This is a genomic window from Chromobacterium sphagni (genome assembly GCF_001855575.1).
Lineage (GTDB): Bacteria > Pseudomonadota > Gammaproteobacteria > Burkholderiales > Chromobacteriaceae > Chromobacterium > Chromobacterium sphagni.
Genome location: NZ_MKCS01000004.1, coordinates 221,653 through 279,323, shown reverse-complemented (window position 1 = coordinate 279,323; position 57,671 = coordinate 221,653). Strand labels below are relative to the sequence as shown.

Genomic DNA, 57,671 nt, shown 5'->3' with positions numbered 1-57,671 from the left:
AGGGCGACGCCAGCTATCTGGAAGCCGCGCGCGCCGCCTGCCATCTGCCGGTGCTGCGCAAGGACTTCATCGTCGACGAGTACCAGATCTACGAAGCCCGCGCCATGGGCGCCGACTGCATCCTGCTGATCGCCGCCGCGCTGGAGCTGCCGCAGATGCGGGCGTTCGAAGCCCTGGCCAACGAGTTGGGCATGGCGGTACTGGTGGAAGTGCACAATGATGAGGAACTGGACGCCGCGCTGCAGCTGAAAACCGAGCTGATAGGCGTCAACAACCGCAATCTGCGCAGCTTCGAAGTGAGCCTGGCCACCACGCTGAAACTACTGCCCCGCATCGACAACGGCCGCATCGCCGTGACCGAAAGCGGCATAGCCAGCGTCGACGACGTGCGCCTGATGCGCAGCAGCGGCGTGCACAGCTTCCTGGTGGGCGAGGCCTTCATGCGCGAGGCCGAGCCCGGCGAGGCGCTCGAGCGCCTGTTCGCCGCTCCGCAGTAAAGCCAACGGGCGCCCAACGGCGCCCGTCTTCTTTCCCGTCCTTGCCGCCTCCTACTTAGCCGGCAGAAAAGCCGCCAAGCGCAACGCCTCCTGCTGGCTGAATCGCTGCGCCTGCAGCTGGCTTATCGCCTGCTGGCGCTGCGGTTCGCTCAATTGGCCATTCTGCCGGATGGCCATCGCGTCGCGGTTGAAATCGGCTACCCGTTGCTGCCAGGCGGCCTGCTCCCGGTCCAGCGACGCCAGCCGGTCGGCCGCCGCCTGTCCCACCATTCCGGCCCGCAAGGCGTACAGCTCCTGCTCGCTGCCGCCGCGCTTGCGCAATTCGGCCTCGGCCTCGGCCAGCGCCAGGTGTTTGACCGGATCCTCGCGCGCCGCGCGCAAGGCCGGCGGCAGCTGCTGCTCCAGCAAAGCGATACGTCGCTGTTTCTCCGCCGCGCTCAAGACCGGATCGGCCAGAATCGCCAGCCGTTTGGCGGTGAAGGCGTCGTAGCGGTCCTCGTCACCGAACAAGCCCTCCACCTCGGCTTGCGAGAAATACTGTAGCCGCGCCGCCTGCGCCCGCGCCAGCCGCTGCGCCAGATCGCTGCCGGCCGCCACCGTCATGCCCGCCAGAGACTGGCGGTAGGCGACGTAGCGGTCGAACAGATCCATCGCCTGCTTCAGCGCGGCGGCGGACAAGGTTCGCTGCAGATAGCCGCGCAATTCGGCGCGGATAGCCGGCAGCTCGCGCTCGCCCAGCGTGGCCAGGTAGTAGTCGAACAGCCGCCGCAGCTCCTGGTTGACCTGCAGCTGGCCGTTGGCAGCCGCCTTGACCGCGCCGTCCGGCAGAGTGCCGCGCAGCGACGCAGCGAAGCCGCCATCCCTGCCGGCCTGCGCCGCCGCAGGCAAGGGCTTCTGCGCCTGCGGCCAGGCCTGCCAAACCAGCAGGCCGGCGCAGACGCCCGTCAATGTCAGCACCAGACGGACCTTGCGCATCTTACAAGCCCGCGTTTTTCAGGCGGTTGGCCTGCTGGCGGTACAGCGAGACCGGGCTGACCTCGAACAGGCTGACCAGGCCAAAGCTCTGATTGATCTCGTTGACGTGGTTCATCTTGTAGTTGTCGCGGATCACCTGGCCCAGGTGGGCCGAGCACACCGCCACCAGGCCATCAGACGGCGTGGAGCCGAAAGCCAGGCCCAGCGTGCCGATCGGGATGGTCAGCGGGTCCAGCACATTGGTGGTGGTGGCCGCGCCGGTCCACGAGTAGTACTGCACGCCGTTGGCCTGGTAGTCGCCCTCGCCGCAGGCCGATTTGGGCACGCCGGCGGGGAACTTGGCATTGAAGGCCAGCGAACCGGCGGTGGTCAGCGAATTCAAAGCGGCGATGGGCTGCTGCGGCAGATCGCTGGCGCCGGAGAAGAAGGAGATCACCTTGGCCAGCGCGCCGGCTATGGCGGCGGCAACGGTTTCGGTGACCGTTCCGGGAGGCGCCACGCCACGGACGATATCCGCCACCAACGAACCCTTGTTGACGCCGCCGACGGTGGTGACCGAAGCCACCAGATCCGGCCGCACCCCTGCTACGTAACGCGCGGTGGGCCCGCCCTGGCTATGGCCGATCAGATTAACCTTCTGCGCGCCGGTGATGGCCAGAATCTGCTGCACCTGCTGTAGCAGTTGCTCGCCACGGGCCTCATTGCTGTCGGTAGCCGAGACCTCGGCTACGTAAACTTGCGCGCCGTCCGCCTTCAGCGCGGCCGGCACTTGATAGAAGTAATCGACACCCAGCAACTGGCCAAAGCCGAAGATGCCGTGCACCAGCACGATGGGGTAACGGGTTTGGGTATAGCCGCTGGAAGCCAAAGCAGATGCGAACGGCAGCAGAAGCAAGGCGAGGACGAATGCGCTGCGCGACAACAGGTGTTTCATTATCTCTCCCAATTATTCATATGATTTCAGGCCGCCAACTGGCGGCCTATATCGGGATAGAGCATGACAAACGCAAAATCCAGCAACAATTCAAACGTTTGTCTAAAAGATAGCTGGACAACTGGCCACTCTGCCAGTAACGCTAGCCGTCCACACCTCCACCCAGCGCCCGGTACTGCGCCACCATATTGCTCGCCTCCTCCAACCTCACGCTTATCCATTGCTGGCGGGTCGCCTGCGTCGCGCGCTGCGCCTCCAGCAGGCTCAAATAGCCATCCAGTCCCAGCCGGTAACGGCCCTCGGCCAAACGCAGCGCGGCTTCGGCGCTGGCCAAGGAAGCCTGCCTGGCCAGCTTCTCATCCAATATCGCCTGGCGCAGGAGCAGCGCCTCGGCCACTTCGCCAAAGCCGGTCTGGACCGCCTTTTCATAACCGGCCTGGGCCGCCAGCCGCAACGCCTGCGCCTGATCCACCCCCGCCGCGGCCGCGCCGCCGTCCAGCAGCGGCATGCCGACATCCAGCGCCAGGCTGAGCGCGCGCGCCGGCGCGCCCAATAGCCCTCCCAGCGTCAAATCGCTCCAGCCGACGCTGGCGCTCAACCCCAACTTGGGCAGCAAGGCCGCGCGCGCCGCGCCGATGTCGGCATTGGCGGCGCGCAGCAGGCTTTCGGCCTGGCGCACGTCGGGGCGGCGCAGCAAGGCGCTGGCCGGCGCATCCAATGGCAAGCTGTCCAAGGTATAGCTCCGCTCCGCCAAAGCCGGCGGCAACTGCGCCTCCGTCAACTCCACGCCTGCAAGCAGTTGCAAGGCCTGCGCGCCGCGCGCCGCCTGCCCGGCGTAACGGGCCGCATCGGCCCGCGCCTGCAGGCAGACCGTCTCCATCGCCCTCAATTCCAACCCGGAAGCCGCGCCCAGCCGCAAGCGCTCGCGCGTCAGCCCCAACGAACGCTCGGCGCTGGCCAGCGTCTCCCGCGACGCGGCCAACTGGCTGCGGTCGGCCGCCAGGGCAAGATAGGCGTTGGCGGTTTCCGCGATCAGGCTGACGCGCACCGCCTGGGCGCCGGCCTCGCTGGCCAGGTAACGCTGCCATTGCGCGTCGCTCAAGCTGCGCACGCGGCCGAACAGGTCCAGCTCGAAGGCGCTGACGCCGAGCCCCAGGCTGTGGCTCACGCTGTCCGCGCCCAGCTCGGCGTCTCCGCCCCAGACGCGCTGGCGGCTGGAGCCGCCCTGCAATTGCACGGTTGGCAAACGAGCCGCGTCCTGTATCCGGTATTGCGCCCGCGCCGCCTGCGCATTGGCCGCCGCCGCGCGCAGATCGCGGTTGTTGGCCAGCGCCAGCGTTATCGCCGCGCGTAGTCCCGGATCGACAAAAAACCGCTGCCAACCGACCTGCGCTTCCGCGCGGTTTTCCGCCGCTGCCGGCCAGTTTGCCGGCACCGGCGCCACCGGGAGCGGATAAACCGGCTGCAAGGTGCCGCAAGCGCTCAGCGCCAACGCGCAGCAGAATCCTCCCGCCGCGCGCCTCATAGCCTGGCTCCCGCCAGCCGCCAGCCGCGCCGGCCCAGCCATCCCGCCGCGCCGCGGATCAACAGGTGGGCCAACGGCACGAAGAACAGCGTCAGAAGGGTGGCGGACAGCACCCCGCCCAGCACCGCGGCACCGATGGCGTTCTGGCTGCCGGCGCCCGGCCCGTCGGCCCAGACCAGCGGCGCGACGCCGACGCCGAAGGCCAGGGAAGTCATCAGGATGGGCCGCAAACGCTGGCGCGCCGCCGCCAGCGCCGCGTCGAGCGCGCCTTCGCCGCGCCGCAGCGCCGCCTCGGCGAACTCTATGATCAGGATGGCGTTCTTGGCCGACAGGCCCATGGTGGTGAGCAAGCCCACCTGGAAATAGATGTCGTTGGCCAGCCCGCGCGCCATCACCGCCAGCACCGCGCCCAGCACACCCAGCGGGATCGCCGTCATCGCCGCGCACGGCACCAGCCAGCTTTCATACAGCGCCGCCAGGCACAGGAATACGAACAGGATAGACACCGCGTACAGCAGCGGCGTCTGGCCGCTGGACAGCTTGTCCTGATAGGACAAGCCGCTCCATTCATACTGCGTGCCGGGCGACTTGCCGGCCAGCGCCTCCATCGTCCGCATCGCATCGCCGGAGCTGACGCCGGCCGCCGCCGCGCCCGACAGCGGCAGCGCCGGCAATCCGTTGTAGCGGCTCAGCTGCGTCGGTCCATTCTCCCAGCGGGCGCTGGCGAAAGCGGAAAACGGCGTCATGGCGCCGTCCGCGCCGCGGACGAACCACAAGCCCAGGTCTTCCGGCCGCGAACGATAAGGCGCGTCGGCCTGCACCATCACCTTCTTCACCCGGCCGCGGTCGACAAAATCATTGATGTAGCTGCCGCCCCAGGCCGTGCCCAGCGTGGCAGCCACGTCGGCGGCGTCCAGCCCCAGCGCGGCGGCTTTCATCTGGTCGATGTCCAGCCGCAACTGCGGCTTGTCGTCGGACGCGCCGGAGCGCACCGCGCTCAGGCGCGGATCGCTTTGCGCGGCGCGCAACAGCTCGTCGCGCGCCGTCGCCAGGCCGGCGCGCCCCAAGCCGCTGGCGTCCTGCAGCCAGAATTCGAAGCCGTTGGTCTGGCCCAGTCCGCCTATCGGCGGCAGCACCATGCCAAACACCTCGGCGTCGCGTTCGGACGCCAGCGCCGCGGTGGCGCGGTCGGCAATCGCCTGGGCGCTGTTTTCGCCCCCCTTGCGCAGCGACCAGTCCTTCAGCGCGACGAAGGCCATGCCGGCATTCTGGCCGGAGCCGCCGAAGCTGAAGCCGGACATCAGGTATACCGATTCGACGTTGGCCTTTTCCTGGTTCAGGAAATGCCGCTCCACCGCGCGCGCCACCTGCTCGGTGCGCTCATGGGTGGCGCCGGCCGGCAGCGTGAACTGCACCATCACCGTGCCCTGGTCCTCATCGGGAATGAAAGCGGAAGGAAGGCGCGGATACAACGCCGCCAGCGCGGCGGCCAGCGCCAGGTAGACCAGCGCGCCGCGCAAGGGGCGGCGCAAGCCGGCCGGCAGCCAGCGGCCGGCATAAGCCGTCTGCAAACGCTGGAAGCCTCGCTCGAAAGCCGCCAGCGGACCGCTGGCGGCCGGCGCCTCCACGCGCAGCAAGGTCGCGCACAGCGCCGGGGTCAGCGTCAGCGCCGTCAGCACCGACAGCGCCATCGCGGCGACGATGGTGATCGAGAACTGGCGGTAGATGACGCCGACCGAACCGCCGAAGAAGGCCATCGGCAGAAACACCGCGCCCAGCACCAGTCCGATGCCGATCAGGGCGCCGCCCACCTCGTCCATCGAGCGGATGGTGGCCGCGCACGCGTCCAGCTCCTGCTCCCGCATCACGCGCTCCACGTTTTCCACCACTACGATGGCGTCGTCCACCAACAGGCCGATGGCGAGCACCATGCCGAACAGGGTGAGGGTATTGACGCTGAAGCCCGCCGCGGCGAGTACGCCGAAAGTGCCCAGCAACACCACCGGCACCGTCAACGCCGGAATCAGCGTGGCGCGCCAGTTCTGCAGGAACAGATACATCACCAGCACCACCAGTGCCACCGCCTCCAACAGGGTCTGCGTCACCGACTGGATGGACAGCCGGACGAAATGGGTGGTGTCTTCCGGGTAGGCCACGCGGATGCCAGGCGGAAAATTGCGTTCCAGCTGGGCGATTCGGGCCTTCACCGCCTCGGCCGTGGCCAGGGCGTTGGCGCCCGGCGCCAGCATCACCGCCAAGCCGGAAGCCGGATGGCCGTTCAGGCGGGAGCTGCTGCTGTAGTCCTCGCTGCCCAGCTCCACCCTGGCCACGTCGCCCAGCCGCACTGCGCCGCCGTCCGGCTGCGCCTTAACCACGATGGCGCGGAACTGCTCCGGCGTGGACAGGCGCGACCAGGCGGTGACCATGGCGTTCAATTGCTGGCCGGGCGGCGACGGCCGCGCGCCCAGTTCGCCCACCGACACCTCGATGTTCTGCCGCGATACCGCGGCGGCGACGTCGGACGGCATCAGGCCGAAGCTGTTGAGCTTGTGCGGATCCAGCCAGATGCGCATCGCGTGCGGCGCGCCGAACGCCTGCACCGAGCCGACGCCGTCCACCCGGCTCAACGGGTCCTGCACGGCGCTGGCCAGCCAGTCGGCGATGTCGGCGTCGCTGCGCTGGCCGCTGTCGTCGAAGAACGAGGCGATCAACAGGAAATTGCCCTGCAGCTTGACCACCGACAGGCCGTTCTGCTGCACCGGCTGCGGCAGCCGCGCCAGCATCTGGCTGACCTTGTTCTGCACCTGCACCTGGGCGGTATCGGCATTGGCCCCCTGGTGGAAGGTGAGCATGATCTCGGCCTGGCCGGACGAAGAGCTGGTGGAGCTGAAATACATCAGTTGGTCCAGACCCTTCAATTCCTGCTCCAGCACTTGGATCACGCTGTTTTCCACCACCTGGGCCGAGGCGCCCGGATAGCTGGCGCGGACCATCACCGTGGGCGGGGCGATATCGGGATACTGCGACACCGGCAAGACGCGCAACGCGAAGAGGCCGGCCAGCATTACCACGATGGCCAGCACCCAGGCGAACACCGGTCTGGCTATGAAGAAACGTGCGAGCATGGCCTTAGCCCCTTCCCTGCTTGGCGGGCAGCGCCACCGGAGTCGCAGTCTCGCCCGGACGGGCGCGCTGCAGGCCGTCGACGATCAGGCGGTCGCCCGCGCCCAGGCCGGCGGTGACCAGCCAGTAAGCGCCCTGGGTGCCCTGGGTGGTGAGCACGCGCTGCTCCACCCGCTTATCGGCGAGCAGCACCAGCGCGGTGGCGCGGCCCTGCTCGTCGTGGCTGACGCCCTGCTGCGGCGCCAGCACCGCGTTGCGCTGCACGCCCTGCTCCAGCTCGACGCGCACATACATGCCGGGCAGCAGCAGGCCGTCCGGATTGGGGAATTCGGCGCGCAGCGTCACCGCGCCGGACAGGCGGTCGACATTGAGTTCGGCAAAGCGCAGCCGGCCTGCCTGAGCATATGGGCTTCCATCCTCCAGCCGCAGCAGCGCCCGCGTGCCCGACGGCGCCAGCTCGCCGTCGGCCTGGCGGCGCTTCAGCCGCAGCAGCTCCTGGCTGGATTGCGTGACGTCGACATAGATCGGATCCAGCTGCTGGATGGTGGCCAGCGCGGCGCTCTGCCCGGCCGTCACCAACGCGCCTTCGCTGACGCTGGAACGGCCGATACGGCCGGAAATCGGCGCCAGTACGCGGGTACGCGCCAATTCAACCCTGGCCGCCGCCACCGCCGCCGTGCCGGCGCGCTCCGCGGCCAGACCCTTGCGGTACTCCGCGTCCGCCTCTTCGCCGTCCTGGCGGCTGATGCCGTCTATCTTGGCCAGCTCGGCGTAGCGCTGGGCGCGGCTGCGCAGATTGGCCAGCGCGGCGCGCGCCGAAGCCAGCGTCGCCTCGGCCTGCTGCAGCGCGGCCTGATAGCTGGCCGGATCGATCTGGTACAGCAACTGGCCGGCCTTGACCTGGCTGCCTTCGACGAAGTGGCGCTGCAGCACGATGCCGGACACTTGCGGACGCACTTCGGCGCTGCGGTAAGCGACCGTGCGGCCTGCCAGCTCGACCTTCAGCGTCACGTCCTGCGCGGCCAGCGTCACCACGCCCACCTCCGGCGGCTTGTCAGTCGCCGGAGCCTCCGCCGGTCCACGGCAAGCTGCCACGCCGACCGTCATCGCCACAATCATCCATTTTCGCATAGCGCAATGCACCCGGCCGCAGCGCCGCACGCCGAGCCCATTCGAGTTGAGAATCCAGAGCCGCGGCAGGCCGCGGCCCGCCGGACGGTGCTCTGTCTGGGTCGACAATCTTAATGATAATACTTATCATTTGCAACGATGCAGCACCAACCCATTCCACTATTTCAAGGATTCCGCATGAGCACCCCTCCCGCCGCCGACCGCCGCCGCGCGCTGCGACTGGCGCTGGCAAGCTGCCTTACCCTATGCCTGGCCGCCTGCGACTCCGGCGCCAAACCAGAAGAAAGCGCGCCGTCGCGCGGCGGTTGGCCGCGCACGCTGGACAGCGTCAAGGGCAAGCTGACGCTGGACGCCATGCCGCAACGCATCGTCTCCACCAGCGTGACGCTGACCGGCACCCTGCTCGCCATCCACGCCCCGGTGGTGGCCAGCGGCGCCAGCGCGGCCAATTCCAAGGTCACCGACGAACAGGGCTTCTTCACTCAATGGAGCGAGGTGGCCAAGCAGCGCGGCGTGACGCCGCTGTACCAGGGCGAGCCGAATGCCGAGGCTATCATCGCCGCCCAGCCGGACCTGATCGTGATGGCAGGCACCGGCGGCGACTCGGCGCTGAAGCTGTACGAGCAGCTGAGCCAATTGGCGCCGACTCTGGTGGTCAATTACGACGACAAGAGCTGGCAGGAACTGGCCACGCTGCTGGGCCACGCCACCGGCCGCGAGGCCGACGCCCGCGCCGCCATCGCCGGTTTCGATGCCGAGGCGGCCGCGGCCAAAGCCAGAATCAAGCTGCCGCCGCAGCCGACCGCGGCGCTGGTGTATTACGAAGACGGTTCCGGTGCCAATCTGTGGACGCCGCAATCGGCGCAGGGCAAGCTGCTACAGTCGCTGGGCTTCACGCTGGCCACCGCGCCGGACAGCGTCAAGGGCAATACCAGCATGGGCCTGCGCCACGACATCATCCAGCTGTCCGGAGAGAAGTTCGCCGCCGGCCTGCGCGGCCGATCCATCATGCTGTTCAACGCCGACCAGGGCCAGGTGGCGCAAGTGCTGGCCAATCCCTTCCTGGCGGACAATCCCGCGGTGCGCGGCAAGCAGGTCTACGCAGCCGGCCTGGACACCTTCCGCCTCGACTACTACAGCGCCCGCAACCTGCTGGAACGGCTGCGCAAGCAATTCGGCTAAAACGGCCTGATGCCGCGCGCCACGCCGACAGCTGGCCTGCGGTCTTTTGCCACCGGCAGGGCCGCGCCGGCCGGCGCGAAGAAAACCGCGCCTCCGATGCGCCCCGCCTCCCTTCAAACCTGCGCCGGGAGGCAGGCCCGACACCATCCGCGCAGCGGATTCAACACGATGCAGATGGCAAGCCGGCGTCAAGTCGACATCCTGCGCTAGCAATGAAAAAAGCGGACCGTGGTCCGCTTTTTTCATCATGGAAACTCAAGACCCCGACGCTTGCTGCGCCGGCTCGCCCTCGGCCTCCGGCCCGTGCCCGCCGGCCAGCCGGCGCAAGGAGCCGAAGCCCACGCACATCATCAGCCCGGCCGCCGCCGCTCCGGCGCCGAACCAGGCCACCGCGAACAACGGCGCCAGCGCCCGCGCCAGCGCGCCCAGGCCCAGCGCGCCCAGGCTGTCGCCCACCACATCCTGCGCGTTCCACAAGCTATTGACGCGGCCCAGCAGATGGTCGGGCGTCTGTCCCTGCACCAGCGTGAACTGCAGCAAGGAGGCGATGGAGCCGAGATAGCCCAGCGCCACCAGCGCTGCCAGGCCGTAGGCCAGATGGGTGAAGGCACCCAAGGACGCGATGGCCAGCGACGAAGCGGTGACGCAGGCCAGCATCATCGCGCCGGGACGGCGCAGGCCGCCCACCCAGCCGCTGGTGAAGGCCCCCAACATCGCGCCCAGCGGCACCGCCGAGTACATCAGGCCCACTTCGAAGGCGCCGCCGCCGTAGCCGTCCTCAGCCAGCGACGGATACAGCACGCGCACCGCGCTCAGCAGCGTCTGCAGCGTGCCCACCGCCACCACCGCGCCCACCACCTTGTTCTGCCACAGGAATTCGAAGCCCTCCAGCAGCGAGCGCAGCGGGTGCGAAATCTCGACGTTCTGCGGCTTCAGCGACGGCAATCGGGTCAGCGGGATCAGCGTGGCCAGCGTGCCCACCCCCGCCAGCAGATAGTTCCAGTTGACGCCGGCGGCGGTGATGATCACCCCGCCCAACAACGGCGACAGCACCGCGCCGAAGCGCACCGTCAGCATGCTCAGCGCGCCGGCGGCCGGCAGGTTCTCACGGCCGACGATGACCGGGATGGACGCCATCAGCGAGGTGATGCCAATGCCGCTGAAGAAGCCGTCCCAGGTGGACACCACGTACAGCGCCAGCACCGAGGGGCTGGTCATGAAGCCGTTCAGCGCCAGCGCCAGGAAACCCAGGCCGCAAGAAGCGCGCCCCAGCAGGATCAGGCGGCGGCGGTCCATCCGGTCGGCCAGCACGCCGCCGCACATCAGGCCGGCGAACATGCCGACGCCGTCCAGCGCCATCGCCGCCCCCACCTGCAGGGTGGAGCCGGTGAGCTGGTGGATCTGCACCGGCACCGCCACCATCAGGATGCCGAAGGCGAACACCGAGATCATGCGGGCGATGAAAATGGAACGGAAATGCGGATTGAGCCTGAGCAGGCTGAAGTCGACTAGGATGGGCGATTTTTTCATGTTTTCAACACAGTGGTTCGAGAGGCGCGGCGCGGCCATCGCACGCGGAACGCGGACGGCATAATGCCACGGCGGGGTGTCCCTTCATGGAATATGCATGGTAACATTGGCGATCCGTATTAGGAATCATTTTCATTTGATCATGCCGACAAGCCTTTCCCCGCCGCCCCGCCGGCGGACGCTGCTGCTGTTCGCCTGTCTGGCGCTGCTGGCCGCAGCCGTCGTCCTCAGCCTGGCGCTGGGCGCCAAGCCCATTCCGCTGTCCACCGTCTGGAACAGCCTGCTGGGCCGCGACCACGGCCCGGACAGCGTGATCGTGCTGCAGGGGCGCCTGCCGCGCACCCTGCTCGGCCTCCTGGCCGGCGCGGCGCTGGGCTTGGCCGGCGCGCTGACCCAGGCGCTGACCCGCAATCCGCTGGCCGACCCCGGCGTGCTGGGCGTCAACGCCGGCGCCAGCTTCGCCATGGTGCTGGGCGTGGCCGTGCTGGCGGTGGACAGCCCGCAAGGCTATATGGGCTGCGCGGCCGCAGGCGCCTTGGCCGCCACGCTGCTGGTCTACGCGGTGGGCGCGCGCGGCCGCCGCGCCGATCCGCTGCGCATCGTGCTGGCCGGCGTCGCCGTCGGCGCCGTGCTGATGGGGCTGTCGGCCGCCATCACCCTGCTCGACCCCATCGCCTTCAACCGGATGCGCTACTGGAACGCCGGCACCCTGGACGTGCGCGACATGGCCGCGGTAGGCCTGGCCGCTCCCGCCATCCTTGCCGGCGGCCTGCTGGCGCTGCTGTTGGCGCGGCCGCTGGGCGCGATGGCCCTGGGCAACGACCTGGCGGTCAGCCTGGGCAGCCGGCCGCTGTGGGCGCAAGCCGGCGCCGTCGCCGCCATCACGCTGCTGTGCGGCGCCAGCACTGCCGCCGCCGGGCCGATAGGCTTCGTCGGCCTGATGATTCCCCATGTCTCGCGCCGGCTGGCCGGCCCGGACCTGCGCAAGAGCCTGCCCTTCACCGCGCTCTTGGCCCCCATCCTGCTCTTGCTGTCGGACATCGTCGGCCGGCTGCTGACGCCGGGCGAGCTACGGGTCTCCATCGTCACCGCCTTCATCGGCGCGCCGGCACTGATCTGGCTGGCGCGCGGCCAGCGCGCGGCCGGGAGCGCGGCATGAGGACGCTGGAACTGCGCCTGGGCCGTCCCGACGGCAGCTTCAATATCCGCCTGCGCCTGCACCGGCTGTGGCCGGCGCTGCTGCTGATGGCAGCCTGCGCCGCGCTGGCGCTGATCAGCCTGCGCGCCGGCGCGCTGCACCTGAGCCTGGAGCAGGTGTGGGCCGCGCTGCACGGCCGCGGCAGCCGGCTGGAAGTGGCGGTGGTGCAGCAATGGCGGCTGCCGCGCGTGGCGATGGCGCTGGTCATAGGCGCGGCGCTGGGCATGAGCGGCGCGGTGTTCCAGTCGCTGCTGCGCAATCCGCTGGGCAGCCCGGATGTGGTGGGCTTCAACACCGGCGCCTATACCGGCGCGCTGCTGGTCATCACTCTGGCCGGCGGCAGCCATTTCCAGATCGCCGGCGGCGCGCTCGCAGGCGGTCTGGCATCCGCCGCCCTGGTCTACCTGCTGGCCTGGCGCAACGGCGTGCACGGGCTGCGGCTCATCATCGTCGGCATCGCCGTCAGCGCCATGCTCAGCGCGCTCAACAGCTGGCTGCTGATCAACGCCAGCCTGGAGTCGGCGATGAGCGCCGCGATCTGGGGCGCCGGCACGCTGAACGGCATGACCTGGAGCAAGGGCCTGCCCTCGGCGCTGCTCTGCCTGCTGGCCATGCTGGCGGCGCTGGCGCTGCAGCCGCGCATGCGGCTCCTGGAGATGGGCGACGACTGCGCCAGCGCGCTGGGCGTGCCGGCCGAGCGCACCCGGCTGTGGCTGATGGCCCTGGGGGTGGCGCTGATCGCCTCCGCCACCGCCGCCGCCGGCCCCATCGCCTTCATCGCGCTGGCCGCGCCGCAGATCGCCCAGCGCCTGCAGCGCGCGCGCGCCACCTGCCCGCTGACCGCCGCCTGGACCGGCGCCCTATTGCTGCTGGCCGCCGACTATGGCGCCCAGCACCTGTTCTATCCGCGCCAGTTGCCGGTGGGCGTCGTCACCATCTGCATGGGCGGCCTGTACCTGCTGTGGCTGCTGCTGCGCCAAACCGGAGGCCGAAAACCGTGACCACCCTGACATTCAAACACCAGACCGCCGGCCTGACGGACGAAACCGCCGCAACGCCAGCCTCCCCTCGACTGCGCGGCGAAACTTTGCGGCTGGGCTACCGCCAGCGCGTCATCTGCGACGGGCTGGACCTGAGGATTCCCGACGGATCGTTCACCGTCATCATCGGCCCCAACGGCTGCGGCAAATCCACCCTGCTGCGCAGCCTCAGCCGCCTGCTCAAGCCCTTGTCCGGCCAGGTATGCCTGGACGGCCGCGACATCCACGGCCTGCCGGCCAAGGCGGTGGCGCGCCAGCTGGGCCTGCTGCCGCAAAGCGCCGTGGCGCCGGACGGCATCAGCGTGGCCGATCTGGTGGCGCGCGGCCGCTACCCGCACCAAAGCCTGCTGCGTCAATGGAGCCGGCAGGACGAGGACGCGGTGGGCCAGGCGCTGGCCGCCACCGGCACCGCCGACCTGGCCGACCGCCTGGTGGACGAGCTGTCCGGCGGCCAGCGCCAGCGGGTATGGGTGGCGATGGCCCTGGCGCAGCAGACGCCGCTATTGCTGCTGGACGAGCCCACCACCTATCTGGACATCGCGCACCAGATCGAGCTGCTGGAATTGTTCCGCCGCCTGAACCGCGAAGGCGGCCGCACGCTGGTGGCGGTGCTGCACGACATCAACCACGCCTGCCGCTACGCCACCCACCTGATCGCAATGAAAGACGGCCGCATCGTCGCCGAAGGCGCGCCGTCGCGCATCGTCACCGCCGAGTTGATCGAACAGGTATTCGGGCTGCCCTGCCTGATCATCGAAGACCCGGTCAGCCATACGCCGATGGTTATTCCGCGCTGATTTCGCTTTCTTCCGCCCCATGAAAAATGGCCCCTTTCGGGGCCATTCATATCGCAACGGTTAAGTCGAGAATTACTCGCCCCATACCTGCACTTCGCTCCATGCAGCATCAGCAGCATCAGCAGCATCAAGTACTTCCTTTAGCTCAGCCTCAGTCAAGTTGGTATAGCGGGATGCAGTAACAACCGATTGACACAAAATCCTGACAGCAATATCGAGCAGACCAACTATCAACTCCTTGGGCGCCTCAGCATGATAGCGAAGCTCAAATTTGCCAGCGTGACGTGCCAATAATGTGGTGAGCTGGTTGTGCGAAAACGAGCAAAAGACGCGATAAGCCACGTATGTAGACAAGATGTTTGCTTTCTTGAATCTCTGATACACATCGAGCTTGCCGTAGCCTTTCCCCTCCAGTTCAACTTTTATCGGGTCAGCCTGAGCCTTCCATTCAGCCAACTTCCTTTGCGCATCTGGGTCTTGTTGCATTTCGGAATCCGCTGCATATTCAGTGAACAACACGATGTCTGCACGTGCGTTGTCGTATCTGATCTGATCGACGAATGCAGAATCTTTTATGAGATTCAGTAAGTTTGCATGCCCCTCCAGCATTGAACGCACCATAGCTGAAGCATGGGAGGAGAAACCACCTTCTATCAAGTGCAATGTAGCTGCAAACTGTTCGGCAATAGTCAGGTACAAGGTAGCTGCGACACGATGTTCGCCGCTATCTAATACGCTGCCACGTAGCAGTAGCTCATCGAGAGATTCTTTGATCTTGTGCGCTTTAGCAGTCATCGCGGAGATGTTCGGCATTATGGTCCCTTTGCGGATGAGCCCGTTGGCCAAATATCAGATATGGGAAAGCCCTCGATCATCAAAGGTTCGCGGCCAAGTTGATCGAGGGCTGTGGTAGGTAAGTGTGCGGCCTGCAGCTATTGTAGTACGGCTGCAGGAGCCCAGAGCAATATCAGCTTAAATCACCCCAGACTGTCCACCTCCTTCAAAATGCCGTCCAGCAACGGCCCCAAGGTCTCCAGCGATTGCGGCGACACGATGTCCTCGTGCGCGCAATCCAGCTCATGCACCGCCAGGCTGCCCAGATGCGGCCGCCATGTCTCCCGCACGTCCATTCCTGCCGGCAGCGTGCGGCGGGCGACGAACAGCGTGGCCGCGCCGGGGTAGCGCGGCGTGCGCGCCTGCGACAGCAAGCGCACCGCGTCCTGGTAGTTGGCGACGATATGGCCGAACATCTCGGTCTTCTCGCGCAGCATGAAGGCGTCGGCGGCATCGTCGGTGGCGGCCATGAACTGCTGCTGCTCGCGCGCCACTTCGGCCTGCGCCTCATCCTCGGTCGGGCCGGTCCAGTCCTGGCCCTCCGGCGGGTAGGTATCCAGCAGGCCCAGGAAGGCTACCTGCTCTCCTTCCGCCGCCAGGCGGGCCGCCAGCGCCTGCGCCACGGTGCCGCCCAGCGAATAGCCGAGCAGATGGTAAGGCCCCTGCGGCTGCACCCGGCGCAGATTGGCCAGATGGCGCTCGCACACCGCGTCCATGTCCACGCACTTGGCGATGGCACCGTCCGGGCGCGGCGACTGCAGCCCCACCAGCGCGAGGCCATCGGCCAGGTAGCGCGACAGGCCGCTGTACTGCCAGGCGAAGCCGGAGGCCGGGTGGATGCAGAACAGCGGCCGCCCCTTGCCCGGACGCAGATGCAGCACCTCGCCGAAGCCGGCCAGCGCCGGGTCGGACGCCAGCGCGTCGTCCGACAACACCCGCGCCAGCTTGGCCACCGTAGGCGAAGCCATGATCTGGCCCACCGACACCGGCAGCTTCAGCTCGCGGCGCAGCGCCGCGGCCAGCCGCATCGCCAGCAGCGAGTGGCCGCCCAGCGCGAAGAAGTCGTCGTCGGCGCCCACAGCGGCGCAGTCCAGCGTTTCTTCGAACAGCGCGGCGATGCGGCTCTCCAGGCCCGGCCGGGGCGCGCGCCCCGCGGCGGCGGCGGTCGCCGCCGGCTCCGGCAGCGCCTTGCGGTCCAGCTTGCCGTTGGCGCTGAGCGGGAAATCGGCCAGCTGCACGATGGCCACCGGCACCATGTGCGCCGGCAGCCTGAGCGCCAGCGCCGCGCGCAGCGCGTCGGCCTCGGGAGGATTCTCCGGATCGGACGCGATCACGTAGCCGACCAGCTGGCGGGCATCCGCGCCGGCCAGCGCCGCGCCCTGCCCGCCCAGCGTGCGGGCGTGGACCACCGCGCGCGCGACGCCGTCCAGCTCCAGCAGCGCGGCCTCGATCTCGCCCAGCTCGATGCGCTGGCCGCGTATCTTCAGCTGGTCGTCGCTGCGGCCCAGATACTCCACCGCGCCGTCCGGCAGCCAGCGCGCCACGTCTCCGGTGCGGTACATCCGCTCGCCGTCGGCGTAAGGGTCGGCGACGAAGCGGCCGGCGGTCAGGTCTGGCCGGCCCAGGTAGCCGTGCGCCAGCTGCGCGCCGCACAGATAAAGCTCGCCGGGCACGCCCAGCGGAACCGGCCGCAGCGCGGCGTCGAGAATGCGCAGCGCGGTATTCCACACCGGCAGGCCGATCGGCACGCTGGCCGCTTCCGGCGCCGGCTTGGCCGCCGGCTGGTAGCTGACGTCCACCGCCGCCTCGGTGGGGCCGTAGAGATTGTGCAAGGGCGCGTCCACCAGCGCGGCGTAGCCGTCGGCCAGCTCGCGCGACAAGGCCTCGCCGCTGCAGAACACCCGGCGCAGACCCCGCGCCTGCGCCGAACGGGCGGCCGCGTCGCCCTGCATGTGCGCAAGCAGCGCCGCCAGCATCGACGGCACGAAGTGCAGCGTGGTGACTTGCTGCGCCGCGATCAAGTCCAGCAGCGCCTCCGGGTCGCGGTGGACCTCCGGCGGCGCCATCAGCAGCCGCGCGCCGACCATCAGCGGCCAGAAGAACTCCCATACCGACACGTCGAAGCTGCAAGGCGTCTTCTGCAGCACCACGTCGTCCGGCTGCAGGCGGTACTCGTGCTGCATCCACAGCAGGCGGTTGACGATGGCGCGGTGCGAAATCAGCACTCCCTTGGGCCGGCCGGTGGAGCCGGAGGTGTAGAGCAGATAGGCGGCGTGCTCCGGCGTCAGCGCCGGAGCGTCGAAGGCTTGCGGCGCTTCGGCCAGGCCGTCCTGCAGCAACAGCTCGCCCATGGCGGCGAAACGCTCCGCCAGCGCGGCGCAAGTAATGATCAGGCTAGGCTTGGCGTCGGCCACCATATAGGCCAAACGTTCGTCTGGGTAGCCGGTGTCCAGCGGCAGATAGGCGGCGCCGGCCTCTTGCGCAGCCATCAGCGCCAGGCTCAGATGCACCGAGCGCGGCAGCGCCACCGCCACGATGTCGCCCGGCATCACGCCGGCCGCGCGCAGCCTGGCGGCCAGGTCGTGCACTTGGGCGCGGGTTTGGGCATAGCTGAGCGCATGCGTCCCATCCAGCAGCGCAGGCGCGTCAGGCGTCCGCTCAGCCTGGACCGCCAGCAGCGCCGGCAGCGTGGCGTCGGGCAGCGGCGCCGCGGTGGCGTTGACGCGCTGCAGCAGGCCCTGTTCCGCGCCGGTCAGCGGCTGGAACCGCGACCACGGCAGGTCCGGCTGCAGCACCATATGCTCCAGCAGCGCCAGCAGCCGCTCCGCCAGCTGTTCCGGCTCGCGCACCAGATTGCGGTATTCGATCAGCAGCCGCAGCCTATCGCCCGGCAGCGCCAGCACCGTCAGCGGATAGTGGGTATGGCCGCGGTTGCGCAGGCCGGCGATGCGCGCGCCCAGATAGTCGCGCGCCTGCATGTCCTGCTCCGGGTAGTTTTCCACCACCAGCAAGGTATCGAACAGCGTGGCGGCGCCGGCCAGACGCTGGATTTCGCCCAGGCCCAGGCCGTCGTGCTCCAGCAGCTGGATCTGGCGCGCCTGCAGTTCGGCCAGTTGCCGCCACAGCGGCAGCTCCGGCCGCAGGCGCACCCGCACCGGGATGGTGTTGCTGAACAAGCCGATGTGCTCGTCCACGCCGTCCACCGGGCTGAAGCGCCCGGACACCGGCGAGCCGAACACCACGTCGTCGCGTCCGGTCAGCAGGCTGAGCAAGGCGCCCCACATGCCCTGCATCGCGGTGTTCAGCGTCAGCCCATGCTCGCGGCAGCGCTCGGTCAGCGCGCTCTCCAGCGCCGGCGGCAGCACCAGCTCCAGCTCCCGCACTTCCGGCGCGGCAGTCTGCTGGCCGAACAGCAGCGTCGGCTTGACGCCGTCCAGCGCCTGCCGCCACAACTGCCTGGCCGGAACCAGGTCGCGCGCCGCCAGCGCGCGCACCACGCCCGGATAATCGACGCGGGGCGGCGCCAGCGTTTCCGGGCCATTGCCGTAGGCGGCCAGCAGGTCGCGCAGCAGGATAGGCGTGGACCAACCATCCACCACCAGGTGATGCGCGGTCAGGAACAGCGTATGGCGCGCGCCATGCCGCGCCAGCACGGCGTGCAGCAAGGGCCCTGTGCCGGGCCCGCCCACCGCGAAATCGCGGTCCAGTTCCTCGCGCTCCAGCGCCTGCAAGGCCTCTGCCTCGGCCGCCGCATCCCGTTCGCCCAGATCCGCTTCGCGCCACGGCCATTCCGGCAAGGCCAGCGGCAGCAGCTGCAAGGGTTCGGCTTGCGCCTCGCTGTCGAAGCGCGCGGCCAGTTGCGGATGTCGGCGCAGCACCGCCGCCAGCGCGGCGCGCAGCCGCGCCGCGTCCAGCGGGCCTTCGAAGGTCACCCGGGTCATAGAGTTGTACTTGCCGGCGGCCTCCCCCAACTGGGCATGGAACAACAAGCCCTGCTGCAAGGGCAGCACCGGCAACGCCGCCGCCAGCGGCCCGTGGCGCGCCACCAGCGCCGCCAGCTCGGCGTCGGTCAGCGGCGCGCCGTCGCCGCCCAGCGTATCCGCGGCCACCAGGGTGTCGGCGGCGGCAAGCGGGTCGCGCGCGGCCAGCGCGGCCAAGGCGGCGACGGCGCTCTCCATGCGCCGTCCCAGCCGCTCGATGGCCGCGGCGTCGAACAAGGCCTCGGCCCAGGTCCAGTTGACCGCCACGCGCGGTTCGTCGCCGGCTTCGTCGACGAACACATTGGCCTCCAGGCCATACTGCAGCGGCAGCGCCGGATCGATGTCCACCGCGAAGGCGTCGGCGAAGCGGCCCCCGGCCGCCAGCGGCGTCCACTCGCCGTCGCCTGCCTGGAAACGGCCCAGATAATTAAACAGCAGCGCCGGCCGGTTCAGCGCTTCCAGCGCGCGCAGCGCCGGACCGTGCTCGTCGTCCAGATAGCGCAGCACGCCATAGCCCAGGCCGTGGTCTGGGATGGCGCGCATCGCGCGCTTGACCGCGCGCAAGGCCGCCAGCGCCGCCGCATCGCCGGCCGGCAAGGCCGACAGGTCGAACAAGGCCGGGTATTCGGCGGTCAGCCAGCCCACGGTGCGGCCCAGATCAATGGCGTCCGGCGCGTGGCGGCCATGCGATTCCAGCCCGAAGCGCAGCCGCGGCGCGTCGAACTCTCCGCGGCAAGCCAGCGCCAGCGCCGCCAGCAGCAGCTCCTCCACTGTGGCGCCGCAAGCGGCTGGCAGCCGCTGCAGCAGCGCCGCGCCTGCCTCCTTGCCCAGCAGCACGCGCAGCTGCCTCGCGCTGGCGTGGACGTCGCGCCCCGCATCCAGCGGACGGCTGCCCAAGGCGTCGGCCGGCGCGGCCAGCATGCCGCGCCACATCGCCAGCTCGCCGCGACGCGCCGGCACCTGCCCGGCCAGGGTCCGCGCCCAGTCGCGCAGGCTGAAGTCCTCGCGCGGCAAGCTGGCGGCCTCTCCAGCCATCGCCGCTTCGCACGCGTTCTGCAGCTCCGGCAGCAGCGCGCGCCATGACACGCCGTCCACCGCCAGGTGGTGGATGGCCAGCAGCAGCCGGCCATCGTCCTTGCCGGTTTGCAGCGCCGCCTGCAGCAACAGCCCGTTCTCCGGGTCCATCCGCGTGCTGGCGGCCTCGAACAGCTGGTCCGGCGCCGCGTCCGGCTCCGCCAGCGTCAGGATGCGCGCATCCAGCTCGGACGGCGCCGGATCGGCGCTCAGCTGGCCGTCAACTGCGCGGCTGCGCAAGCCCGGATGAGCCCGCAGCAGGGCCAGCAGGCCGAAGGACAGCTGCGCGGCGGTCAAGCCGGCCGGCACCTTCAGCCACACGCCCTGAACGAAGCGGCTATGCAGGCCGTATTGCTCGGCGAACCAGCCGACAATGGGCAGCCGGCCCAACGGACCCGGCGCATCGTCGGCCGCCGCGGAGGCCGCGGCCAGCGGCTGCAAGGCCTGGGCCATCCGCGCCGGGGTGCGGCGCGCAAACACCTCGCGCGGGCGCAGCATGAAGCCGGCGCGGCGCAGCTCGGTGCCCAGGCTCATCGCCGAGATGCTGTCGCCGCCCAGCTGGAAGAAGTCGTCGTCCGGGCCGGCCCCGGCCAGATTCAGCACCTTGGCGACGCCGGCGCACAGCAGGCGCTCGGCTTCGCCGGCCGGCTCGCGCCCCGCTCCGGCGCTCTGCGGCCGGATAGCCGGCAGCGCCTTGCGGTCTATCTTGCCGTTGATGTTGACCGGCCATTGCGGTAGCACCGCCAGCGCCGACGGCACCATGTAGTCGGGCAGGGTTTCTGCCAGTTGCGCCAGCAGCGCGGCGGGCAGCGCCTCCTCGGCATGCCGGCCAGGCTCGGCCATGGTGCAGTAGCCCACCAGGCGGTGGCTGCCGCCCACTGGCTCGGCCAGCACCACCGCGGCGCTGACGCCGGGCAGGCTGGCCAGCGCGTGCTCCACCTCGCCCATCTCGATGCGGAAGCCCCGCACCTTCACCTGCTGGTCGGTGCGGCCGATGAAATCCAGCTGGCCGCGCGCGTTCCAGCGCACCAGGTCGCCGGTGCGGTACATCAACTCGCCGTCGCCGAAGGGGTTGGCGACGAAGCGCGCCGCCGTCAACGCCGGCCGGTTCAGATAGCCCAGCGCCAGGCCGGCCCCGGCCAGGTACAGTTCGCCGGCCCCCCCTATCGGCACCGGACGCAGCGCGCCGTCCAGCACCAACGCGCGGGTATTGGCCACCGGGCGGCCCACCACCGGCTCCTCGGCGGCCGTCGCCGGCGCGCCCAACGCCGAGATGGTGTATTCGGTGGGGCCGTAGAAATTGTGGAAATGCAGCTGCCGGTACTGGCGCATGCGTTTCCACAAGGCCGGCGACACCGCCTCGCCGCCCACCATCACCATGCCCGGCTGCGGCTGGCCTTCGTCCATCAGGCCGCATTCCAGCATCTGCAGCAGCAAGGACGGCGGCACGTCCATTTCGTCGATGCGCTCGCGCCGCACCAGCTCCACCAGCTGCTGCGCGTCGCGGCGCAGCTCCTCGTCGCACAGGTGGACCTCCTGGCCCAGCAGCAGCCAGAACAGCTGCTCCAGCGCGCCGTCGAAGGACAGCGAGGCGGTTTGCATGGTGCGCACGCGCCGGCCCTTGCCGCGGATGAAATCGCCGAACAGCCCCGCCTGCTGGCTCAGCAGCAGGTTGAGGAAGCTGGCATGGGCGATCATCACCCCCTTCGGCTTCCCGGTGGAGCCCGAGGTGTAGATCATGTAGGCCAGGCTGGCGCCGTCCAGCGGCCGCAATCTTTCCGCGTCATCCAGCGGATGGGCGGGATGCGCCGCCAGCCGCGCGCGCGTCTCCGCCAGGTCCAGGCACAGCGCCGGCAGATCCGGCAGCCCGCCCTGCGCGCCGGAATGGGCGAGCAGCAGCGCCGGCGCGGCGTCTTCGCACATCAGCGCCAGCCGCTCGGCGGGATAATCCAGGTCCAGCGGCAGGAAGGCGGCGCCGGAGGCCAGCACGCCCAGGATGGACACCACCGAATCCACGCCGCGCGGCACCGCGATGCCGACCACGCTGCCGGCGCCTATGCCCCGGCTCAGCAGCTCGCGGGCCAGTTGCGCGACGCGCGCGCTCAATTCCGCATAGTTCAGCCGGTCGCCGCCGCAAACCAGCGCGGTTTCGCCGCCGTATCGCGCGGCGCTCAGCAGGAACACGTCCAGCGCGGTGCGCACGCCCGCCGGCGCCGCCACCTCCGGCCCTTGCGACCACTGCTGCAGCGCCGCGCGTTCCTCCGCCCCCTGCAAGGGCGCGTCGCCCAGCGCCATGCCGCCAGCCAGCGCCGCCACAAAGCCCTGCAGGCGCAGCGCGTGCCAGTTCAGCTCCTCCGCGCCGTAGCGCGCCGGATTGGCGCTCAATTCCACCACCAGCGATTCGCCCTGCCGCCAGATGCCGAACTCGATGTCTTCCACCGGCCCCACCGCCAGGGGCAGCGTCACGCCGGCCACCTCGCCCAGCCGCAGCGACTGGTCGTAGATCTTCAGGTTCAGCGTCGCGCCGTACAGCGCGCGGCCGGAGCCCACCATGCCGTTGTCGCGCTGGATCTGTTCGGCGTCGTAGCGCTCGTGGCGGCGCACCTGCTTCAGCTCGCCCGCCAGTTGGCGCGCCAGCGCGGCCAGGCCGGCGCGCTCGTCCACATCCAGCGCCACCGGCAGCACGTTCACTACCGGGCCGGTCGCGCCTAGCGCGGCCGACCCCATGCGGCGCATGAAAGGCACGCCCAGCGCCACCCGCCGCCGGCCGCTCATCCGGGCCAAGTAGGCAAACGCCGCAGCCATCGCCAGCTGCGGCGCGCCCAGCCCCGCCGCCATGCCGGACAAGGCGCGCAAGGCCTCGCCGCCCAGCTCGAAGCGGCTGCGCAGCACCTCCACGTTGGCGGCGCCGGCGCCGGCCAGCTCGCGGCTGGACAGGGAGATCGGCTCCGGCAAAGCGGCGGCGTAATCGCGCCAGAACGCCCGGTCGTCCTGGTGGCGCGGACTGGCCAGATAGGCGTCGCGCTCGGCCGCCACTTCGGCGAAGGAAACGAACGGCGACGGCGGCGGCGCCTCGCCCCGCCCGAGCGCCTGGTAGATATCCGCCATGCGCCGGGTCAGCGCGGCGAAACTGTAGCCGTCTACGCAAACATGGTGGTAGCGCTGATACCAGAACCAGCGCTCATCGGCGCCGGTGGCCAGCTTGAACAGCCGGTGGCAATACAAGGGACGGTCGCCGTCCGCCCGCAGGTCGGCGGCCAGATCGGCGCGCATCCATTGCCGCGCCAGCGCTTCCGGCTCGGCCTCGGCGCTCAGGTCTTGCCACTGCGGCAGCGGCAGCGGCAGCGCGGCGGCGTCGAAGCCGACTGGCAGGAATTGCGCCGGGCCCTCGGCCGTTTCGGCAAAGCGGGCGACGACGGTGTCGGCCTCGGCCAGGCCTTGCCGGATGGCAAGGCTCAAGCGCGCGGCGTCTATGGCGCCGCAGAGCTCGACGCAATGCGCGACAGTGTAGGTGTTGCCCTGTTCGGCGATCTGATCGGCGAGCCAGATGCCCAATTGCGAACCGAACAGCGGCAGCTCGCGCGCTTCGGCGTGAAATTTGGTTTCAATATTCAACTCGGTGCATCCCTGAGTGCGGGTAATCGGAAACGGCGGCCGGCGCGCCGCGCGCAGTCGGCCGCGCCCGCGGCCATGGCGCGGGCGGAACTGTCGGATGCGGCAAAGGCGCGGCCTAGCCGCTGCGCAGGGAACGCGGCCGGATGTCGGTCCAGTTGGCGTCGAGATAACTCACGCAAGCGCCGCGGCTGTCGGGGCCGAACACCGCGCGCCAGCCTGCCGGCGTCGCCAGCTGCGACGGCCACAGGCTGTGCTGGTCCTGGTTGTTGGCCAGCACCAGGAAGGAAAGGCTTTCATCATCGAAAGGATTGGTTTGCTCCGCGCTCATCGCGAACACTCCAGCAAGCGAGCCGCCTGGCGACGATATGGTGCTGCCGCGCTGCGCGGAGGCCATCTCGCCAATCGGGCGGTTCTGGTTTATTTTAGGGTGCGGCCCAGGGCCGCCACAAACAGCCCAGCCCCTGCAGCAGACCGCCACGCCAGCACAGCCAGTCGTGCCCGCCCTCGAATATCTGATAGCGCACCTGGTGGCCGGCCCGTTCCAATGCCGCGCGCTGGCTGTCGTTGACGTCCACCATCACGTCTTCGCGGCTGCCCACCTCCTGGAACACCTTGAGGCTGCCGGCCGGCAGCCCGCCCGCCTCCAGCCTCTCGGTCAAGCGGCCGCGGCTGCCCGGCAGCCTGCGCCCTTCGGCGGCGCGCGCCTTTTCGTGCAGCTCGACATAGGGCCACCAGAACGAGCCGGACTGGCTCAGCACGCAGCCGAAGCGTTGCGGCCAATTCAGGCCGGCGAACATCGCCGCCAGGCCGCCGTAGCTCTGCCCCGCCACCACGGTGCGGCCGGCGTCGTCGCTGAACGGCGCAAGCAGCGCCGCCTGCGGCAGCAACTCCCGCTGCAGCGCCAGCCAGAAGGCCTCGTTGCAGGTCAGGTCTTGCTCGCGGTTGTCGCCGTCGATGGAGTCCACCAGCAGATACACCGCCGGCGGCAGGCTGCCGCGCCGGGTCTCCTCGTCCAGCGCGGCGAACACCGGCATGCGCTCCGCCCAGTTCTGGCCGTCCAGCAGCACCGCGAGCGGCCTATCGCGCCATTGCTCGCGCGGCGCCGCGCCGGTGTGGTAGACCCAGACCCGGCGCGCCTTGCCCAGGAGCGCACTATCCCAGCGGATTTCCGTCAGACGGCGCGGGTCGGCCCGCTGGCGGCTTTCATCCCAAGCCAGCCAGGCGGACTGATCCGGCGCGTCGCACAGGTGGAGCGCGGACAGTTGCGCGCCCCAAGCGCTGCGGTAGCAGGCGGCGCGGTTCAGCGGATCTGCCACCGCCTGTCCCATGATGCCCAGCCACCATTGGCGATGGCGCAGGCGGCTCTGGCCGGCGTCGGCATCCGGAAGCGGGGGCTCCTGCCCGGCGGCAACCGGAATATAGGCGTAGCTGCCGCGCCAGCTTGCCGGCAACGCCGTCTGCCACCACCAGACGTCGGTGTCTCCCAGCCGGGACAGCGACTGCGGTTGCGGGCGGTGGTGGTCAGTGACGCAGTTGACGTCGGCATAGACCCGCTGGATGGAGGAATTTGCCGGCCCGCCGGCGGGGTCGCGCCACAAGAAAGTCACGCACACCCGTCCGTCCGGCAGCCGTTCGCGCAGCGGCGCGCCGGCAGAGGCGAGCCTGTCCCACCATTGAGGCGCTCCCGCCTCCGGATGTTGCAGCCATGCCGCACTTTGCACAGCCGTTTGATTTAATTTCATATTTTCATCCATTTATTCCATCCGCCTGAACTATCGGTTCGCATGCGAAGCAACAACTTGGCTTAACCAATTGCATATTGTTAATGATAAATATTATCATTCGCAACAATTGATCGCAATGATCACTCCGGGCCAGCATCTACCCGGCCTGTTCCATCCGCCGCAATAGCCAACGATTCCTCGCCAGCCAGACGACGCACAGGACAGCCACAGGTCGAGCTGACAACGATAACAATGAGGAAATCCAGAAGATGAAAAACACTCCGCGAAACCATACGCTGGCACAAGCAACCAGGCTGGCTCTGGCCTGCCTAGGCGGCATGACGCTCTCCCACTCCGCCCTGGCCGCCGCCCCGGACCAGCAGCAGGACAACGCCACCGCGCTGCCCGCCGTGACCGTCACCGGCGAGAAGGTCAACCGCTCGCTGAAGGACACCACCACCGCGGTAACGGTATTGCGCAACGCGGACACCGGCGACACCAAATCCGTCTACGACGCTGCGGCCGCCACGCCCAACGCCACCCTCAACGGCGCCGGCATCGTCAACATCCGCGGCGTGGAAGGCACCGGCCCCGGCACCGGCTACAACACCCTGGTTTCCGGCTCGCGCCCACGCGTCAGCACCACGGTGGACGGCATGGCGGAAAGCTGGACCGGCCAGCGTTATGTCGACGCCAGCCCGTGGGACGTGGAACAGATCGAAGTGCTGCGCGGCCCGCAGTCCACCACCCAGGGCCGCAACACCATGGCCGGCGCCATCGTGGCCAACACCAAGGACCCGACCTTCGACTGGGAGGGCGCATTGCGCGCCGGCTACGAAGACAAGGGCGGCCGGGCGACGCTGGCTGGCATGGTCTCCGGCCCGATCACCGACGAGCTGGCCTTCCGCGTCACCGCCGAAGGCCTGAACGGGCACGGCTTCATCGACTACCCGGGCCAGATGCCTTGGGACGGCTCCCAGATCAACCACAGCAGCTACCGCGGCAAACTGCTGTGGAAGCCCAGCGCCCTGCCCGGCTTCAGCGCCAAGCTGACGGTATCGCACCGCAAGGACAAGGGCGAATACCTGAACTACGTAGACGGCAATTACTTCGACTACCAGTACCATCGCCTGTCCACCCAGGCCCGCTACCAGGATTCATCCAACAACACCATCAGCACCGACCTGCAATACCAGTTCAACGACGCCTGGAGCGCCCATCTGCTGCTGGGCCATTCCGACAATGTCAGCGCGTTCAAGGACACCGACACGCCGCCGCTGAACATGCGCCTGGATGAGAAAAGCGACACCGTCGAGGCCCGGCTCGCCTATGCGCCGCAAAACGGCTGGCTGAGCGGCATGATGGGCGTCTACCACTACGACCGCGACCAGAATCTGCGCACCTTCCAGTTCCCCAATCTGCTGGCCAAGGACCGCCTCAAGACCGAAGCGCTCTACGGGGAGGCCACGCTGGCGCTAAGCGACAAATGGAGCCTGAATCTGGGCGGACGGGTGGAACGCGAAATGCAGCGCCGCAACACCCTGTTCAATCCGGATACCGCCGCGCAAAACCAGGCCAGCTACAACGTGGGCGAAACCTTGTTCCTGCCCAAGGCCGGCCTGAGCTACCGCTACAGCCCGGACACCACGCTGGGCCTGACCGCCCGCAAAGGCTACAACGCCGGCGGCTCCGGCCTGGACAACAACTATGTGTACTACACCTACAACAAGGAAGAAGTCACCGCCTACGAGCTGAGCAGCCGCTCCGCGTTCCTGGACAACCGGGTCAGCCTCAACGCCAACGCCTTCTTCAACCAGTACACCGGCTACCAGGCCATCCTGGCCTCGCGCTTCACCAATGTTCCCAAGGGGGAAAGCTACGGCCTGGAAGTAGAGACCCAGGCCAGGGTGACGCCTACGCTGACCGTCAGCGCCGGCGCCGGCCTGCTGAACACCAAGGTAACCGGCACCGACGCCGCCAACCCCGGCATCATGGGCAACCAGTTCAACTACGCGCCGCACCTGACAGTCAATCTGGGCTTCAAGCAGCGCCTGCCGCGCAACTTCTACGTGGGTGGCAGCCTGAACCGCGTCGGCTCCTATTACTCGGAGATCACCAACGACCCCAGCCTGAAGGCCGGCGACTACACCGTGGTCAACCTGAACACCGGTTACGAGGATGCCCGCTGGGGGGTGCGCGCCTACATCAACAACCTGACCAACCGCGGCGTGCTGTATACCCAGATCGCGTCCCGCAGCAACAACCTGGGCGTGGTCGGCACGCCGCGCACGGTTGGCGTGACGGTGGACTACCGCTTCTTCTGAGTCTGCTCCGGCCTGCATCCAAACCGCTCGCGGGCTCGCCCGCGGGCGGTTTTCGCTTGCCCGCCCTCCGCCGCGGACGGATGCAATGAAAAACGCCCGGCAATGACGCGCATTGCCGGGCGTTTGCGGTGCCAGGAATCAGTAATCGACGCCCAGATAAATGTATCCGGTCAACTGGCCGCCGCGGGCCGTGCCCACGCCGATGAAGAACGGCCCCAGTATGGTGTCGGCGCCAAGGAAAACCGAACCGGCCGGAATCCAGCGCCCGGAAGACTGATCGGTGAAGGTTTGCCCCCACAGATGCCCGGCCTCCAGCGACATGCCCGCATACACGCCCGAACCCAGCACCGCCGGCAAGGATGCCGCACGCCAATACACCATCAAGCGCGCCAGGGCCACCTGGCTGGCCAGCAACTCGCCGCTCTGGTAACCGGTGAGGTTGAGGAAGCCCCCCAGACTTTGCGGCATGAACGCCTCGGAGCGGATATCGACGCTGCCCTTGGTCTTGGCGGTGAAGCGCGCGGTGATATCGCCATAGGTATGCGCCAGCTCGCCAGTGACATCGTAGAACTTCTGATTGACGTCGCTGCCCAGGCTGGGCAAACCGGCGCCGATCTTGCCGTTGAAGTAATAACCGGAACGCGGCCAGCGCGGATTGTCAAACTGATCCACCACCAGGCTGCTCTGCACGCCGATATCGCGGTACTGGTTGGACGCCAGCGCGTCCTGATCGAACGGATCGCCCTGAGCCAGCGTGAATCGGTTCTCCTGCTTGTAGATCCCGACCCGCCACTCGCCGTACTTGCCCAGAGCCAATCCCGTATTCAATTGAGTTTCAAGGATATTGTCCTTGAAGGTGGCGAACACGGTGTGATCATCGTTGAACAGTTGGAACGGTTTCTGCTGGTAACCGAACGAGGCTGCGACAAATACCGGGCTGCCGCGCCATAGAGGCTGATACAGCTCGGTCTTGATGCCCTTGTCGTGGCCTATGGCCACATCGTTGCGCCAAGAGCCGCCGGCGTCATTCAGCGAGGCCCACTCATGCGAGGCGCGCAAGGTGAAATTGCTATCCCCGGGGGTATCGCTGCTCAGGTTCAGGCCAAAGTGCAGATAATTCTGCCCGATGCTGCGCTCCATCGGCATCACGGTCATCACGTTGCGACCGGAAATATTGTCCACGCGGTAACCCAGCTTGTCGTACTCGCCGCTGGTGAAGATTTCCGCCAGCCGCGCGCGCGCCGCCCCCACCGGCACCGTCCGCCCCGGGAAGGCAAGCGATTCGCGCAGCGCGGAAAGCTTGGTGAAGCCGCCGTCCTTACCCTCTACCTTGACCTCGTCCAATACCGGATAGCGCGGCCGCTGCAATTTGCTCTTCCAGGCCGCATACTCCTCCTCCGATACCGAATAAGCCGACAATTGCTTGGCCATCTTCCGCGCCGCGTCCTCGCCGCGGGCGACGATCGCCTGATGATCGCCGAAGGAGGTGGCGGCATAGCCGGTCAGGTCCGGCCGAATCACGATATCCTTCTTGTCCAACAGCCTCATCTGCTCCTGGACGTTGCGCATCACCGCCAGATTGGAGCTTTGCGCCACCACGTCGAACAGGGTCTGGATTTCCTCCGGCTTCATCAGCGGCGTACCAACGTCCACTACGATCACCTGCTTGGCGCAGCGCCCCTTCACATCCTGCACCGGCACATTGCGGGCGATGGCGCCATCCACCAGCAGCCTTCCATCGTCCTCCACCAGATCGAACACGCCGGGCACCGCCATGCTGGCGCGCAGCGCCCGGGTCAACGATCCCTGCTTGAACACCACCGCATCGCCGGTGCTCAGATCGGCGGCAATCGCTCGGAACGGGATCGGCAGCTTGTCGAAATCGTCGATGTCGCGGTCGCGGGTCAGCTTGTGAATGTAAAGCTCGATGCCTTGGGAGTTGATGGCGCTGCGCGGCACTCTCAAAGCGCCATCCTTCAAGCCGAAGCTGACATCCAGATAGTTCTTGTAGTCATTGCGCTTGCGGTCGTACGGGATATCGGGCCGGGCCGGCTTGCCGGACAGCATCTGGTCCCAGTCGGCCGAGTTGAATTCGCGCTCGATCTCGCCCAGCGGCAAGCCGTTGGCGTAAATGCCACCAATCAGCGCGCCGGCGCTGGTGCCGGCGATGCAGGAAACCGGAATCCGCAAACGCTCCAGTTCCTTCAAAACCCCCAGATGAGCAAAGCCGCGCGCGCCGCCGCCGCCCAGAACAACGCCAACGCCTTCAGGCACTTGCCGCGCATCGGCGGCATGCGCAGGCAGGAGACCAAATAGGCCTGAAATGGACAATACTGGTATAAGCAGACGAAAAGTAAATGGCTTGCTGATTGGCATGTCGGATAATTTTGAGATTATGGTTCCACCATCGTCAACGCGTGACGTAAGATATAGTGACATATAAACGAGAACATAAACCCAGAAAAAGTTGGCTCAATGTTTGATTTCAAATCCCTAGTCAGCTCACTCCTAAGCAAAAACACGCCAGCCTCGGGCGTGGCGCAGTCGGCCACCCTTTTGGTACGCGATCTGCCGCAGGCCGAGTACTTTACCGCCGTGGTGGAAATCATCAAGGCTGTATCCAAAATCAATGCCGACACCGACATGTCGCAAAAGGAGCGGGTGAAAACACTGCTCTATGTCGACGACAAGGCCGCCGGCATCCACCACCAGCTGTGCCAGGATTATCTGCTGTCGAAAAGCGGCAGCAAGGGCTATCTCCCCACCATACTGGCCTACTGGCATGAATTATCCAGCGCGTACCAGATCTGCCTGCGGATGAACAAGGCCGGCTCCAGCCAGGCAACGCAATCCGACCTGCAACTGGTCACCGTCCGCGGCCTGCATCACCAGATGCGCCTGATCGCCTGGAACGCGCTGCGCTACCTGAAGCCGGAAGGCTCCGCCTGGCAACAGGGCTTCCGCTTCTACACGTACGCCGAAGACGCGGGATTTTCCCGCACGCCCATCCTGATGTATCAGGACTCGCGCCAGGAAATCAGCTGCGAGCACCTGCTGATCCAGGCCGGCATGCTGCATCTGGCGCAAACCGAGAACATGCTGCACAAGGAAATCGTCGCGGTGGACCAGCTGTTGATGCTGCTCAGCCAGCACATTCCACTGGACAAGCAGGCCCAGCAGGAAGGTCCGATTTTCGTCTACAACCTGTCCATTCCCGAGCCGCCGCAGCCCATGTTGCGCGGCATGGCCGGCAAATGGCACCGCTACTGGTCGGCTTACGAAATCACCAGCCGCCTGGCCGACCTGATGTTCGATCTGGACAGCCGCATCCCCTCGTCGCTGGCAGCGCTAGGCTGCGAACTGGAGCGGGAGGAATGGGCCGACCTGTGCGAAAAGCTGGCGATACGCTGGTCCAACGACGGCGGCAAATCCCTGCGCAAGTCCGAGCGCTCGCTGCATACCTCCAATGCCCAGGTCTCGATCGGCTTTGAGCGGGTAGCGTTCCAGATCAAGGTGCAGGACGTGGGTTCGCTGGATGCCGAGCGAGGGGACGAGTGGCGCATCAATGATATCAGCAGCACCGGCATGGGCCTGACCTTCATCGGCAAAACCATTGAGCAGTTGGCGATAGGACGGTTGATCCTGGTGAAAACCGAAAGCCACCCGTTGCTGCTCGGCATCATTCGCCGCATCCTGCGGCAGAACAACGGCACCAAGGTGGGAATCGAAATCCTGGGGCAGACGCCGGTCGGCGTATCGCTGCAAGACCCGATCAGTTCCGACGCCTCGCCCTTCACCGCCATCTACATCACCCAGCCCAATTCGCGCAAAGGCCAGCGCTGGTTCCTGATGCCCCGAACCCAGACCTCGACCGACAAGGAATTGATTCTCACCGCGCAAGGGAAATCTTACCAGATCAAGCTGAAAGACCCGCAACAGGAATTCGAAGATTGCTGTCACAGCAACTTCGATACCCTTTCCAAGATGGACTGAAGCCCGGCCGCACTCCCTCCGCTCGTCCAGCCAAGCCGCCGCGATCCCTCCTGGCGGCTTTGTCTTGCGCCCCTGCCGACCCTACCGATAAATTCTCGTCGCGACATTTATTATGACAAAATAATATTTGCGCAATAAAAATTTACAAATAAGATCGAATCTCGGCAGTGCCGAATATAACAAAGGCAAAATTAGAGGAATAAACCATGCACATTCGCATCGCAAGCAGCGCAGTCCTGCTGGCGCTGGCTTCGCTATCCAGCCAAGCCGCCGCACCGGTACAGGGCCGTTACTACCCATTACAGCCAGGCGACCCGCTGGCGCAACAACAATGGTATCTGCAGAACACCGGCCAGAATGCCTTCTCCAAACGCGGCGGCGTCAAAGGCGTAGACCTGAATCTGGCGTTTACCCATCTGCGCGGCATCCGCGGCGTGGGCACCACCATCGCCGTGATCGACGATGGCCTGGAAATCAAGCACCCCGACTTGGCGGCGAATATCGTGCCTGGCTCGAAAAACCTGGTGACCGGCAGCAACGACCCCACGCCAGACTCCGCCGACAATGCCCATGGCACATCGGTGGCCGGCATCGCCGCGGCCGTCGGCTTCAACGGCATAGGTGGACGCGGCGTAGCGCCCTCCGCCAGCCTGAAAGGCTTCAACTGGCTGCTGGCGCAAACACTGGACGGCTGGCTTCTATCTCACGGCAAACAGCCCGGGGGCCGCCCCCTTGAGGCCTTCACCGACTCGCGCGTGTTCAACCAGAGCTATGGCTCTTCCGCCATTCGCTCCATTCCAGGCAACCCGGACCAGGATATCGAACTGAAGACCGAGGAGGAAACCTATGAGGACGTCAGCCGCAACAGCCACTGGGGCCGCGGCGCGGTCTTCGTCAAATCGGCCGGCAACGCCTACAACTACTTCCGGACAAGCGGCGGCTACCTGATAGGCTACAAGGGCAACGAAGGCCTGCCGGTGCAGGATGCCAACCTCACCACCGACAACAGCAACTACTGGAACGTGGTGGTGTCCGCGCTGAATGCCGACGGCGTGCGTTCATCGTATTCGTCGGTGGGCGCCAACGTACTGCTTGCCGCACCCGGCGGCGAGTACGGCACCGACTCCCCAGCGATGATCACCACCGATCTGTCCGGTTGCCAGCGCGGCTGGAATCTCGCCGGCAGCAAGGACAACGCCCTGCACGGCGGCAACGCGCTGGACCCCAACTGCGACTACAACGGCGTGATGAACGGCACCTCCTCCGCGGCACCTGCCACATCCGGCTCTTTCGCGCTGGTGATGTCGGCCAACCCGGCGCTCACCGCCCGCGACGTGCGCCACATCTTGATCACCACCGCCCGCAAGGTCGATGCGGCCAACCCCGGCGTCACCCTGGCTTTCAAGGACAAGAGCGGCGGCAATCACAGCTACCAGGCGATTCCCGGGTGGCAGAAAAACGCCGCCGGCTTGTCCTTCCACCAGTTTTACGGTTTCGGCCTGATCAATATCGACAAGGCGGTGGAAAAGGCGCTGTTCTACAACCACCCGCTGCCACCGCTAGAAAAGACCCGCTGGCAGACCATAACCGCCCAGATCGCCATCCCCGACGCAGATGAAAAAGGCGTGGAAAGCATCTATACCCAGCCGGACGATCTCAGCGTGGAAGCGGTGCAAATCCTGGTGGACGCCGAACACGGCCGCGCCAGCGACCTGGCGGTGGAACTGATCTCGCCGTCCGGCACCCGCTCGGTGCTGCTGTCGCCGCGCACCTCGCTGGTGGCGGAAAACTACGGCCTCAACCAGCAGCGGCTGCTGTCCAACCATTTCTACGGCGAATCGGCCAAAGGGCAATGGCGCATCCGGGTAATAGACACCAATGGCGGCGATTACCAGTTCATCCACCGCGTCGGCAGCCAGAACACCACCTACACCCTCCCCAATGCGGAAGGCAAACTGAAATCTTGGTCGATCCGCTTCTTCGGCCATCGGAGCGCAGCATGAAAAAAACCATCCTGACAACCTCGCTCGTCCTGCTGGCGCTGACAATCGGCGCCCAGGCCGCAGAGCTGCCTTTTCTGCCGAAGCCGGCGGGCCAGGCAGTCGCCATCAATGGCAAAACTTATTACAAGCAGCTCAGTCAGGCCAAACAGTCGGCAAAATCAGCCAGCGGCATAAGCGCCCGCACCAGCGGCGCAGTCGCGCTGAATCGCGGCGACGTGGTGCAGTCACCCAAGCAATGGGCTCCCGCCACCGTCAGCGGCACCGTGCTGGTGCAATTGGCTTCGCCGCAGGATGAAGCCGCCATTGCCCGCGACCACGGCCTGACCGTGCGCTTCCGCACCCAAAGCGTAGTGGTGTATGACAGCCCGGCCCAAACCGAACTGTTGGGTCTGCAGCAAAGGCTGGCCGCCGACAAGCGGGTGAAGAAAGTGCAACTGGAACTGGCCAGCAACGAAAACCAGCCTCAATAATCCGACCCATGCAGGAAACAAAAGGCTTGCTTGACGCAAGCCTTTTGTTTCGTCATCGCGGCAAACTTGCCTCGCATCACGGGGCTTGCGCCAAGGCGCCCGCTCACCCAAAAGTCAGGAGGGGAAAACAGCACGCGGAGTCTGCCGTCAACTGGCCGCTTGCTTCAGACCTCATCCACGACTTTGCAACGGTTTCTCACCCGGCAGGGTTGTTGTCTGATCGCCTGAAACGGGTATTCGGCTTTGACCCGGCTTTTGGATCGGATCGCACATCTCGACGCGGTCAATACTATCAAGCCCGCATAGCGCGGACTCTTTCAGTCATGGAAATCACGTCTGGCAATGAGAAAGACTGCCTGCGGAAAAGCATTTTACCGATTGAAACGCGCCATAAAGCTCAACTGATCCCATCATCGCAGATTGAAAGCCAATTCAATACACACAAAATACCCCTTGCAATCTTATTTTGTGTGTACTTAATTAACTTGAAAGCGATGCGCCACTCGTTCGCGGCGCATTGCGGCCATCGGCGATCGCAATACAATATCGAGCTGGCGAGGTAACCGGCAATGATTTTCGACAGCCACACCCGCATTCACATTGAGCAGCCAGGCAAGCCCAGGCTGTATCAGCTGTACGAGCTGCCTGGGTACGAAACCATCGGCGTGGTCACTCTGGGAAGCCGCGCCGGCGCACTGGTGCGAAACTGGAATTCAGGCATCTATTACATGGCCACCGCTGGCGTGCTTCGTCTGCTGGACCAGCGGCGCATCAAGGCCGCATTGGGGATAAGCAACGGCGCTGGCGCGCCTGCCAGATTGAATGGCGGCGGCCGGAAAAACGTCTACCTCGACGCCGAAAGCATCAAGATTGCCCGGCAACTGGGAAATGGCAACCTCAGCGAGGGCATTCGCATCGCTCTCAAACAGACCAAAGGATGATCCGCCTCCAGCACCTTCCCCTGCATGACCAATCGATGGCGGCATCAAGCAAAGCAGACTGACGCTCCCGCCTGAGCCAAGCTCGGGAAAAGCTTACGCTTGGGCAGCCATGATTAAGACTCGCTTATATGGACGCGTCCCGTTTGCCAAGGGCAGTTTCATAAATGACATGCAGCGGTTGGTTGCTCGCTTATATCCGGCCTTGTTGCAGACCGATAGATCCGCGGGCCTTGATGGAATTCGCCGGAAGACTGTCTCAGCTAACAAGCGGGCTCTAGATCTTGCGCGCTTATCAGACTTGGTCTGCCGCGGTCCAACCTGTATGCCATCACATGCCGCTACTCCCTCCGCCACCGCGCTCCCGCCGGGGTGGGCGGCCACGGTTCGATGATTTTGCAGCCCTCAACGGCATCTTGTTTGTTCTCGCCACCGGTATTCCTTGGGAGGACCTCCCACAGGAACTCGGTTTTGGCAGCGGGATGACCTGCTGGAGAAGGCTGCGGGATTGGCAAGCGCTAGGCATTTGGGATCGCCTACATCTAGCCCTGCTGACACAACTGCGCCAACACCATCAAATTGATTGGAGCCGGGCCAGCATTGATGGGGCTAGCGTTGCCAGCCCCCGGGGGGCCAAGAGACCGGTCCCAACCCCACCGACCGAGGGAAATGCGGCAGCAAACGGCACATCATCGTAGATCGCCGAGGTCTACCACTGGCACTGAGCATGACCCGCGCCAATCGGCACGACTCCATGGTCTTCGAAACTTTGGTCGATGCGATTCCTGCTGTTCCTGGTTTGCCAGGGCGACCCAGGCGAAAGCCTTACAAACTGCATGCTGACAAAGGCTACGACTACCGCCGTTGCCGTGAATACCTGAGCCGGCGAGGAATCTTGGTGCGAATTGCTCGTCGCGGAGTGGAAAGCAGCGAGAGACTGGGTCGCCACCGTTGGGTGGTAGAACGTACCCATTCTTGGCTAGCGGGCTTCGGCAAGTTGCGCATCCGCTTTGAACGGCGGCTGGATACGCATTACGCCTTGCTCAAACTGGCTTTCTCATTGATCTGTCTGCGATTTATCGACAGGTTTTGTTAGCGGGTCTAAGTGCGATAAAAGTGCGATGTGCGTGCGAAAAACGTGCTGAAATTGAAACGGCGGCAGACGGTTGCACACGGTTGGTTCTAGGACAGAACCCGCTTGGATAAAGCGTTTATTACCGTTTACAACCGTCTGCCGCCGTTCTTTGACTGGTGGAGGCGGCGGGAATCGAACCCGCGTCCGAAAGTCCTCTACAGTGAGTTCTACATACTTAGTCGTGTCATTTGGATTTAACCGCTGCCACGCCGACGGACAGGCTGGACTTTGGCGAGTTACCTATTGTTTCGCACTGAGCCAAGTAACCCGACACAGCACTAGCAGATGTAAAGTGACACTACAGGGTTTTGACGCCCCCGGCCCATCTGCGAACCGTTGTAGTGTCTAGCCGGCCGTTAGGCTGCTAGAGCGTAAGTTTCGTCGTTTGCGACTAAAAAAATTCAGTGTTTTACGGGGTGACTGAAATCCCGGTATGCCCCCATCTGCTTCGCAACCCCCGTCGAAACCAGGTCGCCCCCAGATAAGAAAGAACATTCTACAACATTTGCTATCTTTTGGCGAGCATTATCCCGCGGCAGGCCTTATTTGATCAGCATGTGGCCCAATTTGGCCGCCTTGGTGTCCAGATAATGATCGTTGTATGGATTGCGGCCCACTTGCAGCGGCACCCGCTCCACCACATTGATGCCGGCGGCCTGCAAGGTGTCCAGCTTGCGCGGATTATTGGTCATCACCCGCACGCTGCCGATGCCTAGATGATTCAGCATGTGACGGGCGATGCGGAAGTCGCGCATGTCGGCCGGGAAGCCAAGCTGTTCGTTGGCCTCCACCGTGTCTGCGCCGCCATCCTGCAGCTTGTAGGCGCGGATCTTGTTGATCAGGCCAATGCCGCGGCCTTCCTGGCGCAGATAGAGCAAAGCGCCGCGGCCTTCCCTGCTGATGGCCTCCATGGCGGCCTCCAGCTGGAAGCCGCAGTCGCAGCGCAGCGAAAACAAGGCGTCGCCGGTCAGGCATTCGGAGTGCAGCCGCGCCAGCACCGGCTGGCCGTCGGCCACCTCGCCCAGGGTCAGCGCCACATGCTCCTGTCCGCCCGGCTCTTCAAAGCCGTGCATGGCGAACTCGCCCCAGGGGGTGGGCAATTTGCAGCTGGCCACATACTGGATAAGCGGTTCTGCGGGGTCTGACGGGAGGTGCGACGACATGACTTCTCCAACACGGTGAATGCGCAAGGCGGGTCTGGCAATGCAAAAAGGCCGCCGCAGCGGCCTGGATGCGGTTTAGTTGGGGAGGGAATCCGGTTTTTCAAGCGGCGGCAGCGCGGCCAGCTGCGGCGCCAGCACGATGGCGAGCGCGGCCAGCCATACCTGACGCTCAGGCGTGAAATAGCCGGGCTCGAACGACTCGGCGTCGATGATGCCCAGCACATTGTCGTCGCGGCCCAGCACCGGCAGGCAGACCTCGCTTTTCACCTTGGGATCGCACTCATAGTAGCCGCCGCCTTCGGCGCGCCACTGCGCCACGTCGTCCACCACCACCGCCCAGCCGGTAAGACCGACGCGGCTGTTGTTGCTGTGCTCGGCAAAAGCCTCAGTCAGCGGAAATTCGGCGCGGCTCTCCACGCCTTGGTAAGCCAGCTTGACCAGGATCGCGTCCTTGCCCACGCCTATCTTGCGGTAGATGCCCAGCCAGTTGGCGCCGATCTTGGCGTTTACCGAATCGACCAGCGCATTGAGGTTGACCAGTGCGGCGGTCAGCTCCGGGGATTCGCCGCCCAACACAAACGACAGGTCGTACGGGGTGTCGTCCAGCTCATGGATCAGCGAGCAGCTGCCGCCCTCCCCCAGCTTGGGCACCCGATAGCGGTAAAGGTCGCGGCGCGGCGCGGGCTTGTCGACGCTGAGAACGGCCTGCAGCGTGATCACGGCGATTTGCAATTCCGTGACATCCAGATTCAGCGCCTGCTCTCGCAGATAGTCGGTCAGCTGGCTTGCGGGTATCATGAGGACTCCTGAACAGCGGCGCATTTGCGATGCGCTTCGATTCGAAACCTAACAGGATACCAAACCCGGCATCGCTTCGCCATTTCGACCTCTTATATCCTAATGACAGCCATTCATATCCGCCGCCCGGCGCTCACCATCAAGGCCGGCGTCAAAGCCCGGCAACTCCTGCAACACGGCCTTCAGCCGCAACAGGTCGGCACCCTCCCCGGCGCCGCGGGCGGCCCCAAGGCGGTGGGCCTGACCGGCCTGGATCAGGCGATATTCGAATGGCTGGCCGGCGCGCCGAGGGAGCGCGAACTGGTGGGCGCGTCGATAGGCGGCTGGCGCTTCGCCTGCGCGATGCAGCCGGACCCGGCCAAAGCGCTGGCCCGGCTGGCGGAGCGCTATACCGAAGAAAGCTATTCCAGCCGCGTCACCACCGCCCAGATCACCGCGCAGACGCGCGCCATGCTGGACGACATCCTGGGCATCGAGGGACTGGAAAGGTTGCTGGATCATCCGCATTACCGGCTGAGCCTGCTGCTGGTGCAGTCCCACGGCCTGGCCAACAGCGAGGCCAAACCGGCGCTGCTGTCCGGCCTGGCGGTGGCCGCCGCGCTGAACATGGTTGCGCGGCCGTTGCTGCGGCACAGTTTCAGCCGGGTGATCTGCCACGACCCGCGCAGTTCGTTGCGCTTCAAGCCGGAGGATGCGATTCCCACCCAGTTGCTGGCGCTGAATGCCGCCAATCTGCGGCAGGCGCTGATGGGCACAGTGGCCATTCCCGGCTTCCTGCACGGCGTGCAGCTGCCGGACGCGCCTCAGGCCATCTACCGCGACGGCGGCCTTACCGACTATCACATCGACTTCCCTTTCGCTCATCGGGACGAGATCGCGCTGTACCCGCATTTCACCGACCGCATCGTGCCGGGCTGGTTCGACAAGTCCCTGCCCTGGCGCAAGGCCAGCGGCAGCAACCAGGCCAATACCGTGCTGATCGCGCCGTCACGCGAGTATCTGGCGCAACTGCCCACCGGCAAGCTGCCGGACCGCAAGGATTTCCACCGTTATCTGGGACGGGACGCCCAGCGGCGCGGGCATTGGAAAACCGCCAGCGCGGAAAGCGGGCGCCTGGGAGACGCGTTTCTGGAATGGCTGGAGAAGCCGGGCTCGATCCCGGTGCAGCCTTTGTAAACGAAAAAGCCGGGCATGCTCGGCTTTGCGCCCACCTCACCGCCTGCTCTCTTTATTCTGCCCGGGCCTGGCCCATCCAGGCCACCAGCAGCCAAGCGCCCCCCTCATCCATTGCAATGTGCAGGCCAATATGACACCCACGCCAATGGACCGCGCGCGCAAATACCACTCGTACGCCGTCCGCATCTCTCCGCCCAGCGCATACGTCCATAAAATCAGCAACAGGATATCGATACCGCGCAGACTGCTTGCAAGCGCCATTCCCTTTTCTGCTCCCTATCCTGCATAGCGCTCGCAGCCCAACTTGCAATGGCAAAAAACTAAGGCGGACAGAAAAAAGCCGGGCGAACCCGGCTTTGGCTTATCTCAGACAGCAGGCCGACTCAGCCAGCCTGCGCCCAGCACTGATCTTCCGGCACATTTCGCGGCGAGGCGTTCAGCTCCACCACCACGTCGCGGGACATGGAGCCCTTGCTGAGCCGTATCGTCATGCGGTCTGCCACACCCGGCTGGTCGGCGTCGCGGCGGTAGTTGAAAGCTCCCCAGTCGGCCACCACCGCGCGGCCCAGTTGCGGCGCCTGCACCAGTTGGTAGCGCTCCACGCCGCCCACGCCCTGCAGTTGGCTGCGCACACAGCGCACCGGACTGCCGTAGCTGGTCTTGGCCAGGCCCAGTTCGCCGTCCTGAGGTGGCTGCGGCTGGACGCCGCCCTTGCCCAGCGGGCCTTCGCAACGCAAGGCGGCGGTCTTGCGCTTGAAGTCGTAGTCGGTAGCGGCGCAGTTGGTGGCGATCAGGTTGTTGACGCCGGCGTTCTTCACCAGGTTTTGCAGCGCGCCATCCAGCACGCGGTCCAGCTCCTGGCGCGCCTGGCTGGTATTGCCGGCGCTCAGCGGCAGGCTGCCCGAACACTCGAAGCGGCGCAGCGCGCTGTCCTTGCCATCGGCCCAGGTCTGGCACGCCACCGGCAGGTAGCGCCGCATGGCGGACTCCACTGCGGCGGCATCGCCGGCCTGCCATTTATCCTGCGCCAGCCAGTCCACGCCCTCCTTGGTGGAGGTGTTGCCCAGCTGATCGGCCTTGGCCAAAGCCACCTGCTGATCCACATAGCTGCGGAAGCCTGCCGTCAGCGCGGCATCGCCGCCCATTTCCTTCACCAGCGCGTCGAAACGCTTGACGTCGTCGCCTCGCAGCGCGGCCAGGATGTCGGCGATGCGGCCAGGCTGCTGCTGGTTGAGGTAGTAGAACCACAGCGCGGAATGGCTGTAGAAGTCCCAGCCGTCGCTGTAGCTGGAGCGCATGATGCTCGCCGGCACCAGGAAGCTGTCCGGCCAGCCGCCCGCCACCACGTCAACCACGTGGCCGCGCACCTTGATGCCATCGCGCGGCGTGCTCCAGGCCATGAATTCGGCGAAGCCCTCGTCGTACCACGGCATGCGGCGGTCGTCGCGGTAGAACTCCGACGTGCCCCACATGCCGGGCTGGATGAAGCGGCCGGACAGGTAGTGCACGTACTCGTGGCGCACCAGCTCTTCCAGCGTCAGGTAGCTTTCCTTCGGCACTTCGCGCTGGTAGGTGTAGAAGGTGCCGTCCTTTTCGATGTAGATACCGCCGTTGTCGGTGGACAGTTCATTGAGCAGGCCCTGGAAGCGCTGGTAGCCGGTCTTGCTGCCGTAGATCACCATTCTCAGCTTGGCGTTGGCATCGTCCGGCACCGGCTGGCTGGTGCCTGCCACCCGGAACAGCTGGGTTTGCACCTGCTTCATCGCGTAATACAGCGGTTCCACTTCGGCCAGGCTGAGCGGGGTTTCGAATACCAGATTACCGTTGTCGAAGCTCCAGTGATTGGGGAACAGGCTGGCGCGCAGCTCCTGCTCCGCCTGGCAGATGTTGTAGCGCTCGCACGGCACCTTACCCATCTTCTTCAGCGCGTACACAGCCTCGGCCCAGGCGGCGCCGAATTTCTCGCCTCCCAGATGCTGCGCCACCGCGGTTTCGGCCAGCGGCGCTGTGCGCGGATACTGCATGAAGCGGCCGGTTTCGCGCAGGGTGTTGAGGAACATCTGCTCGTCGGCGAAGGCAGGCTGGCCTGCGCGAGTCAGCCCTGCCAGGCTGGCCGCCAGGCCGTCCAGCTGCCCCTGCTGCACTTTCTGAGCGAAATCTGGCTGGTAGTGCATATTGAACAGCAGCATCTGCATCGGGTGCAGCGCGTAGCGCGCCCAGTTGTTTTTCACCGCCGCGTTGTAACGGCCGAAGAAGCGGCTCAGCAACGGCAGGGCATAATCCGCCTTGCGCACCGAGTCGGCCAGGATTAGCGTTTCCGCCACGCTCTGGCGCGCGTCGCGTTCGCGGTACCAGCTGTCGGCGTCGCCGCCGCCATCCAATGCCAGCGTGTTCCACAAAGCCGGATTGGCCACCATGGTTTCCACCACCCGCATCACCGGCTGATCCACCGCCGCGCCGTAATCGCCCACTTCTTTGGCATGGCTATACTGCAGGAAGTAGCCGGCCTTGAGGAATACCGCCAGCGGCCACAGGCCATTGGCGTTCTGGCCATCCCATGCCGCCGCGCGGACGCGAGCTTCCGCAGCAAGCAGCTTCATATTGGCTGGCGACACCGCGCGATAACTGGCCGCGTCTGCCTGGAACAGGCGGTTGACGCAGGTACCGTCCACGCTGGCCACGTAGCGCACCAGGTCCTGCCCGGCCAATTGGCCGAACTTGGAGCCGTCGCAGTCGGCGTATTTGGGCGCGGCCAACTGCGTCTTGGCCAACCGTCGCGCCTGTTGCTGCTGCGGGCCTTGCGGCTTGGCGGGCGGCTGGGCGTTGCCCGCATCCGGAGCCGACGGCGGCAGGCCGTGCGGATAGTCCGGTTTTTCCGACAGGGCCGGCGAGTGCGAGGAATAACGGGCAGTCGGCTGGTTGGCTTGCGGCGCCGGCTGGGTGTTGGCGGCCTGATCGCCGCCGCCGGTCCCCACGCACGCTGCCAGCATGGCGGAGGCCATCACGGAAAGTCCCAAGGCTCGATGCCGGCCCAGGGTTTTTATTGTGCTCATCTGGTCATCCATTTGCTTTGTTAAATGACGCATGATTTTTCAATCATGCGTGCCGAAGCATAATGGATGGAGCGGATATTGAGAATTGCGTTTAAGGTCAGGTTGTGATCTTAAACAATGAAACGATGTTGTTAATTTTCACGCCGAATATCAAAGAAATGGCGCATGAAAAAAGCCGCATTTGCGGCTTTATTGAAAATAAACGCCTCTGCTCAATGCCGGGCTTCGCGCACCGCGGCCGCCACGTCGTAATCGAACAGCTGGTTGACGTCTTCCTCGTCGAACACATAGTGCTGATTGCAGTAGTCGCAAACAATCTCGACGCTGCCCTGCTCCAGCAGCACGTCGCCCACTTCTTCGCCGCCCAGCATGGTCAGCATGCCGCCAACCCGCTCGCGCGAGCAGTTGCAGTTGAAGCTGACGCCTTCCTGCTCGAACACCCGCACCTGCTCCTCATGGAACAGACGGTGCAAGATGTCCTCGGCGTCCAGCTCCAGCAGTTCTTCCGCTTTCAGCGTCCGGCCCAGCAGCTTGATGCGGTTCCAGCCTTCGGCTTCGCCATGTCCTTCCGGCAGCCGCTGCAGCAGCATGCCGGCGGCGGCGCTGTCGCTGCTGGCCAATACCAGAGCGGTGTCCAGCTGTTCGGAGCGCTGCATGTAGTTTTCCAGCATCACACCCACCGAGTCGCCTTCCAGCGCCACGATGCCTTGCCAGGTCTGGCTCTTGTCCAAGCGAGGCTCCAGCGTCAGCACGAAACGGCCGCCGTTGCCCAGCAATTCGGCCAAGGGCAGGTTTTCCAGCTCGCCGTCCCACTTGGCGGTGGCGCGCACGGTGCGATCGTTGTTGCACTCCACCACAGCCAGCTTCAAAGCGCCGGTGCCGTGAATCTGCAGGATCAGCGTACCGTCGAACTTCAGATTGGCCGCCATCAGCACCGAGGCCGCCATCATCTCGCCCAAAATGGTCTTCAGCGCCTGCGGATAGGCGCGGCGCGACAGCACCTGCTGCCAGGCGCCGTCCAGACGCACCAATGCGCCGCGCACCGGCGCGCCGTCAAAAAGGAATCGTTGCAGTTTATCGTGTTGGTTCATGCTCATGCTTCCTTGGCCGTGTTGGCGGCCAACTCTACGGTATAGATGGACATCGGCATCGAGGAGCTGACGTCGAATTCGCAGCCGGCGCGCACGCCGATTTCGGCGATCTCGCTGGCGCACAGGTCCTGGTCATAGGCCGCGTACATGGCGCCCATCGCGAACTTGCGGCCCGAGCCTATTGCCCAGATGCGCGAGAATTCATAGATCTCCCGCATCGGGTAAACACCGAAAATGCCGTGGGCGTTGGCGATCACAACCATCATCTGGCTGGATTCGTACGGATCTTCCTCATCCTCCTCCGGCCTCAGGTAGAAACCGTCCTTCAGCTTGGGATGCAGCTTGCGGAAAGTGTCGAAAATGCCCTGGCGGCTGCTCAGGTCTTTTTTCTTGAGGTCTTTCAAGGCGCCCTGCAGTACCAGGTCGTGCGCGGCGGAGCCGGATACCGCCAGATAGCTGTCGCCATGGCGGAAAATCTTGTCGTGGAAACAGTCGTACGGCGCCAAGAGCTTCTGGTCATCGCCAAAAGTGGTCTGGCTATCGGCGGCGATGGCAATCTGATTGCCCTTGCGCACAGCCACAATGGTTGTCATGCGGCACACCTTGTCTATAGATAGATGAAGAAAATCGGCCCGCTCAGCCGCATATCGGTTCGAGATAGGGCCAAATGGCGGATTTTCAAACCCCCGGCGCAAAGCCGAACCGGCGAATATACCATAGCGGCGGCCAGCCATGCAGCGCGGGCGCGGTGTGGATCAGGCGTTCTGCTATGGCTCCACACCTATCCGCTCCACCTGCATTGGCGGAAGCGCGCCCGGCAGCCAGCGCTGGTAAAGCTTACGAAAGCTGCCGTCGCGCTTGAGTTCGCGCAAGACGCGCTCCCAGGCCAGCACCGTGTCCCTATCGGTGCCAAGCGAAAAAGCCAAGTAAAGGTCTATCTTCTCCAGCGGGGCCACCAGTTCGACGGCATCAGGCGGCAAACCCGCCTTGCGCACCACGCTGTCCACCACGCTATCACCCTCGGACCACAGCTCGACTCGCCCCGAATGCAGCAGCAAGGCCGACTGCTCTGGATCCGCGCTCTCTACGATATTGCGAAAGCCATGCTTTTTCGCCATCGCCAGGAAGATGCTGCTGCGAAAAGCGGTGACAGGCAGGTCCAGCAAATCGCCATGGATCCGCCGAATCTTTTCCGCCTCTCCCTTGCGGCAATAGAGATTGATCACCGAACGCGCCACCGGCCCCACCATGGTCGTCATCTGCTCGCGTTCCGGCGTACGCCCCAGCACGAACAGCAGCACGTTGGGCCGGCTGGTCAGATAGCTGTAAGCCCTGGCCCAGGGCAGCAACTGCACCGGCTGCGCCGCTCCCTGCCTTTGCTGGATCAGATTGACCAGATCCACCGCCATGCCTTTCACCTGATTGCCTTCGGCAAAGCTGATGGGCGGCCACTCGTCGGTATAAATCGACAGCGGCGGCGAGGCGGCGCCTGCTGGCGCCGCGGACCACAGCAGGAAAAAACACAACAGCAGGCGAGTCGCCATGGCGCATCCCATATTGATTTTCTTCAGCATAATCGCCATCCGTCACGAATGCTAAGCGCCAAACTCGACCCCACTTCCCGGCGCAACAGCCAGCCCCGCCACCCTGGGTGCATGGCTTGCCATGACAGGCGCCAGCCCCCTGGGCGGACCGATGACGGACAGCTTGATAAGGGACTGTTATTCCTGATATTTATGCCATCGCTAGAGGAACCTACTTATAAACAAACCCCCTCAAACCGCATATGATGTAAGGGCAAAGTTCAGCCCGCCCAGCGCCATGAGCCAGCGGCGGAGACCCCTTCTTCCAAAGAGGTGAGTGCCATGCTTGACAGCAACTTCGATCTGGATGAGCCGTTGGAGGCCATTCTGCAGCGTCCCTTGACCTGGTTTGAGAAGCAGCAGATTCAGGAGAAAAACGAATCCGCGCCGCTTGAGGTCTTTGGCGCTGTTGAAGGCGCAACCGACGCTCACACGCTACGCCGCCGCCTGAAAGACTTGGCAAAAATGCAGGTTGTACACATCGACCGCTCGCGTGAGGGCCGGCCGTCGCTGGTCGATATGCCCGTCAATGCCGAAGCTTTCTAGAGCGGGCGAAAACACATCGACAGGCGAATCCCGTTTCCGGCCCGCCAGCAGCAACAAAGACACCTCCGCAAATGCGGAGGTGTCTGCTTTCAAGCCTTACGCTGGCGCAATTGGCTTTCTACATGCCGGACCGCCAGCCGGAGCCGCAAAAGAACAGAGCCAGCAGTTGCTCTGACGCAGACACCGGCCCCTCAAGCCCACAGTCTTAACTATAACGGTCCGTATACCGCGCCCTGATTCTGATCCACCCGATCCCGCGCCCAGAAGCGCCAACCATTAGCTTGGGCATATTCTCCAACGATATTCACCCCCTGCTGGCTATTGTATTGCCCCGCTGGAATATTATTGACGCCAGAGGGGCTGATATGAAGCAAATAAGCATGCCTTTGCGCCATCACCTCCGCCAAGCGCGCTGCATACCGCGCCGGATCGCTGATGAAGTTGTTATGCTCGACGGTAATATGCTGCCGATCCGGCCCATATGCCAAAAACTGGCAACCATTCATGCCATCGGTAAACATGTAATACCTTGCCGGCTGCTGGGTAGGCAATACAAACAGGTTGATATTATTGGCTACCGGATGCGCGTAGAACCCAGGGATATTCGGACTGGCGGCAGTGGACTGCAATACCGCCGCATGCGCGCCTTGCGCGGAAAATTGATACTTGCCATTTCCGGGAGAGACTTGGGCCGGAATCAGTATCGCCTGCGAACGCATGAAGCCTTGCGGATTTTCCAGAAAATCTGTAGTCAAAGACATAATTTTTAATCTCCGTTTTCAATGCGGGTTTAATTGGGACCCAGCCAATCGCCTGCAGTTTCCATTTCCGGCCGGAGGATTTGTAAACCGTGCATCAACGTCACTTCAATCAGGTTTCGACACGCAATCAGGCCGTGCGCGGCAGCAGCAGGCTCAAGCGATGGACCAGCAAGCGCCCTCCGGCATGCAGCATGCACCCCAAGGTGACCGGCACCAGGGTCAACAGACCGTGGCCATCGAGATAGCCAGGGTTTTGCCGGATATAGAACTGCGCCGCCCGGCTGGGACTTTGCAGCCAGGAATGGCGGTCGCGCTCGTTGTCACGGGTTTGCCAGCCGACATGCACAACTCCCGGCACCGCCGGATTAACCGGCTGCAGGCCGAACAGCCGCGCCAGTTGGCCAATCACCCGGCCATACTCCCCTCCCTGTCGCGCGCCCGCGTTGGGCCATATCCGGGAAGCGTAGCGCTCCAGCAGCATGTAGCTGGAAGGATGCACCAAGGCGCCCAGATAATAGATGCGTCGTCCCGGATGGCTCAGCCGGTAACCCAGCACCTGCCGGCACACAAAGGGAGCATTGCGGTTCCTGCCGCGATAGGCGCGCATCAACCCGGCCTCCATGCGAATGACGGTCGCGTCGCGCCCATCCAGTTCCTGCTCGAAAAAGTGGATTGCGCAATACCCCACTGGCTGACCATCGGCATTTTTATGGATGAGGATATTAGTGCGGCGGGCTTTCGAATTCACCACGTAATCGGAGAAATCCGTCTTGCTGACGCCATCGAATATATCGCAATGCACCCGATACAAATCATCGACCAACTCCTGCCTTTTCTCCTCCGACAGCGTAACTGGATCAACGATTTCAGACTTTCCCATTTCAGACATGCCTGCCTCGCTTCGATTCGACAATAAACTCTCAGCGGGTCCATCATCCGAAATCATGACATCATCCGGATGAGGACCAATGGTAGGCAGAATAAATCATACGTTTGAATCATGGCAACGACAAAAAGGCCAGTCAAAGACTGGCCAAAAACAATCCCAACAAGTTCAATCAAATATTCGATTAATATTTTCAGATAAACAATTCAGAAAATCAGCGCTGAAACATGGCAAGTAAAAACAAAAAACAATAAAAGCATCATAACGGGGAAATAAATCACCCACTCGCACCCGTCCCTCAAACCTTTTGCAACGCCGGCATCAATCCATCAAAAATCCACCATGACATTACCCTCTTGCCGGATGTATCCCGCAGCTAGACGGCAATCATTTTCCGCACCAGATAACCCTTCATTCGCATCGCGGGCTTGACTCCGGAAATCACCAACCGGTCCAGCGCCACCGTGGCCAAGCCTGTCAGATTGCGCCAGCCGTCGGCGGTGATCGCCAAAGTGTCCGAGTGCCGGTAGCCGCCCTCCTCAGCCAGGTAGATCCCAGGCTCGATCGACACCACCATGCCAGCCTGCAGCACATCCGCACTGCCTTGCGCCAGCCAGGGCGCCTCGTGGTTGCCCAGGCCCAGTCCGTGGCCGCAGCGATGCAGGCGCAGATGCCAGTCGCCAAAGCTTTGATCGCGCAGAAAATCGCTGACGGTTTCGTCTATCTCGGCGCAAGCCACTCCCGGCCGCAGCATCGACATCGCCAGCTGGCGGGCGCGGCTCATCGCCTCGAAACGCTCGCGCTGCGCAGCCGTGGGCGGCCGGGTAAAGAAAGTGCGCTCGCACTCGGCGGTATAGCCATCGAGCCGCACCACCGAAATCACCACATGAGGGCCGCCCTGCAGACGCTGCGACAATTGCGGAACCGCGTGCGGCTGGGCGCTGAGCGGCGCCGGCCAGGGTGCCAGCAGCACCCGGGTGCTCAAGGGGTCGAAGTCGGGCTCGTCGCGGATGATGCGGCGCAACAGCCGTTGGCCGTTGGCATAGCCTTCCGCCACGGAAACGCCGTCGTAGACGCCCTCCAACAGTTGATTGACCCCTTGCGCCGCGTAACGCCCCGCCAGCTCGAGCTTGGCGATCTCCCACGGCGACTTGATCATGCGCAGATCTTCCAGATCCCCGCCCGCACGCCCGCCGACGGACTGCAGAAATTCAGCCAGATGCAGCTGCGTGGCGGGGTCGAAAACGAAGCTGTCGCGCAGCAAAGGGGTCAGCGCATCTTGCCAGCGCTCCCCGGCCGGGGCCGGATATTCGCGGTAGCTGTGCATGTCCGCCGCCGCCACGCCCCAAGCCTCTTTCAGGTGGGCGTGCTCCAACTGGGGCACCAGCAAGGCGCGGCGGCCGCTGTCGGCGTCCAGCAACAGGAAGAACGGCCGCTCCAGCGGCTCGTAGCTGATGCCGGACAGGTAGTAGATGCTATCGGCGCTGCTGGCCACGTATTGCCGTATGCCCGCCTCCAGCAGACGGTGTCTGAGCAACTGATCACGCCGCGCCATCTCCTGATGGCGGTCCTGTGCGAAGTTTGCCATCCCGGCTCCCAGTTACATGATTGAGATATCAATATGGCATGTTCATTTCAATTTCACATTCCGTTTACAAGGCCGCTAGGCGGCTTCGATCAGTCTGGCATCCCGCAAGCGGCGCGACTGGGCCCACAGCAGGCCGCCCACCAGCAGGCCCAGCAGCAGATTGACCAGCGGCATCGCCAGCCACACGCCATTCTGGCCAAGCCACAGCGGCAACAAGCTCAGCGCCGGTAGCAGCAGCAGGGTCTTGCTTATGGTGACGCCCAACGCCAGCCGGGTGAGCGCCATCGCCTGCAGCGCGGTGCACCCCACCACCACCAGGCCATCCAGCGGCATGGCCAGCAGATGCAAGCGCAGCGCGCGGCTGCCGGCGTCTATCAGGTCTTGGCTGCCGTCGCTGTACCAGCCTGCGATCCAGGCCGGGAACAGCTGCACCACAGCCAATGCCGCCACGCCTATGCCCAGGCCCACCTTGACCCCATGCAGCAAAGCCTCGCGCGCCCGCTCAGGCTGCCCCGCCCCGGTGGCGTGGCCCAGCAAGGGCTGCATCCCCACCGCCAGGCCGTGAATCACCAGGGTAAACAGCGATTCGCTGTAACCGGCCACGGCATACGCCGCCACGCTCAAGTCGTCTCCCCATGCCAGCAACTGATAGTTGTGCGAATACAGCAGCAGGGCCAGGTTCAACTCCATCAACAAGCTGGGCACCCCCATCGCAAGAATAGGCCACAGGCCGGACATATCCGGCTTCAGCGCGTTCAGGCTCAGACGCAAGGCGGCATGGCGGCTGAAGAAGTAAGCCAGGCCCAACGCCACTACTACCGCCTCGGCCAGCAGCGTGCCGATGGCCGCGCCGGCCAGTCCCATGCCCATCACCCCTACCAGCAGATAGTCCAGCAGGATATTGAGCAACGCGCCCAGCACCATCAGCGCGGTTGCCAGCCTGGGCTTGCCGTCGTTGCGCACCAGGTAGGTCAACAGCATCGGCCCCATGGTCAGCACCCCTCCGGCCAGCATCCACCACAGATAGGCGCGCGCCTGCTCCGCCACCTGTGGCTGGACATCCGCCCGCAACCAGCCCAGCAGGCTTTGCAGATTGGGCAGCCCCAACAGCGGAATGGCGGCGCCCAGCACCGCCAGCAGCAGCAAGGCCGCCAGCAGCGTGCCCCTGGCCTGCTGCTCCTGGCCTGCGCCCTGCTGGATGGCGATGCGGGTGGCCGCGCCCATGCTGATCATCGCGCCCAGGCCCACCTGCACCATCACCAGCGGATAGGCGAGATTAATCGCTGCCAGGCCGTGGCTGCCGACGTAGTGGCCGACGAAAATGCCGTCGATGACGGCGTACAGGCCGGTCACCAACATGCCGACAATGGAGGGAATGGCGTAGCGCCAGAACAAGGTGGAGACCGGCAACGTATCCAGATCGCGGGTGTGTGCGTGAGAGTGAGACATGGGAAGGATTGAAAGATAGTAGTGTCTACCATTCTAACATTTAATCAGTCATGCGTGATTAATTATTTTCCGGCACAATGCGGCAAACGACTGGAAGGGGCAAGATGGCGCGCAAAACCAAGGAAGACTCGCAGAAGACCCGGGACGCCATTCTGGACGGAGCGGAACAGGTTTTTCTGGCCAAGGGCATAGCCAACGCCACCATGGCGGACATCGCCGACGCCGCCGGCGTGTCGCGCGGCGCAGTATACGGCCATTACGACAACAAGCTGCTAGTATGCCGGGCGATGATAGACCGCGCCTTCGCGCTGGACGCGCTGCATTTCCCCGCCCAGCAGGACTCGGCCTGCGACACGTTATTGGCCGCTGGCTGCTACTACCTGACGCAGTTCCTGGAGCCGGGTTCGCCGCAGCGGGTGTTTGAAATTCTCTACCTCAAGTGCGAGCGCAACGAGGAAAACCGCAGCGTGCTGCGCCGGCGCAAGGTGGTGGACCGCCTGTCCATGCACTACATCCGCCGCCAACTGCGGCGCGCCATCGCCCAGCGCGAACTGCCTGACACGCTGGACGTCATGCTGTGCGCCGATTATCTGGGCAGCCTGTTCGACGGCCTATACAAGCTGCTGGAAGGCGGAGCGAGCGTGCAGCCACACTGCGAGCGCATTCTGCGCGGCGCGCTGCAAGGCTTGCCGCACGCATCCAGCCTGCAGCGCCAGGCATGACGGCTACTCGACGTGGCGGCGAAAACACCACAGCGCCAGACCCAGCGTCAAGAGCGCGATCAACCACAAGGGCAGCAGCCACGGCCAGGCGTCGGCAAAGCCGTAACCCTTGAGAAACACCCCCTTGAGAATGGGAATGAAGTAGCTGAGCGGATTGAGCCGCGCCAGCCATTGCAGCAGCTGCGGCATGTTTTCTATCGGCGACACGTAGCCGGACAGGATCACCGCCGGCACCATGAAGGAAAACACCCCCAGAAAAGCCTGCTGCTGGGTATGGGAGAGCGACGAGATGAATAAGCCCACCCCGGCCAGCGCCAAGCCGTAGCTAGCCATGCTGACGAACAGCAGCGGCAATGAGCCGCCAAACGGCACCCGGTACACCCACACTGCGGCGGAAACTATGAGGCTGCCTTGCAGCAGCGCCACCAGCACGCCCGGCACCGCTTTGCCGGCCATGATGTAGGCTGGCGTCAGCGGCGAAACCAGCAACTGGTCGAAAGTCCCTTCCTCGCGCTCGCGCGCCACCGACAGCGCGGTGACGATCAGGCAGCCCACAGTGGTGATGATGGCCACCAGGCTGGGCAGCACGTGCCACTGAAACTCCAGGTTGGGGTTGTACAGATTGCGCACCCCCACCCCGCCGTCCGCGTCGCCGGTCCGCTCCTGCTGGTACGCCGCCGCCACCTCGCCGATGTAGGCGCTGGCGATCTGCCCGCTGTTCGAGCGCCGTCCGTCCACGATCACCTCCAGCGGCGCGCTGCGCCCCGCCGCCAGCTTGCGGGAGAAATCGGCCGGAAACACCACCGCCAGCAACGCGCGCTGACGGTCTATGGCTTCGCGCAGCTCAGGCTGGCTGTAAACCGGCACGATCTGGTCGAAAATGACGCTGCTGGCCAAGCGCTTCACCAGCTCCTGCGAAGCCGCGCCGCCATCCTGGTTGTATACCACCAGACTGGCATGCTTCACCTCCAGCGTGGCGGCGAAGGGAAACACCACCAGCTGCAGCAGCACCGGCACCACCAACAACAGGCGCCCCTGGCGGCTGCCGACGATGGTCTGCAACTCCTTGATGATCAGCCACTGCAAGCGTTGCCACATGGTTTCAGTCCAGGGTCCGGCGGGTTTTGCGCACGGTCTGGCCCAGCCAGAACGCGCCCAGCACCATCAGGCTGGCGGCATTGAACCACAGCAGCGAGGGGATCACCCCGGCCTGGAACAACGTCTGCAGGGTACTGGCGAAATAGCGCGCCGGCAGGATGCGGGTAAGCCATTGCAGCGGAGCCGGCATGCTGGATATCTCGAACACGAAGCCCGACAGCATCAAGGCCGGCAGATAACCGGCGGTGAGAGCCGCCTGCGCCGCGTCGAACTGGCTTTTCAGCACGGTTGACAGAAACAGCCCCATGCCCAGCGCGTTGGCGAGGAACAGCGACGACATCAGCCACAACAACCACAGCGGGCCGCGGAACGGCACCCCCATCACGAACACCGCCACTAGCAGGCACAGCAGCATGGCGGCGATGCCCAGCACGTAGTAAGGCAGGACCTTGGACAGGATCAGTTCCGCCCGGCTCACCGGCGTGGCCAGCAAGGCCTCCATGGTGCCGCGCTCCCACTCCCGCGCCACCACCAGCGAGGACAGCAAGGCGCCGACTATGGTCATCACCAGCGCGATGGTGCCCGGTACCAGAAAATTTGGACTCTCGGCACTGGGATTGAACCAGAAGCGCTGGCGGATATCGATAATCGGGTCTTGCGGCTGCGCGCGGTTCTGCCCCTCTTGCTGCCGCCATTGCTGCCAGGCGCCCAGCACGTAGGCGGCGACGAAGTTGGCGGTATTGGGCTCGGCGCCGTCGGTCAGCAGCTGGATGCCGCCGCCGCTCGGCGCGCGGCGGGAAAAATCATTGGGAATCACCACCGCGCCGCGTATCTTGCCGTGCGCCAGTTGTTCTTCCAACTGCGCGCGCGAAACCAGCGGGTGGATCTCGAGCGACGGCGTGGCGCGGAAGGTGGCCGCCAGCCGCGCCGCGACGGCGCCGCCGTCCTGATTGAGCAGGCCCAGCCGGATATGGGCCGAGTCCAGGTTCACCGCGTAGCCCAGGATGAACAACAGCGCCACCGGCAGGATGAAGGCGATCAGGATGCTGCTGGGGTCGCGCACGATCTGGTAGCTTTCCTTGCGGCACAGGGCCAGCAGCCGACGCAGCTTCAATCCGCTCATGAGTCGGCCCCGTCCACCAACTGGATGAAGGCGTCCTCCATGGTGGGATTGGGCCGCGCCGCGCTCGCCACGCCTTGCTTGAGCGCGTCCGGCGTGTCCAGCGCCAGCAGCTTGCCGCGATAGATCAGCGCGATGCGGTCGCAGTACTCGGCCTCGTCCATGAAGTGGGTGGTCACCAGCACCGTGACGCCCTTCTCGGCCAGGCCGTTGATATGGGTCCAGAATTCGCGCCGCGTCACCGGATCCACCCCGGAGGTCGGCTCATCCAGGAACAGCAGCGGCGGCTCGTGCATCACCGCGCAGGCCAGCGCCAGCCTCTGCTTGAAACCCAGCGGCAAGGTGGCGGCCAGTCCATCCAGATAGGGCCCCAGGCCGAACACCCGCGCCATCTGCGCCACCTTGTCGCGCTGCGCCCGGCCGCGCAAACCGTAGACACCGGAGAAGAACATCAGGTTGCGCCGCACCGACAATTGCGCGTACAGCGAAAATTTCTGCGCCATATAACCCAGTTGCTGGCGGGCGGCGGTAGGGCTGGTCTTCAAATCCAGCCCCATCACCAGCGCCTGGCCGGCGCTGGGCTTAAGCAGCCCGCACTCCATCTTGAAGGTGGTGGATTTGCCGGCGCCGTTGGGACCCAGGAGGCCAAACACCTCGCCGCGCCGCACCGCGAAACTGACGTCGTCGGTGGCGTAGAAGTCGCCGAAGCGCTTAGACAGGCCCCTGGCCTCTATCACCGCCTCGCCGGCATGTTCAGCCACCGCCGGCATCACCTCGGCCAGCACGGAGTCGCCGCCCGGTCCACCACCCAGCAGACTGATGAAGGCATCCTCCAACCGCGGCGGCGCGGCTTGCAGGCGGGCGTCCGGCCCCGCCTCGGCAAGCTGCAGATCCGGCCATTGGTCCTCGTCGCGCAACAGCAGGCGCAGGCTGCTGCCCTGTATGGTGCCGTCCATCAGCTGCGGCTGGCGCAGCAGTCTTTGCAGCACTTGGCGGCGGTTGCCGGCGATACCGGTCAGCTGCAGGCAGCGGCCCACCAACGGGCGGGTCAATTCGGCCGGCGGCCCGCCTGCTCGGATGCGGCCCTGGTTCATCAGATAGACCACGTCGCAGCTTTCAGCTTCGTCCAGATAGGCGGTGCTGAGCAGCACGGTGATGCCTTCGGCCGACAAGGCGCGGATCAGCTTCCACAGCTCGCGGCGGGAGATCGGGTCCACCCCCACGCCGGGTTCGTCCAGCAGCAGCACCCGCGGCCGGCCCAGCAGCGAGCAGGCCAGGCCCAGCTTCTGCTTCATGCCGCCGGACAGCTTGCCGGCGTAGCGGCCGGTGAACGGCGAGAGGTCGGTCAGCGCCAGCAGACGGGTGAAATCCTGCATGCGCTCCCCGCCCGTCACATCGCGCAAGTCGGCGTACAGATCGAGATTTTCCTGCACTGTCAGGTCTTCGTACAAGCCGAACTTCTGCGGCATGTAACCAGCCTGGCGGCGCAAGGCTTCGCCATCCTCCTGCGGATCCAGGCCCGCCACCCGCACACTGCCCGCACTTGGCGCAAGCAGGCCTGCCAGGATGCGCAACAAGGTGGTTTTTCCGGCGCCGTCGGGCCCCACCAAGCCGGCGATGCGGCCAGCGGGAATATCCAGGCTGACGTCGGTCACCGCATCCTGAACCGCGCCGGCGAAACGCTTCGCCAGGCCTTGCGTCAGGATAGCCGGCGCCGCGCTCACGGAGCCAGCCTCACCGTCATCGGCATGCCCTGGTTGAGCCCGGCGTCGGCGTCGCTCACCACGATGCGGATGCGATAAACCAGCGAGGTGCGCAGATCGGCGGTTTCCACCGATTTGGGCGTGAATTCGGCGGTGGGCGACACAAAGCCCACCACGCCGTGATAGGTCTTGTCCGGGTGGCTGTCATTGCTGAGCAGCACCTTGCTGCCGCTGGCGAAGCGCCCCAGCTGGGGTTCGCCGACATAAGCGCGCACCCACACCGGCTGCCGCAGCGACAGGCTGAAGGCTGGCGTGCCAGCCTGCACCATGCTGCCGGCCTCGACCGCGCGGGTGAGGACGATGCCGGCGCTGGGCGCCTGCAGGTTGGCGTCGCGCAGCGCCAGCCGGGCGGCGGCCAGGTCCGCCCGCGCCTGTTTCAGCTGGGCGTCGGATTCGGCGATTTCCTCCGGACGGTAGCCTTTGACCAGCAGCTGCAGCTGCTGTTGGGCGGCATCGCGCTGGGAGATGGCCTGATCGCGCTGCGAACGGGCGGCCTCCAGCAACTGTTGGCTACTGCCGCCGGCCGGCACCAGCTCGCGTTGGCGGCGATATTCGCTTTCAGCCTGCACCCACGCGGCCTTCGCCGCGTCCAGCCTGGCGCGCGCCTGGGCGATGTCCTCGCTGCGGCTCCCCTTGTGGATCAGCGCGTTGCGCGCCGCCAGCGCCGCCTCGTTGGCAAGCGCCGCGTTCAGGCTGTTGCGCAGCGGCTCGGCATCCAGCCGCGCCAGTATCTGGCCCGGCTGCACGCTGTCGCCCTCGTCCACCTGCACCAAGGCCAGGCGGCCGGACACGCGGAAGGCCAGGCTCAGCTCGCGGATGTCGACATTGCCGTACAGCGTGGATTGGCGTTCCGCCTCGGCTGCGCTCTGGTAGAAGTAGTAAGCGATGCCGCCGGCCAGCAATGCCGGCAGCGCGACAGCCGCCACCCAGATCTTTTTCATTGCGACTCCCCCCTTGTCGAGATGCCCGCCAGCGCCCAGTCCAGCCTTTGTCTCGCCGCCTCGATATCCGCCATCCAGGCTTGCAGCTGCCGCACAGCCGGCGGCAGCCAGTCGCAGGCCGCCAGCGGGCCGCGCGCCAGCAGCAGCGGCATCCCGATCGCCGCCATCAGATAGCCTAGCAATTGCGGCGCCGGCGCCGCGATCAGCCTCCCCTGCCTTTGCGCGCGGCTCAGCAACACGATCAGCAGCCGAAAGTGACGGGACGGCAGCCGCAACACGAAAGCCTGCGCGGCCGGTTCCCCGGCCAGCGCATCCGCCAGCACATGGCTGAGGAAGCCGGCATTCTGCGCCGCCAGCTCCAGCAATTGTTCCAGGACGGCTTGCAGCCGGGACAGGGCGTCGCCGGATTGCAAGCGCGCCACCGGACGCAACTGGCGGTAGATGGGCGCGTACCATAACTCCACCAGTTCGCTGATAAAGCGCTCGCGGTTCCCGAAGTGGTAGACGAATCTGCCTAGATTGACGCCGGCGGCGGCCAGCTCGCGCACCACCAATCCGCGCACGCCGGTGCGCGCCACCATGGCCAAGCCTTTCCGCAACAGGCGCTGGCGGGTATCAATCTGCTTGCCGGATAAGCCCATTCATTTCTTATACGTCCGTATAAAAATGGCGACAAGGAAAGCCGGGATCAAAAACGCAGGATCGCAAGCCAAGGGGACCCGCGGCGCAACAGCCGCCGGGGTCGATCATTCACGGTCAGAGGGTTTTGCACATCAGGAAGCCGGCGCCAAACCACAGCCCCACCACCATCAGCGGCTCCGCCATCTTGCCGCGCAACAGCATCAGCGGCGCGCGGAAACGGATGCGAATGGGCCACAGCAGCGGAATACCGGCCGGCGTCAGCCAGTCTCCAACCAGATGCGAGGCATAACCTACGCAGATGCCGAGCACCAGCGGCATGGCGTGGCCCAGCCTGATGTTCCAGCCATGCAGGCAGGCGATGCAGGCGTAGAACACGCCGGCCACCGCTAGCAGGCTGTGGGTGATGCCGCGATGGCCGAAGAGGTAGGCCACCGGGCGGGAGATGAAGGGAATGCGCCGGCCCAGCCAGCTTTTGGGATGGTCGATGTCTGGCAGCAGCGAACCGGCCAGGCCTCCAGCCAGCAGCAATAGCGCCAGCATCGGGGGCAAATGCAGCAACAAGGCGGCGGATACCGCGCAAAACGCGCCGAACGCGACATGTGTGGCGACCATCATCCGGCTATCCCGCCGCTTTCCCTGCTGACCATCGTGCGCTGCCCCTGCGGCATGTTGTTATCTTGCTACCGACCGCTTATGCCGCCATCGCCACCTGCCCGCCACACACGGATCAAACACATGTATGAACGAGCGGGCGCCATGCTACTGCATCACACGCGCCGGATGCAAAGAAAACTTGCCGTCCGCCAAATTGAAAATGGAAGTCTATGCCAATGCGCTGCCTGATTTCAGCTGATGGATGTCAGTCCCCGCCAAGCGCGCTTGACAAGAGACAGGGGAATTGCCATTTGGTGCCTGAATATCCCGAGCTGCCGCGGAAGCGTTATAAAATGAAGCTGCCAGTCGCGTCCGGCTGGCGAAAACGGCAAGCCCCCGCCGACGCATCCGTCCGCTTCACCGGAGAACCTCATGCGACGCCTGTCCACAATCATCCTGGCGCTCTGCCTTGCCGCGATGGCGCCGGCCGCCCAGGCGCGACCGGCAACGCAGATGACGTGGGTGCTGTCCGACTGGCCGCCCAATTTCATCGTGCGGGACGGCAAGCCCACCACCGGACAAAATGATGTCTACCTGAAGCTGATCATGCAGAAATGGCCGCAGGCCGAGCATCGCTTCATTGTGATGAGCACCGCGCGCAGCGTCTTGGAATTG

General features: G+C 65.4%; 43 protein-coding genes and 1 other RNA gene (2 of these 44 only partly in view). 16 read left to right on the top strand and 28 right to left on the bottom strand.

The annotated features are described in order from the left end of the window. Positions 1-497, top strand: partial view of an indole-3-glycerol phosphate synthase TrpC gene (gene trpC / locus BI347_RS21780; protein WP_071113875.1) — the 3' portion only. 301 nt of this gene lie to the left of the window's left edge; only the last 497 of its 798 coding nucleotides appear in the window; the start codon falls outside the window, past its left edge; the stop codon is at positions 495-497. A 51-nt stretch (positions 498-548) separates the two neighbouring features. On the opposite strand, the gene BI347_RS21775 is transcribed toward trpC, so the two are convergent. The 5 genes from BI347_RS21775 to BI347_RS21755 form a co-directional block, all read right to left on the bottom strand. Further along, positions 549-1,472, bottom strand: a complete 924-nt coding sequence (locus tag BI347_RS21775; RefSeq protein WP_071117085.1) for a lipase secretion chaperone — start codon at positions 1,470-1,472, stop codon at positions 549-551. A 1-nt stretch (position 1,473) separates the two neighbouring features. Then, positions 1,474-2,406: an esterase/lipase family protein gene (locus BI347_RS21770; RefSeq protein ID WP_071113877.1), complete on the bottom strand. Its 933-nt coding sequence runs from the start codon at positions 2,404-2,406 to the stop codon at positions 1,474-1,476. Between the two features lie 142 nt (positions 2,407-2,548). Then, on the bottom strand, positions 2,549-3,931 hold the full coding sequence (locus BI347_RS21765) for an efflux transporter outer membrane subunit (RefSeq protein WP_071113878.1): 1,383 nt from the start codon (positions 3,929-3,931) through the stop codon (positions 2,549-2,551). Next, on the bottom strand, positions 3,928-7,056 hold the full coding sequence (locus tag BI347_RS21760; protein WP_071117084.1) for an efflux RND transporter permease subunit: 3,129 nt from the start codon (positions 7,054-7,056) through the stop codon (positions 3,928-3,930). The genes BI347_RS21765 and BI347_RS21760 overlap by 4 nt, the downstream gene beginning before the upstream one ends. 4 nt (positions 7,057-7,060) lie before the next feature. Next, the gene (locus BI347_RS21755; RefSeq protein WP_071117083.1) at positions 7,061-8,185 is read right to left on the bottom strand and encodes an efflux RND transporter periplasmic adaptor subunit; all 1,125 of its coding nucleotides are present in this window, start codon (positions 8,183-8,185) and stop codon (positions 7,061-7,063) included. A 177-nt stretch (positions 8,186-8,362) separates the two neighbouring features. On the opposite strand from BI347_RS21755, the gene fepB reads away from it, so the two are divergent. Continuing rightward, the gene (gene fepB, locus BI347_RS21750; RefSeq protein WP_071113881.1) at positions 8,363-9,367 is read left to right on the top strand and encodes a Fe2+-enterobactin ABC transporter substrate-binding protein; all 1,005 of its coding nucleotides are present in this window, start codon (positions 8,363-8,365) and stop codon (positions 9,365-9,367) included. Between the two features lie 255 nt (positions 9,368-9,622). On the opposite strand, the gene entS is transcribed toward fepB, so the two are convergent. Next, positions 9,623-10,897, bottom strand: coding sequence for an enterobactin transporter EntS (gene entS / locus BI347_RS21745; RefSeq protein WP_071117082.1), 1,275 nt, complete (start codon positions 10,895-10,897; stop codon positions 9,623-9,625). Between the two features lie 142 nt (positions 10,898-11,039). On the opposite strand from entS, the gene fepD reads away from it, so the two are divergent. Genes fepD through BI347_RS21730 form a run of 3 tightly spaced genes read left to right on the top strand, consistent with a single transcriptional unit; the run spans position 11,040 to position 13,932 of the window. Next, complete coding sequence (gene fepD, locus BI347_RS21740; protein ID WP_071117180.1) at positions 11,040-12,056, top strand: Fe(3+)-siderophore ABC transporter permease; 1,017 nt, start codon at positions 11,040-11,042, stop codon at positions 12,054-12,056. Further along, the gene (fepG, locus tag BI347_RS21735) at positions 12,053-13,096 is read left to right on the top strand and encodes an iron-enterobactin ABC transporter permease (RefSeq protein ID WP_071113883.1); all 1,044 of its coding nucleotides are present in this window, start codon (positions 12,053-12,055) and stop codon (positions 13,094-13,096) included. Before fepD ends, fepG begins: the two co-directional genes overlap by 4 nt. After that, the gene (locus BI347_RS21730; protein WP_083339113.1) at positions 13,093-13,932 is read left to right on the top strand and encodes an ABC transporter ATP-binding protein; all 840 of its coding nucleotides are present in this window, start codon (positions 13,093-13,095) and stop codon (positions 13,930-13,932) included. Before fepG ends, BI347_RS21730 begins: the two co-directional genes overlap by 4 nt. Before the next feature lie 72 nt (positions 13,933-14,004). Here BI347_RS21730 and BI347_RS21725 read toward each other — a convergent pair whose 3' ends face one another. The 4 genes from BI347_RS21725 to fes all read right to left on the bottom strand — a co-directional run bounded on the left by BI347_RS21725 (position 14,005) and on the right by fes (position 25,177). After that, entirely contained in the window at positions 14,005-14,745 is a 741-nt protein-coding gene (locus BI347_RS21725; protein WP_071117081.1) for a DUF5677 domain-containing protein, read from the bottom strand. A 164-nt stretch (positions 14,746-14,909) separates the two neighbouring features. Next, positions 14,910-23,435, bottom strand: a complete 8,526-nt coding sequence (locus tag BI347_RS21720; RefSeq protein ID WP_071117080.1) for a non-ribosomal peptide synthetase — start codon at positions 23,433-23,435, stop codon at positions 14,910-14,912. Positions 23,436-23,550: 115 nt separating this feature from the next. After that, on the bottom strand, positions 23,551-23,763 hold the full coding sequence (locus tag BI347_RS21715) for an MbtH family protein (protein ID WP_071113472.1): 213 nt from the start codon (positions 23,761-23,763) through the stop codon (positions 23,551-23,553). A gap of 94 nt (positions 23,764-23,857) precedes the next feature. Next, positions 23,858-25,177 (bottom strand): enterochelin esterase, encoded by a 1,320-nt coding sequence (gene fes, locus BI347_RS21710; protein WP_071117179.1) that lies wholly within the window; start codon positions 25,175-25,177, stop codon positions 23,858-23,860. 251 nt (positions 25,178-25,428) lie between these two features. Between fes and BI347_RS21705 the strand changes: the two genes are divergently transcribed. Further along, entirely contained in the window at positions 25,429-27,483 is a 2,055-nt protein-coding gene (locus tag BI347_RS21705; RefSeq protein ID WP_071117079.1) for a TonB-dependent receptor, read from the top strand. Positions 27,484-27,621: 138 nt separating this feature from the next. On the opposite strand, the gene BI347_RS21700 is transcribed toward BI347_RS21705, so the two are convergent. Continuing rightward, positions 27,622-29,757 (bottom strand): patatin-like phospholipase family protein, encoded by a 2,136-nt coding sequence (locus BI347_RS21700; protein WP_158020839.1) that lies wholly within the window; start codon positions 29,755-29,757, stop codon positions 27,622-27,624. A 201-nt stretch (positions 29,758-29,958) separates the two neighbouring features. Here BI347_RS21700 and BI347_RS21695 point away from each other — a divergent pair, with 201 nt between their 5' ends. The 6 genes from BI347_RS21695 (at position 29,959) to BI347_RS23140 (ending at position 35,983) form a co-directional block, all read left to right on the top strand. After that, positions 29,959-31,476, top strand: coding sequence for a PilZ domain-containing protein (locus BI347_RS21695; protein WP_071117077.1), 1,518 nt, complete (start codon positions 29,959-29,961; stop codon positions 31,474-31,476). Positions 31,477-31,682: 206 nt separating this feature from the next. Next, positions 31,683-33,479, top strand: a complete 1,797-nt coding sequence (locus BI347_RS21690) for a S8 family serine peptidase (protein ID WP_071113455.1) — start codon at positions 31,683-31,685, stop codon at positions 33,477-33,479. Continuing rightward, the gene (locus BI347_RS21685) at positions 33,476-33,949 is read left to right on the top strand and encodes a hypothetical protein (RefSeq protein ID WP_071113456.1); all 474 of its coding nucleotides are present in this window, start codon (positions 33,476-33,478) and stop codon (positions 33,947-33,949) included. The genes BI347_RS21690 and BI347_RS21685 overlap by 4 nt, the downstream gene beginning before the upstream one ends. A 26-nt stretch (positions 33,950-33,975) precedes the next feature. Then, entirely contained in the window at positions 33,976-34,512 is a 537-nt protein-coding gene (locus BI347_RS23825; RefSeq protein ID WP_139167028.1) for a hypothetical protein, read from the top strand. A 6-nt stretch (positions 34,513-34,518) separates the two neighbouring features. Further along, positions 34,519-34,890, top strand: coding sequence for a hypothetical protein (locus tag BI347_RS21680; RefSeq protein ID WP_071113457.1), 372 nt, complete (start codon positions 34,519-34,521; stop codon positions 34,888-34,890). Between the two features lie 332 nt (positions 34,891-35,222). After that, a protein-coding gene (locus BI347_RS23140) for an IS5 family transposase (RefSeq protein ID WP_239690978.1) occupies positions 35,223-35,983 on the top strand; the annotation gives its coding sequence in 2 pieces (ribosomal slippage) (positions 35,223-35,514 and positions 35,514-35,983; 762 coding nt in all). A gap of 153 nt (positions 35,984-36,136) precedes the next feature. On the opposite strand, the gene ssrA is transcribed toward BI347_RS23140, so the two are convergent. The 3 genes from ssrA to BI347_RS21665 form a co-directional block, all read right to left on the bottom strand. After that, positions 36,137-36,501, bottom strand: a transfer-messenger RNA (tmRNA) gene (ssrA, locus tag BI347_RS21675). 63 nt (positions 36,502-36,564) lie between these two features. After that, complete coding sequence (gene ribA / locus BI347_RS21670) at positions 36,565-37,185, bottom strand: GTP cyclohydrolase II (RefSeq protein ID WP_071117076.1); 621 nt, start codon at positions 37,183-37,185, stop codon at positions 36,565-36,567. A 75-nt stretch (positions 37,186-37,260) separates the two neighbouring features. After that, a complete protein-coding gene (locus tag BI347_RS21665) occupies positions 37,261-37,983 on the bottom strand; it encodes a GAF domain-containing protein (RefSeq protein ID WP_071117075.1) in 723 nt (240 codons plus the stop codon). Positions 37,984-38,085: 102 nt separating this feature from the next. Here BI347_RS21665 and BI347_RS21660 point away from each other — a divergent pair, with 102 nt between their 5' ends. After that, the gene (locus BI347_RS21660; protein WP_071114522.1) at positions 38,086-39,159 is read left to right on the top strand and encodes a patatin-like phospholipase family protein; all 1,074 of its coding nucleotides are present in this window, start codon (positions 38,086-38,088) and stop codon (positions 39,157-39,159) included. 383 nt (positions 39,160-39,542) lie between these two features. On the opposite strand, the gene BI347_RS21650 is transcribed toward BI347_RS21660, so the two are convergent. From BI347_RS21650 to BI347_RS21635, 4 genes are all read right to left on the bottom strand, one after another. Next, positions 39,543-42,212 carry a M9 family metallopeptidase N-terminal domain-containing protein gene (locus BI347_RS21650; RefSeq protein WP_158020838.1) on the bottom strand — a complete coding sequence of 890 codons (2,670 nt, stop codon included), beginning with the start codon at positions 42,210-42,212 and terminating at the stop codon, positions 39,543-39,545. 212 nt (positions 42,213-42,424) lie between these two features. After that, positions 42,425-43,309, bottom strand: coding sequence for an Hsp33 family molecular chaperone HslO (hslO, locus tag BI347_RS21645; RefSeq protein ID WP_204378125.1), 885 nt, complete (start codon positions 43,307-43,309; stop codon positions 42,425-42,427). After that, positions 43,306-43,896 (bottom strand): Ntn hydrolase family protein, encoded by a 591-nt coding sequence (locus BI347_RS21640; RefSeq protein WP_071117072.1) that lies wholly within the window; start codon positions 43,894-43,896, stop codon positions 43,306-43,308. The genes hslO and BI347_RS21640 overlap by 4 nt, the downstream gene beginning before the upstream one ends. A 174-nt stretch (positions 43,897-44,070) precedes the next feature. After that, a complete protein-coding gene (locus BI347_RS21635) occupies positions 44,071-44,847 on the bottom strand; it encodes a substrate-binding periplasmic protein (protein ID WP_071117178.1) in 777 nt (258 codons plus the stop codon). Positions 44,848-45,168: 321 nt separating this feature from the next. On the opposite strand from BI347_RS21635, the gene BI347_RS21630 reads away from it, so the two are divergent. After that, positions 45,169-45,432: a hypothetical protein gene (locus tag BI347_RS21630; protein ID WP_071117071.1), complete on the top strand. Its 264-nt coding sequence runs from the start codon at positions 45,169-45,171 to the stop codon at positions 45,430-45,432. Between the two features lie 209 nt (positions 45,433-45,641). Here BI347_RS21630 and BI347_RS21625 read toward each other — a convergent pair whose 3' ends face one another. The 4 genes from BI347_RS21625 to BI347_RS21610 form a co-directional block, all read right to left on the bottom strand. Further along, positions 45,642-46,193, bottom strand: coding sequence for a hypothetical protein (locus BI347_RS21625; protein ID WP_071117070.1), 552 nt, complete (start codon positions 46,191-46,193; stop codon positions 45,642-45,644). A 127-nt stretch (positions 46,194-46,320) separates the two neighbouring features. Next, on the bottom strand, positions 46,321-47,139 hold the full coding sequence (locus BI347_RS21620; protein ID WP_139167294.1) for a hypothetical protein: 819 nt from the start codon (positions 47,137-47,139) through the stop codon (positions 46,321-46,323). A 316-nt stretch (positions 47,140-47,455) separates the two neighbouring features. Continuing rightward, positions 47,456-48,667: a M24 family metallopeptidase gene (locus tag BI347_RS21615; RefSeq protein WP_071117068.1), complete on the bottom strand. Its 1,212-nt coding sequence runs from the start codon at positions 48,665-48,667 to the stop codon at positions 47,456-47,458. Between the two features lie 75 nt (positions 48,668-48,742). Then, positions 48,743-50,116: an MATE family efflux transporter gene (locus BI347_RS21610; RefSeq protein ID WP_071117067.1), complete on the bottom strand. Its 1,374-nt coding sequence runs from the start codon at positions 50,114-50,116 to the stop codon at positions 48,743-48,745. Between the two features lie 104 nt (positions 50,117-50,220). On the opposite strand from BI347_RS21610, the gene BI347_RS21605 reads away from it, so the two are divergent. After that, positions 50,221-50,838 carry a TetR family transcriptional regulator gene (locus tag BI347_RS21605; protein ID WP_071117066.1) on the top strand — a complete coding sequence of 206 codons (618 nt, stop codon included), beginning with the start codon at positions 50,221-50,223 and terminating at the stop codon, positions 50,836-50,838. Between the two features lie 3 nt (positions 50,839-50,841). Here BI347_RS21605 and BI347_RS21600 read toward each other — a convergent pair whose 3' ends face one another. From BI347_RS21600 to BI347_RS21575, 6 genes are all read right to left on the bottom strand, one after another. Next, the gene (locus BI347_RS21600) at positions 50,842-51,936 is read right to left on the bottom strand and encodes an ABC transporter permease (protein WP_071117065.1); all 1,095 of its coding nucleotides are present in this window, start codon (positions 51,934-51,936) and stop codon (positions 50,842-50,844) included. A 4-nt stretch (positions 51,937-51,940) separates the two neighbouring features. Then, on the bottom strand, positions 51,941-53,059 hold the full coding sequence (locus BI347_RS21595) for an ABC transporter permease (protein WP_071117064.1): 1,119 nt from the start codon (positions 53,057-53,059) through the stop codon (positions 51,941-51,943). Continuing rightward, on the bottom strand, positions 53,056-54,780 hold the full coding sequence (locus tag BI347_RS21590) for an ATP-binding cassette domain-containing protein (RefSeq protein ID WP_071117063.1): 1,725 nt from the start codon (positions 54,778-54,780) through the stop codon (positions 53,056-53,058). The genes BI347_RS21595 and BI347_RS21590 overlap by 4 nt, the downstream gene beginning before the upstream one ends. After that, complete coding sequence (gene hlyD, locus BI347_RS21585) at positions 54,777-55,760, bottom strand: secretion protein HlyD (RefSeq protein WP_071114933.1); 984 nt, start codon at positions 55,758-55,760, stop codon at positions 54,777-54,779. The genes BI347_RS21590 and hlyD overlap by 4 nt, the downstream gene beginning before the upstream one ends. Further along, positions 55,757-56,401 carry a TetR/AcrR family transcriptional regulator gene (locus tag BI347_RS21580; protein ID WP_071114934.1) on the bottom strand — a complete coding sequence of 215 codons (645 nt, stop codon included), beginning with the start codon at positions 56,399-56,401 and terminating at the stop codon, positions 55,757-55,759. Before BI347_RS21580 ends, hlyD begins: the two co-directional genes overlap by 4 nt. Positions 56,402-56,516: 115 nt before the next feature. Beyond that, positions 56,517-57,017, bottom strand: a complete 501-nt coding sequence (locus BI347_RS21575; protein WP_071114935.1) for a metal-dependent hydrolase — start codon at positions 57,015-57,017, stop codon at positions 56,517-56,519. A 411-nt stretch (positions 57,018-57,428) separates the two neighbouring features. On the opposite strand from BI347_RS21575, the gene BI347_RS21570 reads away from it, so the two are divergent. After that, on the top strand, positions 57,429-57,671 hold the start of the coding sequence (locus tag BI347_RS21570) for a TIGR02285 family protein (protein ID WP_071114936.1). It continues 657 nt past the right edge of the window; only the first 243 of its 900 coding nucleotides appear in the window; its start codon is at positions 57,429-57,431; its stop codon lies beyond the right edge, outside the window.

Coding starts and splice junctions, on each gene's coding strand:
- fepB (WP_071113881.1), top strand. CDS start 8,363: ATGAGCACCCCTCCCGCCGCCGACCGCCGCCGCGCGCTGCGACTGGCG.
- BI347_RS21580 (WP_071114934.1), bottom strand. CDS start 56,401: ATGGGCTTATCCGGCAAGCAGATTGATACCCGCCAGCGCCTGTTGCGG.
- BI347_RS21680 (WP_071113457.1), top strand. CDS start 34,519: ATGATTTTCGACAGCCACACCCGCATTCACATTGAGCAGCCAGGCAAG.
- BI347_RS21715 (WP_071113472.1), bottom strand. CDS start 23,763: ATGAGCGCGGAGCAAACCAATCCTTTCGATGATGAAAGCCTTTCCTTC.
- BI347_RS21650 (WP_158020838.1), bottom strand. CDS start 42,212: ATGAGCACAATAAAAACCCTGGGCCGGCATCGAGCCTTGGGACTTTCC.
- hslO (WP_204378125.1), bottom strand. CDS start 43,309: ATGAGCATGAACCAACACGATAAACTGCAACGATTCCTTTTTGACGGC.
- BI347_RS21615 (WP_071117068.1), bottom strand. CDS start 48,667: ATGGCAAACTTCGCACAGGACCGCCATCAGGAGATGGCGCGGCGTGAT.
- BI347_RS21625 (WP_071117070.1), bottom strand. CDS start 46,193: ATGTCTTTGACTACAGATTTTCTGGAAAATCCGCAAGGCTTCATGCGT.
- BI347_RS21635 (WP_071117178.1), bottom strand. CDS start 44,847: ATGGCGACTCGCCTGCTGTTGTGTTTTTTCCTGCTGTGGTCCGCGGCG.
- BI347_RS21640 (WP_071117072.1), bottom strand. CDS start 43,896: ATGACAACCATTGTGGCTGTGCGCAAGGGCAATCAGATTGCCATCGCC.
- BI347_RS21765 (WP_071113878.1), bottom strand. CDS start 3,931: ATGAGGCGCGCGGCGGGAGGATTCTGCTGCGCGTTGGCGCTGAGCGCT.
- fepD (WP_071117180.1), top strand. CDS start 11,040: ATGCCGACAAGCCTTTCCCCGCCGCCCCGCCGGCGGACGCTGCTGCTG.
- BI347_RS21725 (WP_071117081.1), bottom strand. CDS start 14,745: ATGCCGAACATCTCCGCGATGACTGCTAAAGCGCACAAGATCAAAGAA.
- fepG (WP_071113883.1), top strand. CDS start 12,053: ATGAGGACGCTGGAACTGCGCCTGGGCCGTCCCGACGGCAGCTTCAAT.
- BI347_RS21755 (WP_071117083.1), bottom strand. CDS start 8,185: ATGCGAAAATGGATGATTGTGGCGATGACGGTCGGCGTGGCAGCTTGC.
- BI347_RS21660 (WP_071114522.1), top strand. CDS start 38,086: ATGACAGCCATTCATATCCGCCGCCCGGCGCTCACCATCAAGGCCGGC.
- BI347_RS21630 (WP_071117071.1), top strand. CDS start 45,169: ATGCTTGACAGCAACTTCGATCTGGATGAGCCGTTGGAGGCCATTCTG.
- BI347_RS21695 (WP_071117077.1), top strand. CDS start 29,959: ATGTTTGATTTCAAATCCCTAGTCAGCTCACTCCTAAGCAAAAACACG.
- BI347_RS21685 (WP_071113456.1), top strand. CDS start 33,476: ATGAAAAAAACCATCCTGACAACCTCGCTCGTCCTGCTGGCGCTGACA.
- BI347_RS21610 (WP_071117067.1), bottom strand. CDS start 50,116: ATGTCTCACTCTCACGCACACACCCGCGATCTGGATACGTTGCCGGTC.
- BI347_RS21620 (WP_139167294.1), bottom strand. CDS start 47,139: ATGATTTCGGATGATGGACCCGCTGAGAGTTTATTGTCGAATCGAAGC.
- hlyD (WP_071114933.1), bottom strand. CDS start 55,760: ATGAAAAAGATCTGGGTGGCGGCTGTCGCGCTGCCGGCATTGCTGGCC.
- BI347_RS21705 (WP_071117079.1), top strand. CDS start 25,429: ATGAAAAACACTCCGCGAAACCATACGCTGGCACAAGCAACCAGGCTG.
- BI347_RS21775 (WP_071117085.1), bottom strand. CDS start 1,472: ATGCGCAAGGTCCGTCTGGTGCTGACATTGACGGGCGTCTGCGCCGGC.
- BI347_RS21665 (WP_071117075.1), bottom strand. CDS start 37,983: ATGATACCCGCAAGCCAGCTGACCGACTATCTGCGAGAGCAGGCGCTG.
- BI347_RS21605 (WP_071117066.1), top strand. CDS start 50,221: ATGGCGCGCAAAACCAAGGAAGACTCGCAGAAGACCCGGGACGCCATT.
- BI347_RS21760 (WP_071117084.1), bottom strand. CDS start 7,056: ATGCTCGCACGTTTCTTCATAGCCAGACCGGTGTTCGCCTGGGTGCTG.
- fes (WP_071117179.1), bottom strand. CDS start 25,177: ATGAAATTAAATCAAACGGCTGTGCAAAGTGCGGCATGGCTGCAACAT.
- BI347_RS21595 (WP_071117064.1), bottom strand. CDS start 53,059: ATGAGCGGATTGAAGCTGCGTCGGCTGCTGGCCCTGTGCCGCAAGGAA.
- BI347_RS21575 (WP_071114935.1), bottom strand. CDS start 57,017: ATGATGGTCGCCACACATGTCGCGTTCGGCGCGTTTTGCGCGGTATCC.
- BI347_RS21770 (WP_071113877.1), bottom strand. CDS start 2,406: ATGAAACACCTGTTGTCGCGCAGCGCATTCGTCCTCGCCTTGCTTCTG.
- ribA (WP_071117076.1), bottom strand. CDS start 37,185: ATGTCGTCGCACCTCCCGTCAGACCCCGCAGAACCGCTTATCCAGTAT.
- BI347_RS21690 (WP_071113455.1), top strand. CDS start 31,683: ATGCACATTCGCATCGCAAGCAGCGCAGTCCTGCTGGCGCTGGCTTCG.
- entS (WP_071117082.1), bottom strand. CDS start 10,897: ATGAAAAAATCGCCCATCCTAGTCGACTTCAGCCTGCTCAGGCTCAAT.
- BI347_RS21600 (WP_071117065.1), bottom strand. CDS start 51,936: ATGTGGCAACGCTTGCAGTGGCTGATCATCAAGGAGTTGCAGACCATC.